This is a genomic window from Duganella sp. BJB1802, assembly GCF_013369445.1.
Classification (GTDB): domain Bacteria; phylum Pseudomonadota; class Gammaproteobacteria; order Burkholderiales; family Burkholderiaceae_D; genus Rugamonas; species Rugamonas vulcania_A.
Genome location: NZ_JABWEF010000001.1, coordinates 1 through 55,367 on the forward strand (window position 1 = coordinate 1; position 55,367 = coordinate 55,367).

Below are 55,367 nucleotides of genomic sequence, written 5' to 3' on the forward strand. Positions count from 1 at the left end.
CCGGCGCCGGAATTAATTGCAGGTGACGACCAGGTCGCCGTAGTCCTTGGCCGGCATGTTGCCGGTGGGGTTGGCGACCGTGCAGACCTGGGTCTGCTTGGTGACCGGATCGACCGGTTGCGACAGCACCGTCACACCGTACGGCGAACCGTCGCCGACCTTGCTCGGGAAGGTGAAGCCGACCGTGGCGCCGGCGGTGGCCGGCGGCAGCACGCTGACCAGGTCGGCGCCGTTGGCCAGCACCAGGCCCGGGTAGCGCAGGCCGCCGACGTTGCCGCCCAGCGTCCACGGATTGGTCACGCAGCTGAAGCCGATCTGGTACGAGGTGTAGGCGTTGGCCTTGCCGACGTTGGAGGTGCCGACCGGCGTGCACTTGGCGCCGGTGGGCGGGGTGTCGACCTCGATGTCGAATTCCTCGTCGACCGCGGCCAGGCGGGTGAACACGAAGCTGCTGCTGTTGGCCGGGATGGCCAGCTTTTCATTGGTCTTCTTGTTGATCAGGACCAGGTCGGGCTTGGTCAGGCCGCTGATGGTGCCCGACAGGGCCAGGTTGCCGTTGCCGCCGCCGCAGGCGTTCAGCAGGGCGGCGCACGCCAGGGCGAGGCCTGAACGCAGGTACACACTTTTCATAACAATCTCTCTCCAAATCGAATAGGGCCGGGCAACGGGCGGGTGCAGCATCTTACACGCGTTGGCCGGTATTTTAGTGCATTTGGTAACACCGGGGCCGCTAAGCGATGTAACAGCTTGTGACACCCGGGGCCGCGGCGGGGCTCAGCGCACCTGCGCCACCGCGCAACGCGAGCGCTTGCCGTCGAGCTGGCAGCTGTTGCGCACCCGGCCCTGCAGGTCGTGCACCTGCACCAGCCAGCGGTCGGCGTCCTGGCGCTCCATGGTCATGAAGCCGAAGCCGTCGACCCAGGAACTGAACTGCTCGACCCGCGCGCCCGGCGCCGGCGTCACGCCGTCCGGCAGGTGCTCGGGCAGCGGCACGGTGTCCTCGGCGGTGCCGGAAAAGCCGGAGATGAACTGGCTCGGGTGGCCGCCGGCGAAGCTGACCTGCTCCCACAGGTGCACGTGGCCCGACAGCATGGCCTGCACCGAGTCCGGCAGCAGGCCCGGGTTGAGCGAGCCGAAGGCCTGCTGCAGACCGGCGTCGCCCGGCAGCAGCCGCACCGAGCCGTCGGCGCGGCGGTCGGCGCCCATGCCCAGCAGCGGATGGTGGGCGATGCCGATGTTGCGCGGCGCCTGCCGCGCCAATGCGTCCAGCCGGCGGTACAGCGTGCGGTAGGCGTCGTAGCCCGGCTCGCCCGGCTTGAAGCCCTTCCACGTGGTGTTGGCGGTGTCGAGCACCAGCAGCTGGGTGTCCTGGCCGATCGGCACGGCGTAGGGCGCGCTGTAGTTGCCGAGGGCGTCGTCGGCGGCGTTGTTGCAGTCGCGCCCGGCGGCCAGCGGGCGCGGGTCGAGCAGGCGCCAGTAGCCCTGGCCGCCGCGCTGGCAGTTCTCGTGGTTGCCGCGCGCCATGATCCACGGCGCCGCCCGCAGCAGCGCCGCGCCGGGCGCGAAGAAGTCGGCGTTCCAGGCGTCCCAGCCGTAGCCCCACGGGCTGCCGGCGCAACCGGCGTCGCCGTCGGGGCAGGCGTTCTCGCGGTAGTGGTAGTCGCCGACGTGGACCACCAGCTCCGGGCCCCACGCGGCGGCGGCCGCCGCGATGGCGGCGAACGGATAGTCGGCCGCGCGGTTGCAGGCCTGGTAGCTGTTGGAACTCTTTTGCAGGCGGCAGCCGGTGTCGCCGATGACGACGATGCGGCGCGGCGCGGCCACAGGCTGCGGCAGCGCGCGGCCCAGCACGCTGGCCCGGGGATGGCCGCCGGCCGGCAGCGCGGCCTCGCAGGTCAGCAGCGGGAAGGCGGCCGGCTTGGAGTCGGCCGGCGCCGAGGCCGTCGGGCGCAGCGGCAATGTGGCGGCCGGCGCGCGCAGCGTCATCGGCCGCGGCTGGCCGTCGACCACGATGTCGGGGCAGGTCGGGGCGTCGATCAGCACGCGCGCCACGGCGGCGCCGCCTTCGCTCAGCACCACGAAGGAGGTGAAGGCCGGCGGCTGGCCGACGGTGGCGCAGCCGGCCAGCAGGGCGGCCAGCACGGCGGCCGACAGCGCGGCTGATCGGGCGGCCGACAGGGCCGCTGATAGGGCGCCTGCCGGACGCGGCGCTCGGCGGCGGTGGATGGTGGCGAGGGTGGTCGAGGGCACGGGTTCTCCAGCGGGGCAATCCGGTAATTTACCACGCCCTCGCCGGGCGGCAATCGGTGCGACAATATCGCATCTTTCATTTTCGTTTGCCCGCCATGACCCCACGCCGCCCCCACGCCCTGCTGTTCGACCTGGACGACACCCTGTGGCCGATCGGCCCGGTGATCGCGGCGGCGGAAACCAGCTGGCACGCCTGGCTGGCCGAGCACGCGCCCGAGGTGACCCAGCGCTATTCCATCGAGGCGCTGCGCGCGCGCCGCATGGCCCTGCTGGAACAGCGGCCCGAACTGGTGGTCGACCTGTACCGGCTGCGCCGCCTGGCGCTGGAGCAGGCCTTCGCCGAGGCCGGCGCCGACGCCGCCCACATCGAGGGCGCCATGCGCCACTTCCACGTGCAGCGCAACGCCGTCACGCCGTTCGGCGAGGTGCCGGCCGCGCTGGTGGCGCTGCAGGCCATGCTGCGCCTGGGCGTGATCACCAACGGCAACGCCGACCTTGAAGTCATCGGCCTGCACCACCATTTCGACACTGTGCTGGCCTCGTCGCGCTTCGGCCGCGCCAAGCCCGACCCGTCCATCTTCCTGGCCGCCTGCGAGGCGATGGGCGTGGCGCCGCGCGACGCGGTCTACGTCGGCGACGACCTGCGGCTGGACGTGCAGGGCGCGCAGGGCGCCGGCCTGCGGGCGGTGTGGATGAACCGCCGGGGCGCGCAGCACGAAGCGGGCATCGCGCCGGACGCCACCTGCGCCAGTTTTGATGAACTTCTGGCATGGGTTCGTGCGCAAATGCAGCATTGACGCCACGCTGCGGCCCCCGTCCGGCGCGGAGCGTGCATAATAAGCAGAAATATCATCAGTGAATGAACATGCAACTCGATACACGCGCACAAACCTTGCTCAAGGCCCTCGTCGAACGCTACATCGCGGACGGCCAGCCGGTGGGCTCGCGCGCCCTGTCCAAGATCTCCGGACTGGACCTGTCGCCGGCCACCATCCGCAACATCATGGCCGACCTGGAGGAACTGGGCTACGTGGCCAGTCCCCACACCTCGGCCGGCCGCGTGCCGACGCCGCGCGGCTACCGCATCTTCGTCGACACGCTGCTCACCGTGCAGCATCTCGACGAGCAGTCGGTGGAGGGGCGCATGCGGCTGCAGGCGCCGCAGCCGCACAAGATGATCGCCAACGCGGCGCAGATGTTGTCGTCGCTGTCGCAGTTCGCCGGCGTGGTGCTCAGCCCGCGGCGCGAATCGGTGTTCCAGCAGATCGAGTTTTTACGGCTGGGGGAGAAGCGCATCCTGCTGGTGATCGTCGGCCCGACCGGCGACGTGCAGAACCGGCTGCTGCTGACCGATGTCGACTACAGCCCGGCGCAGCTGGTGCAGTCGGCCAACTACATCAACCAGAACTACGGCGGCCTGGCCTTCGACGAGGTGCACCACCGGCTGCAGAGCGAGGTGCGCCAGCTGCGCGACGACATGGGCCGGCTGATGCAGGCGGCGGTGGAGGCCGGCAGCGAGGCGATGGCCGACAGCTCGGACGACATGGTCATCTCGGGCGAGCGCAACCTGCTGTCGGTGAGCGACCTGTCGTCGAACATGACGTCGCTGCGGCAGATGTTCGACATGTTCGAGCAGAAGACCGGGCTGATGCAGCTGCTCGACGTGTCGAGCAAGGCCAGCGGGGTGCAGATCTACATCGGCGGCGAATCGAGCCTGGTGCCGATGGACGAGATGAGCGTGGTGACCGCGCCGTACACGGCCAACGGCAAGATCGTCGGCACCCTGGGCGTGATCGGGCCGACGCGCATGGCCTACGAGCGGGTGATCCCGATTGTGGACATCACGGCCAAGCTGCTATCGAACGCGCTCAGCCATAATTGAGTCAAGGACGGTGCGGGCAGGCGGTCTTGGTGCAGTTGCCGTAGATGGCCAGCGCGTGCTCGGCGATCTTGAAGCCGCGCTCCTTGGCCACCACCTGCTGGCGCGTCTCGATTTCCTCGTCGAAGAATTCCTCCACGCGGCCGCAGTCCAGGCACACCAGATGGTCGTGGTGCGAGCCCTCGTTCAATTCAAAGATGGCCTTGCCGGTCTCGAAGTGGTTGCGGTTGAGCAGGCCGGCCTGTTCGAACTGGGTCAGCACCCGGTACACGGTCGCCAGGCCCACGTCCATATTTTCGGCCAACAGGATCTTGTAGACATCCTCGGCGGTCAGGTGGCGCACTTCGCTGTTCTGGAAGATGTCCAGGATTTTGAGGCGGGGCAGCGTGGCTTTGAGGCCGCTGGCCTTCAGGTCGGTGGGGGTGTTGCTCATGATGGCGGCTCTTTGAGTGGTTGGCGATAGCTAGGCGACAGTTTAACGCACTCCGGCCGCCACCGCACCCTGCGCGCCGCGCGGCGCCGCCGGCGTGAAATTTACAATTGCAATGTTTTACAATTAATCTTTATAAAACAAGGACATACTCGCCGTTTTGCTGGATAATGCGCTCTCCCGGAGTGCCCGCGCAGCCCCATGTCGCACCTTGTGCTTTATGATATAGCGTTTTTCGGCACTTCCGCTCGATCAGATTGAGGACAACCATGCGCGTCACCCAGGCTTTATCGCAGTCTTTGTTGCACCGTTTCACCCGCCGCGCCCCGCTGCTGGCCGGCGCCGTTTGCGTCGCGCTGGCTGTGGGCGGCTGCGCGTCCAACACCACGCTGGGCGAGAAATCGAACGAGGTCAAGGAGACCGGCACCACGCTCGACGCCAGCAAGGGCGCGCAAACCACCACCATCACCAAGCTGCAGAAGTTCATGTGGTTCTTCTCGCCGTACCGTCCGGACATCCAGCAGGGCAACTTCGTCTCCGAGGAGATGCTATCCCAGCTCAAGACCGGCATGACGCGCGAGCAGGTGCGCTTCATCTTCGGCACCGCGCTGCTGGCCGACCCGTTCCACGCCGACCGCTGGGACTACGCGTTCCGCATGGCCAAGGGCAACGGCGAAATCACCACCAGCCGCGTGATCGTGTTCTTCGACAAGGACGGCAAGGTGGCGCGCTGGGAAGGCGGCAACCTGCCGACCGAAAAAGACTACATCGCCCGCATCGCCGGCCCGGCGCCCAAGATCAAGAAGGACCTGAACACGCCGGACGCGCGTCCGGTCGGCAACACCGCGACTATCCCGGCCGGCGCCGACAACTCCGCCGCCTCGCCGGTTGGCGTGACGGTGAGCAACGACAAGAAATAAGCACGAGGACACACGCATGAGCAACCTGAACATCGCCATCGCCGGCGCCGGCGGCCGCATGGGCCGCATCCTGATCGAAGCGGTGCTCGACGCGCCCGACGCCCGCCTGTCCGGCGCGCTGGACCGCGCGGGCTCGGCCAACATCGGCGGCGACGCCGCCGCCTTCCTCGGCAAGCCGGCCGGCGTGCCGGTGGAGTCGGACCTGGCCAAGGGCCTGGCCGGCGCGCAGTACCTGATCGACTTCACCCGCCCCGAGGGCACGCTGGCCCACCTGGCGTATTGCGCCGAGCACGGCATCAAGATGATCATCGGCACCACCGGCTTCGACGAAGCGGGCAAGGCGGCGATTGCCGAAGCGGCCAAGAAGACCGCCATCGTGATGTCGCCCAACTTCAGCGTCGGCGTCAACGTCACGCTCAAGCTGCTGCAGCAGGCGGCCAAGGCGCTGGCGGTCGGCTACGACATCGAAGTGATCGAGGCCCACCACCGTCACAAGGTCGACGCCCCGTCCGGCACCGCGCTGAAGATGGGCGAAGTGCTGGCCGACGCGCTCGGGCGCGACCTCAAGGATTGCGCGGTCTACGCGCGCGAGGGCGTGACCGGCGAGCGCGACCCGTCGTCGATCGGCTTCGCCACCATCCGCGGCGGCGACATCGTCGGCGACCACACCGTGCTGTTCGCCGGCACCGGCGAGCGCATCGAGATCAGCCACAAGTCCAGCAGCCGCGTGACCTACGCGCACGGCTCGCTGCGCGCCTGCCGCTTCCTGGCCGACAAGGCCACCGGCCTGTACGACATGAACGACGTGCTGGCGCTGAACTGATGACGCCCAACCACTTCACCCTGGCCGGCTACTGGGAGCAGGGCGACACCATCAGCCACATCGTGGCGCTGGTGTTGCTGGCGATGTCGCTGGTGAGCTGGTTCTTCATCCTGTCCAAAGCCTACGCCGCGCTGCGCATCCGCCGCAGCGCGCCGGCCGTGCAAGCGTTCTGGGAGGCGCCGTCGATGCAGGATGGCGTGGCCGCGCTGACGCTGGCCGATCCCGAACAAGTCTTCCTGCCGCTGGCGCAGCAAGGCGCGGCGCAGCTCAAGACCGGCGGCCGCGCGTCGCTGGGAGGCGAGATGGGCCATGCCGCGCAGGTCACCCGCGTGCTGCGGGTGGCGATCCAGAATTCCACCAACCGCCTCGAAGGCGGCCTGACCCTGCTGGCGTCGATCGGCGCCACCGCGCCGTTTGTCGGGCTGCTGGGCACGGTGTGGGGCATCTACCACGCGCTGGCCAACGTCTCGGCCAGCGGCACGGTGCAGATCGACAAGGTGGCCGGCCCGGTGGGCGAGGCGCTGATCATGACCGCCATCGGCCTGACGGTGGCCATCCCGGCGGTGCTGGCGTACAACGGCTTCAACCGCGTCAACCGGCTGACCCTGGCCGAACTGGACGCCTTCGCGCACGACCTGCACGCCTACCTGACTAAGGGCGGGGGTCAAGTCTGACATTCGGACACGAGCTCTGCCCTGGCCGTCCCGCTACGGCGGAGGCCGTGTCCGAATGTCAGACTTGACCCCATTATTGGGAGCTAGCATGAGTTTTGGTGCCTTCAACCACCACCGCAATCCGGGGCCGATGGCCGATATCAACGTCACGCCGATGGTCGATGTGATGCTGGTGCTGCTGGTGATCTTCATCCTCAGCGCGCCGATGTTCACCAACGCCGTCAAGCTGGACCTGCCAAAGGCGCAGGCCCAGGCCAATCCGCAGCAGGCGGCCACGGTCACGCTGTCGATCGACGGCGCCGGCAAGATCTTCTGGAATAACGACCCGGTCGAGCTCAGCGTGCTGGAGGCGCGCCTGGTCGACGCGGCCAAACTGGAGCCGCAGCCGGAGCTGCAGCTGCGCGCCGACAAGGACACCCGCTACGAAGTGGTGGCGCAGGTGATGGCCGCCGCGCAGTCGCATGGTTTAACGAAACTAGGGTTCGTCACCGACCCGAGGAAAGAGAAAAAATAATGGCAACCGCAGAATTGAACGGCGCGGCGATCACCGATTTCGCCAGCTTCCACGCCGCGTGCAAGGCCGCGCTGGGCTTCCCCGATACCTACGGCAACACCATGGACGCCTGGGTCGATTGCCTGAGCTACCTGCGCGACGAGGACGGCATGAGCAAGTTCCGCCTGAAGCCGAACGAGGTGCTGGACATCGTCATCACCAACGCCGAGGCCATGAAGGCCGCCGTGCCCGACATCCTGGAAGAGGTGGCCTACTGCGTGGCCGGCATCAACGAGCGCTACGAAGACTACGGCGAGAAGCCGGCCCTGAAGCTTACGCTGCGCTGACCACGCCGGCCGGCACCGCGTTCGGGATCTGCGACTTGGCGCCGGTCTCGCCCGGGGCCAGCGTCAGCACCTCGAAGCCGGTCTCGGTCACCAGCACCATGTGCTCCCATTGCGCCGACAGCGATTTGTCGCGCGTCTCGACGGTCCAGCCGTCGTTCAATTCCTTGGTCGCCGCCTTGCCGGCATTGATCATCGGCTCGATCGTGAACAGCATGCCCGCCTTGAGCACCACGCCCTGGCCCGGACGGCCGTAGTGCGCCACCTGCGGCTCGTCGTGGTAGACCATGCCGATGCCGTGGCCGCAGTAATCCAGCACCACGCTGTAGCCGGCCTTCTCGGCCACGGTCTGGATCGCGAAGCCGACGTCGCCCAGCGTGGCGCGCGGCTTGACCGCGCGGATGCCGGCCCACATCGCCGCGTAGGTGGTCTCGACCAGCTTGCGGGTGGCCTTGGACGGCTCGCCGACGTAGTACATGCGGCTGGTGTCGCCGTGCCAGCCATCCTTGATGACGGCGACGTCGAGGTTGATGATGTCGCCGTCCTTGAGGATGTGGTCGTCCTTCGGAATGCCGTGGCACACCACGTGGTTGACCGAGCTGCACACGGTGGCCGGGAAGCCGCCGTAGCCCACGTTGGCCGGGATCGCCTGCTGCACGTTGACGATGTAGTCGTTGCACAGCTTGTCGAGGTAGCCGGTGCTGACGCCGGCCTTGACGTGCGGCGTGATCATGGTCAGCACGTCGGCCGCCAGCTGGGCGGCGACGCGCGCCTGGACGATTTGCTCGGACGACTTGATCAGATTGGCGTTACGGCGGGACATGGTGCGACCTCTTTCATTTTCGGAGGCGCGTATACTGCCACATCCGCTAGCGTACCGCTGCCAAATCGAAATGAGGGTTGTCGATCAGGCAAAGCAGATTGCCGAACGGATCGGCCAATTCCACCGTCTTGATGTTCTCGCCCACGTCCTGGATCGCCCCGTGCACGGTGGCGCCCAGGGCGACGATGCGGTCCACCTCGGCGGCGATGTCGTCCACGCCCCAGTAGACCATGCTGCCGGTCTGGCCGGGCTTGCCGTCCGGGATCAGGCCCAGCTCGAAGCCGCCGACGTTGAAGCCGACGTAGAACGGCTGGTCGAAATAGGGCGCGGTATCGAACACCTTGCTGTACCAGGTCTTGGCGGCCGCCAGGTCGGCCACCGGATAGGCCACGGTGCGTAATCCCTTGATCATGCTTGTCTCCACTGAGATGTTGAAAACGCCATCTTGGCACATCGGCAGCGGGCGCGATTGTAAAAATGGAAGCTAGGCGCCCAGCAGGAAGCGCTCCGGCGCGCTGCCGGCGAATTCCTGGAAATCGTGGATCAGGTGCGACTGGTCGAAATAGCCGCAGTCCAGCGCCAGTCGCGCCCAGTCCGGCGACGGCGCAGCCTTGAGCGCGGCGGCGGCCCGGCGGAAGCGGCTGATGCGCGCATACAGCTTGGGCGAGAGTCCGACCCGCGCACGGAACAGCGTCGCCAGGTACTGGCGCGACACGCCCAGCTGCGCCGCCAGTTGTTCGATGCGCAGAGTGCCGCCGCTGGCGTCCAACGCGGCCAGGGCGTGGTGGATCAAACGCTCGCCCGCGTCGCCGGGCTCGCCGATGTCTCGCGCGGCCGCCGTGCGCGCCGTGGTCGCGTCGCCGGCATCGCGCAGCCGCCGCAGCAGTTGATGTTCGATCAAGGCGATGCGTTCGCGGTCGGACAGCTCGCAGGTCCACAAGGCGTCGGCCAGCCGCTTGGCATCGCTGCGCCCCCAGAGCTGGTCGATATCGGCTCGCTGGTCGGTCAGCGCGTGCAGCGGCGCGGCCAGGAAGGCGCCAGCCGCGCCGGGCTTGAAGCGCACCGCCACCGTGCGCAGCGGCCCGCCGCTGGCGACCAGGATGGCGCTGCTCATCATGCCGACCGCGAAGCCTGGCTGGCCGCCGTCCTGCCAAAGAATATCGACACAATTATCCGGCAGCACCCGGTGCGTGTGCGCGCCGCCGGGCGCGCGGGCGGCCCACATGCACTCGACGTGCGCGGCCAGCGCCGGATGGGGAGGATATTCGCGGTAGTACATCCGCGCAGTATGCCATGCGCCGGTCCCTGGCCGGCTCGCCTCAAGCCTGCTTAGAATGACTCGGGATCGTCGATATCGCCATACGGCCGCTCGTCCTCGTCCACCAGGAAGCCCGTCTTGGCCCATGCTCTTTGAATCATTTCCGAGGTCTTGCTGGCCTGCCTCATCTGCAACTCCATCATTCTTCTTGCGCGTTGAAAGCTCTCCTGGCGCGTAATGAGCTCAGAGACGCCAATCCTGACTTTCATGATTTTCTCCCTTGGTATCCAGCCCTGCGTTCAGAAAAACTGGCGCCTGTTCTATTGGCTCAACTAACCAAGCCTCAAGGATTTGGCAGATTGCCAGTTCTTCCTGCGTGAGACAGTGGACTTGGGAAAAAAGTTCCTCCGCCTCCTTGCGGTCGATGACAAAATGATGAGAAGGATAAGTGCTCGCCAAACGTTCAAGCGCCCCGCTCTTAAGCGAGTTGCACACATCGTTTAGCCGTTTTCCGTATTCCGCGACAATGCGTATTGCTCGCTGTATCTCGCCGATTCGCAGCGGATCCATCTGCGAATAAAGCGGCGCGGCGATGCCTTGCGTCACTCTTGCGGCAAGCTTGCCGGCGAGTTTGGTCGAGAGGCGGCCATGCTTGCGGATGCCGAGCAGGTTCTTGATGAACGCCTCGCGGGTATGGAACTCCACCGCATTGAGCGCCTGCATCACGTCTTGTACCGAACCCATTTCATGCAATTCCGATGGCTTCATGATTTGCAGATCCAGCGGCCCGAGTTCGCCAAGGTCGCCCATTGCCAGCTCATGCGCGCCGATGGCGATCAGCGTCCCGGCGCTTTTGCAATAGGAGGGAATCGCCAGCCGGATGTGCTCGTAGTGCTGCTGCAGGCACCTGCCGATGCGAAAGCCCGCGTCCGAGTCGCCGCCCATGGTGCAGAGAAAGACCGTGCATCCGGCATGCTGTTTGCCGCCGGCGATCAGCCTGGACAGCTCGCGGTGCAGTTTGCGGGAAATGCTGGCGCTGACCAGCAGGAAGTCGCACCCGGGATGGGCGCGGCGCAACGCTTCAATGGCGGCGGGGAGATCGGCGGACATGGCAGGCTCAGGAGTGGCTTTTTTGACAATCGCAACCCCGCTATTTAGCCCCAGCCGCGCGCCGCCGTACTGTCCCGCCTCAATCGAACGCCGCCACGCCGAGCCCGGCCGCTCATACCGCGCCCTGAACCGGTATAATGTCCGGTTCATATACACTTATTGGCCGCACACCATCATGCAAGATAAATATAGTCCCGCTGACGTAGAAAAAGCCGCTCAATCGCACTGGAAAGCCATCGACGCCTACAAGGCCGTCGAACACGACCCGCGTTTCCCGAAAGGGAAGTATTACGCCTGTTCGATGCTGCCTTATCCATCGGGCAAGCTGCACATGGGCCACGTCCGCAACTATACGATCAACGATGTGATGTACCGCTACCTGCGCATGAACGGCTACAACGTGCTCATGCCGATGGGCTGGGACGCGTTCGGCATGCCGGCAGAAAACGCGGCGATGGCCAACAACGTGCCGCCGGCGCAGTGGACCTACTCCAACATCGCCCACATGCGCGAGCAGATGGAGTCGATGGGCCTGGCGATCGACTGGTCGCGTGAAATGACCGCGTGCAAGCCGGAATACTACAAGTGGAACCAGTGGATGTTCCTGAAGATGCTGGAAAAAGGCATCATCTACAAGAAGACCGGCACCGTGAACTGGGACCCGATCGACCAGACCGTGCTGGCCAACGAGCAGGTGGTCGATGGTAAGGGCTGGCGTTCCGGCGCGCCGATCGAAAAGCGCGAGATCCCGATGTACTACGCCCGCATCACCGACTACGCCGACGAGCTGCTGGCCTATGTCGACGACAAGCTGCCGGGCTGGCCCGAGCGCGTGCGCACCATGCAGACCAACTGGATCGGCAAGTCGACCGGCGTGCGCTTTGCCTTCCCGCACCAGATCAAGGGCGCTGACGGCCAGCTGATCCAGGACGGCAAGATGTACGTCTTCACCACCCGTCCGGACACCGTGATGGGCGTGACCTTCTGCGCCGTGGCGGCCGAGCATCCGCTGGCGATCCACGCCGCGCAGACCAATCCTGAACTGGCCGCGTTCAACGCCGAGTGCAAGCTGGGTTCCGTGATCGAAGCCGACATGGCGACGATGGAGAAGAAGGGCATGCCGACCGGCCTGTTCGTCACCCATCCGCTGACCGGCGAGCAGGTCGAGGTCTGGGTCGGCAACTACGTGCTGATCACCTACGGCGACGGCGCCGTCATGGGCGTGCCCGCGCACGACGAGCGCGATTTCGCCTTCGCCAAAAAATACAATCTGCCGATCAAGCAGGTCATCCAGGCCGAGGGCAAGGAGTTCTCCACCGACGCCTGGCAGGAATGGTACGGCGACAAGGACATCTCCATCGTCACCAACTCCGGCAAGTACGACGGCCTGCGCTACGCCGAAGCCGTCGATGCGGTGGCCGCCGACATGGCAGCCAAGGGCCTGGGCGAGAAGAAGATCACCTTCCGTCTGCGCGACTGGGGCATCTCGCGCCAGCGCTACTGGGGCACGCCGATCCCGATGATCCACTGCGGCGATTGCGGCGTGGTGCCGGTGCCGGAGAAGGACCTGCCGGTGGTGCTGCCGGAAGACTGCGTACCCGATGGTACCGGCAATCCGCTGAACAAATACGAGGCCTTCCTCAAGTGCGACTGCCCGCAGTGCGGCAAGCCCGCGCGCCGCGAGACCGACACGATGGACACCTTCGTCGATTCGTCGTGGTACTACATGCGCTATACCTCGCCGGGTTCGGACAAGGCCATGGTCGACGAGCGCAATGACTACTGGATGCCGATGGACCAGTACATCGGCGGCATCGAGCACGCCGTCATGCACCTGCTGTACGCGCGCTTCTGGACCAAGATCATGCGCGACTTCGGCCTGGTCAAGTTCGACGAGCCGTTCGTCAACCTGCTCACGCAGGGCATGGTGCTCAACGAGACCTACTACCGCGAAGACGCCGCCGGCAAGAAGACCTGGTTCAACCCGGCCGACGTCGACCTGACCTTGGACGACAAGGGCCGCCCGCAAGGCGCGGTCTCGAAGGCCGACGGCCAGCCGGTGAACATCGGCGGCACCGAGAAGATGTCGAAGTCGAAGAACAACGGCATCGACCCGGCCGCGCAGATCGAGCAATACGGCGCCGACACCGCGCGCCTGTTCACGATGTTCGCCTCGCCGCCGGAACAGACGCTGGAATGGTCGGGCAGCGGCGTCGAAGGCGCCAACCGCTTCCTGCGCCGCGTATGGGGCTTCGGCTACGCGCAGCGCGACGCCATCGCCGCCGCCGGCGCGCCGCTGACCGCCACCGCGACCACCGACGCTGGTAAAACCCTGCGCCGCGAACTGCACAAGGTGCTGCAGCAGGCGGACTACGACATCAAGCGCATCCAGTACAACACCGTGGTGTCGGCCTGCATGAAGATGCTCAACACGCTGGAATCGGCCAAGGACGCGGATGCCGCGTCGCTGTCCGAAGGCTATTCGATCTTCCTGCGCCTGCTGAACCCAGTGGCCCCGCACATCACCCACGTGCTGTGGGAGGAACTGGGCTACGCCAAGGCGCACGGCGACATCCTCAACGTGCAGTGGCCGCAGGTCGACCCGGCCGCGCTGGAGCAATCCGAGATCGAGATGATGATCCAGGTGAACGGCAAGCTGCGTGGCAGCGTGGTCGTGGCCAAGACCGCCGACAAGGCGAGCATCGAGGCGGCGGCGCTGGCCAACGAGGCGGTGCAGAAGTTCATCGAAGGCACGCCGAAGAAGGTCATCGTGGTGCCGGGCAAATTGATCAACATCGTGGTTTAACTGGGTTCAAACATGCTGACTACTTCCGAGTTGTTCCGGCGCGGCCGGCTGGCCGCCGCGGTGCTGGCCGTGGCGCTGACCGTGTCGGCCTGCGGCTTCCATCTGCGCGGCGACGGCGGCCACTACACGCTGCCGTTCCCGACGATGTATGTCGGACTGCCGGAAGCGTCGCCGCTGGCCATCGATTTGAAGCGCAACATCCGCGCCAACGGCGGCACCACCGTCGTCAACGCGGCCAAGGATGCGGACGGCGTGATCGAGGTGCTGTCCGACCCCGAGAAGACCCGCACCAAATCCATTTTGACGCTGAACCGCAATGGCCGCGTGAGCCAGTACCTGCTGTCGTATAACATCGTGTTCCGCGTCTTGGACAAGCAGGGCAAGGAGCTGCTGGGACGTACGCAGATCCTGCTGACCCGCCCCATCGACTTCAACGAAACCCAGTTGCTGGCGAAGGAGCAGGAAGAAGCGCTGCTGTACAAGGACATGCAGACGGACCTGGTGCAGCAGATGATGCGCCGTATCGCGGCCATCAAGCCGCAGCAGGTGTCGCTGCCGCCGCCGGCGTCGCCGACGCCGTCCGTGCCCGCCGTGCCTATCCAGTAAGGGCGCGCGATGCAATTGCGGTTAGAAGCGCTGGACGGCCATTTGACGAAATCGTTGTCCCAGCTGTACGTGATCACCAGCGACGAGCATCTGCTGGCGCTGGAGGCCGCGGACAAGATCCGCAAGGCGGCGCGCGCGCAAGGCTATTCCGAGCGCGACGTGCTGACCGTGGAACGCAGCTTCAAGTGGGGCGAGCTGCTGGCGTCCAACCAGGCGCTGTCGCTGTTCGGCGACAAGAAGCTGATCGAGCTACGCATCCCGACCGGCAAGCCGGGCAAGGATGGCGGCGCGGCGCTGCAGAATTATGTGAAGGATTTAAGTCCGGACAATCTGACCCTGATCACGCTGCCCAAGCTGGATTGGCAGACGCAGAAGGCGGCGTGGGTCGCCAGCCTGCAGCAGGCGGCGGTGTATATCGACATCGCGCAGATTGAACGGGCGCAGTTACCCAATTGGATAGGCCAGCGCCTTGCCGCACAAGGGCAAAGCGCGGATAGACAGAGCATCGATTTCATCGCCGATCGCGTTGAAGGCAACCTGCTTGCGGCCCATCAGGAGATACAGAAGTTGGCCCTGCTGCACGAACCGGGCAAGCTGACCTACGAGCAGGTGCACGAAGCGGTGCTGAACGTGGCGCGTTACGACGTGTTCAAGCTCAGTGAAGCGATGCTGTCGGGCGATCCGGCGCGTCTGGTGCGGATGCTGGAAGGCTTGAAGGGCGAGGGCGAGGCGCTGCCGCTGGTGCTGTGGGCCGTGTCGGAGGAAATCCGCACGCTGCTCAAGCTGAAGGCGGGCATGGCGCAGGGCCGTCCTCTGGGTGCGCTGCTCAAGGAGTATCGCATCTGGGGACCGAAGGAACGCATGATGGAGCCGGCGCTGCGCCGCATCTCGCTGCCTGTACTGGAAGTGGCGATGAAGGACGCGGCGCAGGTCGACAAGATGATCAAGGGCTTGCGCGCCAAAGCGCACGCCGGCGACGCGTGGGACGCGATGCTGCAACTGGCGTTGAAAGTCGCACGCGGCGGATAGGAAAGCTACCGATGGATATCAAGCACTACATGGAACAACTGGGCCAGCAAGCGCGCAAGGCATCGCGCGCCATGGCCCGCGCCGACAGCGCCACCCGCAACCGCGCGCTGACGCTGATCGCCGACGCGATCGAGCGCGACGCCGCCCAGCTGCGCGCCGCCAATCAGCTCGACATGGACGCGGCGGCCGCCAACGGCCTGGCCCCGGCCATGCTGGACCGCCTGGCACTGTCCGACAAGGCCATCGCGACGATGGTGGAAGGCCTGCGCCAGATCGTCGCGCTGCCCGATCCGATCGGCGAAATCTCTGGCCTGAAGTTCCGCCCGACCGGCATCCAGGTCGGCCAGATGCGCGTGCCGCTGGGCGTGATCGGCATCATCTACGAATCCCGTCCCAACGTGACGGTGGACGCGGCGGGCCTGTGCATCAAGAGCGGCAACGCCACCATCCTGCGCGGCGGCTCGGAAGCGATCCACTGCAACCGCGCGCTGGCCAAGCTGGTCAAGGAAGGCCTGCTGGGCGCCGGCCTGCCGGAGGACGGCGTGCAAGTGGTCGACACCACCGACCGCGCCGCCGTCGGTGCGCTGATCACCATGCCGCAGTACGTGGACGTGATCGTGCCGCGCGGCGGCAAGGGCCTGATCGCGCGCCTGATGGCCGAGGCGACGGTGCCGATGATTAAACACCTGGACGGCATCTGCCACGTCTACATCGACGCCAAGGCCGACATGAAGAAGGCATTGGACATCGCGTTCAACGCCAAGTGCCACCGCTACGGCACCTGCAACACCATGGAGACGCTGCTGGTGGCGCGCGCCATCGCGCCCGCCGTGCTGCCGGAACTGGCCAGGCTGTACGCGACCAAGCAGGTCGAGCTGCGCGCCGATCCCGAGGCGATGGCGATCCTGTCCGCCGCCGGCTATCCGCACCTGGTGGCCGCCGTCGAGGAAGACTGGTCGACCGAATACCTGGCCGCGATCCTGTCGGTGAAGATCGTCGCCGGCATCGACGAGGCGATGGAGCACATCAACCACTACTCGTCCAAGCACACCGAGGCCATCGTCACGGAGGATTACACGGACGCGATGCGCTTCCTGCGCGAAGTCGATTCGGCGTCGGTGATGATCAACGCCTCGACGCGCTTTGCCGACGGTTTCGAGTACGGCCTGGGCGCGGAGATCGGCATCTCCAACGACAAGCTGCACGCGCGCGGCCCGGTTGGGCTGGAAGGTTTGACTTCGCTGAAGTACGTCGTGTTCGGTCACGGCGAAATCCGTCAATAAGGAGACGTATGCTCTGGATTAAAGCGCTGCACATTTTCTTCGTGATCGCCTGGATGGCGGGCGTGTTCTACCTGCCGCGCATCTTCGTCAACCTGGCGATGGAGACCGACAAGGCCTCGACCGCGCGCCTGCTGCTCATGGCGCGCAAGCTGTATCGTTTTTCGATGTGGCTGTCGGTGTTCGCGGTGGTGTTCGGCGCGATCCTGGTGTGGATGCAGTACGGCGCGCAGATGCCACACTGGCTGCACGCCAAGCTGTTCTTCGTGGTGCTGGTGATCGGTTATCACCACGCCTGTGGCCCCATCCTCAAGAAGTTCGAGAAGGGCGTCAACACGCGCAGCCACAAGTGGTTCCGCGTGTTTAATGAGCTGCCGGTGTTTATGCTGCTGGCGATAGTGCTGCTGGTTGTGGTCAAACCCTTCTGATCGGAGTGTCATGAGTAAAGTCTGCCAGTATTTTTTCGCCGCCCATTCGCCGTGGACGTATCTGGGCCATGAGCGCTTTGTCGCCATGGCGCGCCAGCACGGCGTGCAAATCGAAGTGCGGCCGGTCGACCTGGGCAAGGTGTTCGGTGTGTCCGGCGGCCTGCCGCTGGCCAAGCGCGCCCCGCAGCGCCAGGCCTACCGCCTGGTCGAACTGACGCGCTGGTCGGATTTCCTCGGCATTCCGCTCAACGTGCAGCCGAAGTTTTTCCCGGTGTCGCCGGAGCTGGCCAACCGCATGCTGATCGCCGCGCGCCTGACACATGGCGTGGACGTGGCGTTGTCGCTGTCGCTGGCGGTGATGCGCGGGCTGTGGGCCGAGGATAAGAATATCGGCGACGAGGAAACGCTGGCGCAGATCGCCGGCAGCCTTGGCCTCGATGGCAAAGCGTTGATCAAGTCGGCGGAGACGGCCAGCGTGCAGGCCGAGTACGACCGCAATACGGAAGACGCAACGGCGGCCAGCGTGTTCGGCTCGCCGTGGTATGTGTTGGATGGAGAGAGTTTCTGGGGCCAGGACCGCCTGGACTTCCTGGAACGGGCAATGCAGAAGTAAATCGCGCCGCGCCACTCGGGCGGCGCGCAATTTTTTTAACGGACAAAAGGTACACCTATGGCATCCTATTTTTGCCCATGCCCGCGCGGCATGGAAGCGGCGCTGGCCGAAGAACTGGGCGAGATCGCCCAACTGAGCACTACCCTCAAGGTGCACAACCAGGTCCCGGGCGGCGTGCACTGCTCCGGTGAGCTGCTCGATTCCTACCGCATCAACCTGCACTCGCGCATCGCCTCGCGCGTGCTGATGCGTATGGCCGTCACCGGCTACCAGAACGAGAACGACATCTACGACCTGGTGCTGGCGCAGCCGTGGGAAGACTGGTTCACCTACGACCACACCATCCGCGTCGACGTCACCGCCGTGAAGTCCCCGCTGAAAAGCCTGGAGTTCACCACGCTGAAAATCAAGGACGCGATCTGCGACCGCTTCCGCGACCAGTTCAACAAGCGTCCTTCGGTCAACACCAAGGAACCGGACATGCGTATCGTCGGCTTCCTCGACGCGCGCCAGTTCATCATCTACCTCGACACCTCCGGCGAGGCGCTGTTCAAGCGCGGCTGGCGCGAGGAGACGGGCGACGCGCCGCTGCGCGAGAACCTGGCCGCCGGCCTGCTGCGCGTGTCGGGCTGGAAGCCGGGCATGCCGCTGTTCGACCCGATGTGCGGCTCCGGCACCATCCTGTGCGAAGCGGCGCAGATGGTGCAGGGCATCCCGCCGGGCGCGCGCCGCCGCTTTGCCTTCGAAGCCTTCAACGACTTCGATCCGGCGCCGTGGAACGAGATGAAAAATTCGATCAAGGCCAATCCGCTGCCGGAATCGCCGACCATCTTCGGCTCCGACATCTCGGGCGACATGGTGGCGATGACGCGCCATAACCTCAAGTGCGCCGGCATCATGTTCGACGTGCCGCTCAAGCAGATCGAGGCGCAGGAGGTGAAGGCGCCGACCGAGCAGCCGGGCATCCTGCTGACCAATCCTCCGTACGGCGAGCGTATCGGCGTGCGCGGCGACAGCTCGCTGCCGGAGGACGAACTGGCGACCAGCTTCTATTCGGCGCTGTCGACCACCCTCAAGCAGCGCTTCGCCGGCTGGACGGTGTTCCTGTTCACGGCGGACCTGGGCCTGCCCAAGCTGCTGCGCCTGAAGGAATCGCGCAAGACGCCGTTCTTCAACGGCGCGCTGGAATGCCGTTTGTTCCGCTTCGATATGGTGGCCGGTTTCAACCGCCGCGAAGCGGCCAAGCCGAAAGAAGTCTAAGTAGTACGCGCCGCGCTTTCCGGCGCGGCGCCCCAGCCGGAAAGCACCGCATGTTCACCACACCTCCCGTCAATCTTCCCCCCGATCCCGTCGCGGAGGCGCCCGAGCCGCCGCACATGAAAGTCCTCGGCGCCGGCGCGCTGGCCGCCGTGCTGGCGGCCCTGTCGATGCTGGGGCCTTTCTCCATCGACGCCTACCTGCCGGCCTTCCCCAACATCCAGGCCACGCTGAACGCGACGCCGATCGAGGTCCAGCAAAGCCTGACGTTCTACATGCTGTCTTTCGCCGCCATGGTGTTGTGGCACGGCGCGCTGTCGGACGCCTTCGGCCGCCGCAACGTGATCCTGGTGTCGCTGGCGATGTTCGCGGTCGGCACGCTGGGCTGCGCCGCCGCGCACACCGTGCACTACCTGTGGGTGTTCCGCATCCTGCAGGGCGTGTCGTCCGGCGCCGGCGTGGTGGTGGGGCGCGCCATCATCCGCGACCTGTACGAGGACGCCGCCGCCGCGCGCCTGCTGTCGATGGTGACGATGATCTTCTCGATCGCGCCGGCCATCGCGCCGATCCTGGGCGGCTGGGTGGTCACGCTGTTCGACTGGCGGGCGATCTTCCTGGCGCTGCTGGCCTACAGCGTGCTGCTGTTCATCTACTGCTACCGCAAGCTGCCGGAGACGCTGCCGAAAGAGAAGCGCCATCCCTTCAATCCGCGCTTCCTGCTGCGGAACTACACCGAGATCCTGCGCTCGCCGCTGTTCCACCTCAAGTCCGGCGTGGTGGCGCTCAATTTCGCCGGCCTGTTCCTGTACATCTCGTCGGCGCCGGTGTTCCTGCCGCAGCACCTGGGGCTGGGCGCCTCGCAGTTCGGCTGGCTGTTCATTCCATCGGTGAGCGGGATTTTCCTCGGCGCGCTGGCGGCCAACCGGATCGCCGGCAAGATGGCGTTTTCGCGACAGATAGCCATCGGTTTTTGTTTCCTGGTGGTCGCGTCGACATTTAACGTTTGCTACCACCTGTTGCAGCCGCCCGCTCTGCCGTGGTCGGTGGCGCCGATCTTCTTCTACACCTTCGGCATGTCGGTGGTAGCGCCGGCGGCCACCCTGCTGGCGTTGGACCTGTTTCCGCACATCCGCGGCACGGTGGCGTCCTGCCAATCGTTCGCCACCACCCTGCTCGGCGCGGTGGTGGCGGGGGTGATCGCACCCTTCCTATCACACTCCGCGCTATGGTTAGCCGCCGGACAGATGGCATTTAGTGCCTCTGCTCTCGTTTTGTGGTTGACGTCGCGCTATTACCGGAGCATGCTTCTACGCCATCCGGGTCGGTAATTATTTACGGCAGGAAATTGACTTAGTTTAGAAAGAAATCTTACTTGCTGTTAAGTTACTACAAGACTTTATGTTAGTATAACTTTTCGGCAGCAATTATTGCCCTTGATTATTGCTCCCGATTCTTGCACAACGACCGGCCCAAACAACGCTTGATACGATGCATCAACCTGACCATGATATTCGCAATCGCCTGCTGATTGCCCGTCTGCCGGCAATGCCGCAGATACTCATTAAGTTGATTGAGCACTTGCAGGCCGACGACGCCGGCATGCCGGAGCTGGCCGCGCTGATCGCCAAGGATGCGGCGATGACCAGCAAGATCCTCACCGTCGCCAACAGCTCGGCCTACCACCGCAACGCGCGCGTGGTCGGCCTGGAGCAGTCGCTGGTGTCGCTGGGCACCGACATGATCAAGACGCTGGTCATCAGCGAATCCGTGTTCCAGACCTTCAACAGCTTCCCGCATTCGAGCAGCACCGACTTGCGCGGTTTCTGGAAAGGTTCCCTGACCACCGCCGTCATCGCCCGCGACATCGCCAAGCGCATGGAATACCCGCACGCCGAGGAAGCCTACCTGGCCGGCCTGCTGCACAACGTCGGCCGCCTGGCGCTGCTGGCCACCGCGCCCAAGGAATACGCCTTCAACTTCATGGCGCGCGACGACGAGGACCTGTGCGCGGTCGAGCAGCGCACGCTGCAGATCACCCACTCGGAGGCGGGCGCCTGGCTGATCGAACGCTGGCACCTCGATTCCTTCCTGGCCGACAGCGTGCTGTATCACCACGAGCCGATCGCGCGCCTGGAGTCGGCCCATCCCTTGATCCGCATGGTGCGCCTGGCGCACCTGCTGTGCTTCCACGAGGACCAGCAGCAGGCCATCGAGGAAGCCGGCCACCTGTGCAGCCTCGATGCCGAGGCGCTGGAGCAGGTCGTCAACAACGCCGCGCGGCAGGTGGAGAAGTCGGCCGCCTACCTGGGCATCGACCTGGCCGGCGCCGACGACGTGCCGACGCCGTCCGCCTACGCGCCGCCGCCGGTCGATCCGGTGCAGCAGCGGCTGTCCGAGGAAGTGCGCAACATGGTGCTGGTGTCCGAGATGGGCCAGACCTTCGCGCGCCAGCAGGGCGAGTCCGGCCTGCTGGAGGCGATGACGCGCTCGGCGCGCATCCTGTTCGATTTTGAAAACGCCGTGGTGCTGCTGGAGAATCCGACCGGCCACGCGCTGCACGGCGCCGCCGCCGGCGAGCATCAGCAGCGGCTGGCCGAACTGGTCATCCCGCTCACCAAGGGCGGCGTGGTGGCCGACGCGGCGCTGGAGCGCAAGCTGGCCTTCGTCAGCCGCGACGGCAATCCGCAGCAGGCCCTGAGCGTGGCCGAGGAACAGCTGTTCCGCCTCCTCGGCAGCGAGGCCATGGTGTGCGTGCCGCTGGTGGCCAACCAGCGCTGCCTGGGCGTGTTGATCGGCGGCGCGCCGGCGTGGCAGGTGGCCGGCTTCCAGAAGCGCGAGCGCTTCCTGCAATCGTTCGGCACCCAGGCCGCCGCCGCGCTGGAAACGGCGATCAGCGAGCGTGGCCACACCAAGCGCCAGATCGCCCACGTGGCGGAAGAATATCGCGAAGCCTCGCGCCGCGTGGTGCACGAGGTGAACAACCCGCTGTCGATCATCAAGAACTACCTGTCGGTCCTGGACGGCAAGCTGGCCAAGCGCGAACCGGTGGTGGGCGAGATGTCCATCCTGAACGAGGAGATCGACCGCGTCGGACAACTGATCAACGGCCTGGCCGACCTGCAGCCGACCGAGAGCTCGCGCGTGACCGACGTCGCCCGCGTGGTGGACGACGTGCTGCGCCTGTTCCGCGCCACCGACTTCGTGCCGGCCTCGGTGCAGATCGTGGTGCGTATGCAGGAGGAGCCGGCCGAAATCGACGGCGACGCCGACCTGCTCAAGCAGATACTGGTCAACCTGATCAAGAACGCCGTGGAGGCACTGGCCGACGGCGGCAAGATCGAGATTTCGAACCGCGGTCACGTCAACCGCGAACGCAAGCTTTACCTGGAACTGGTGGTCAGCGACACCGGCCCTGGCCTCTCGGCCGAGGTGCTGGCCAATCTGTTCTCCGCAGTGCGCAGCACCAAGGAAGGCGCGCACCATGGCCTGGGCCTGTCCATCGTCCACAGCCTGGTGAAAAAAATGCAGGGACTGATCACCTGCCGTTCCGGTAAAACGGGTACCACCTTTGAAATCCTGCTGCCAGCTCGCGGCAGCACCAGTCAAGTCGCCGGCGTGCAAACGCGGGTGATGGATTCAGTTTAAGGCCATGATGAACCTGAACCCAGCCAGCCTAACCGCTGCTACGGACGACCACGCCCCCGTCGCCCTTCCCGACAACTGCCCGCGCATCCTGCTCGTAGACGACGAGCCGCGCCTGCTGTCATCCCTGTACGAACTGCTGCGCGACCGCGACTACCACCTGGTCACCGCGACCTGCGGCAGCGAAGCGCTGGCGCAGCTGACCCGGTTGAAGTTCGACCTGATCCTGCTCGACCTGCGCCTGCCCGACATGAGCGGCCACGAGATCATGGACTTCATCAACGCCAAGGAGATCGACGGCGACGTCATCGTCATGAGCGGCGATGTCGGCATCGAGGCGGCCATCGGCGCCCTGAAGCGCGGCGCCTACGACTACCTGCGCAAGCCCTACAGCCGCGAGGAGCTGCTCAAGACGGTGGAGAACGCGCTGCAGAAGCGCCGCCTGGCCATCGACAACGAGCGCATCGCCTCCAAGCTGGAGAACTCCGAGAAGATGTACCGCTACCTGGTGGACAGCTCGCCGGACATCATCTACACCCTGAACCACGAGGGCAAGTTCACCTTCGTGAACGACCGCGTGCAGCAGCTGCTGGGCTTCACCCGCGAAGAGCTGATCGGCCGCCACTACTCGGTGCTGGTGCACGACGAGGACCAGGAGCGCGCGCGCTACGCCTTCAACGAGCGCCGCGTCGATGAACGCGCCTCGCGCAACGTCGAGCTGCGCCTGAAGTGCAACACCGGCAGCGGCATCGAGCGCACCTTCAACAACACGCTGATGACGATTTCGCTCAACGCGATCGGCATGCACATCCCGGACCACGAGGTGAAGAAGCACGAGTTCTTCGGCACCTACGGCGTGGCGCGCGACATCACCGACCGCAAACGCGCCGAGGAAGTGATCTCCTACCAGGCCTACCACGACATCCTGACCGACCTGCCGAACCGCATGCTGTTCAAGGACCGCCTGGGACTGGCCGTGATCCAGGCCAAGCGCAAGCTGACCGAGTTGGCGGTGATGTTCATCGACCTCGATCGCTTCAAGCTGGTCAACGACACGCTGGGCCACGTCAAGGGCGACGAGCTGCTGCAGCAGGTGGCGACGCGCCTCAAAGACTGTTTGCGCCGCGGCGACACGCTGGCGCGCCAGGGCGGCGACGAGTTCACCATCGTGCTGCCGGAGCTGCGCGACCGCCAGGACGCCAAGTCCATCGCCGACAAATTCCTCGAAAGCCTGCACAAGCCGTTCGACCTCGATGGCCACGAGGTGCACATCTCGGCCTCGATCGGCATCGCCATCTATCCTGGCGACGGCGAGACCATCGACGAGCTGCTGCGCCACGCGGACATCGCCATGTACCAGGTCAAGGCGCTGGGCAAGAATGGCCACAGCTTCTATCACAACTCGATGCTGGATGTGTCGCACCAGAAGATCGCGCTGGAGCAGAGCCTGCGCAAGGCGCTGGAGCTGAACGAACTGGAAATGTACTACCAGCCGCAGGTCGACGTGGCCACCGGCCGCATCATCGGCGCCGAGGGCCTGATGCGCTGGAACCATCCGCAGCGCGGGCTGCTGTCGGCCGGCGAGTTCCTGCCGTTCGCCGAAGACAATGGCCTGATGCTGCCGATCTCCGACTGGATGCTGGGCGCGCTGTGCCGCGACCTGCTGCAGTGGAACGCGGCCGGCGGCGAGTCTATCCGCCTGTCGCTGAACCTGTCGCCGCAATACCTGGACCGTGGCGACTTCTTCGAGAAGATGCGCGGCGCGTTGACGCGCTACGGCATTTCGCCGGCGCAGATCGAGGTCGAGATCACCGAGAACATCTGCATCCGCAATCCGCAGTACGCGATCGAGCAGCTCAACAAGTTGTGCCAGCTGGGCGTGTCGGTGGCGATCGACGATTTCGGCACCGGCTATTCGTCGCTGTCGTACCTGCACCGCTTCCCCATCCACACGATCAAGATCGACCAGTCCTTCGTCAAGGAGATCCACGACGAGAATGGCCACTACCCGGTGATCCTGGCGATCATCTCCATCGCGCGCGGGCTTGGCCTGCACCTGGTGGCGGAGGGCGTGGAGACCGAGGTGCAGGCGCGCTACCTGCAGGCCAACGGCTGCACCACGATGCAGGGCTACCTGTACCACCGCCCGATTTCGCTGACCAGTTTCATGGACGTGCTGCAGGAGCAGGGCCGCCTGACCGCCATGCCTTCGGCGCACGCGCTGCACGCCGTCACCAACGTAGACCCCCAACCGGCGATGATCGCGATCCAAGCTTGAACAGAGTATGACGAAATACAGTCCCAACGAAGCCGACGCAAACAACGGCAGCACTCAAACGGCCGAATTCTTGCGCGTCAAGGGATTGGCCGAACGCGGCGTCGCCAACGCCCAGCACAGCCTGGGCTTCATGTACTTCAACGGCCAGGGCGTGGCGCAGAGCTATGAGCTGGCGGTGGTGTGGTATCGCCAGGCCGCGCAGTCCGGCCTCGAACACGCGCAGTACAACCTGGGCGTGATGTACCAGAAGGGCCAGGGCGTCGAGCAGAATTACCAGGAGGCCGCCGCGTGGTACCAGCTGGCCGCCGAGCAGGGCTACGCCGCCGCGCAGTACAATCTGGGCTGGCTGTACGCCAAAGGCCAGGGCATCGACGCCGATACGCAGAAGGCCATGTACTGGTTCAGCAAGGCCGCCGACCAGGGCGACGCCGGCGCGCAAAATAATCTCGGCATGATGTACGACACCGGCAAGGGCGTGCCGCAGGATTTCAAGCAGGCCATCGCGTGGTACCGCAAGGCGGCGGAGCAGGGCTATCCGCGCGCGCAGTTCAACCTTGGCCTGCGCTACGACAACGGCCAGGGCGTGCCGCAGGACGTGGGCCAGGCGATGTCCTGGTACCGCAAGGCGGCCGACCAGGGCTACGCGCCGGCGCAGTTCAACCTGGCGCTGCGCTTCGACAAGGGCGACGGCATCGCGCAGGACAGCCAGAAGGCCATCCTGTGGTATCGCCGCGCGGCGGAGCAGGACCACGCCAGCTCGCAGTTCAACCTGGGCCTGATCTACGACAACGGCCAGGGCGTGCCGCGCGACGAGCAGAAGGCGATGGACTGGTACCGCAAGGCGGCCGAGCAGGGCCACGCGGCGGCACAGAACAACCTGGGCCTGCGCTACGATCATGGCCAGGGCGTGCCGCAGGATTACGAGCAGGCGCAGTTCTGGTACCGCAAGGCGGCCGAGCAGGGCTTCCCCGGCGCGCAATACCATCTGGGCATGCTGTACGACGCCGGCCACGGCGTGGTGCAGGATCCGCAGGAGGCGATCTTCTGGTACCGCAAGGCGGCCGACCAGGGCCACCTGCGCGCGCAGTTCGACCTGGGCCTGCGCTACGAGACGGGACGCGGCGTGCCGCGCGACGACCGCAAGGCCATGGCCTGGTATCGCCGCGCCGCCGAGCAGGATTACGCGGCGGCCCAGTACAACCTGGGCCTGTTGTTCGACAAGGACGACGGCCCGCAGCCCGATTGCGCGCAGGCCAACGCCTGGTACGCCAAGGCGGCCGAGCAGGGCCACGCGCTGGCGCAGTTCGCGCTGGGCCTGCGCTACGACAACGGCCAGGGCCTGGCGCAGGATTACGCGCAGGCGCACCGCTGGTATCTGCAGGCCGCCGGCCAGGGCCACGCGCGCGCGCAGTTCAATCTTGGCCTGATGTTCATGGTCGGCCAGGGCGTGCGCGCCGATATCGCGCAGGCCTGGACCTGGCTGGCGATGGCCGAGCGCAACGGCTATGCCGCCGCCGGCCGCTATCTGAAAAATGCCGCCGCGCGCATGGACAGCGCCCAGCTGGCGCAGGCCCGCGAGCGCCTGGAGCTGTTGCCGGGCTGAGGTCTTTTGCCGCCCGGCGGCTCAAGTACCGCCGATTATTGCCGTAAGTTAAACGACAACCGTCACTCCGTGGCGGCATCGGAAGCCATCGGCATGCAGATCAACACCAACCTCTCCGCCCTGAACGTCCAGCGCAGCTATGCGCTGGCGGGCGAGGACATGGCTGTGCGTCTGCAAAAGCTCTCCAGCGGCCAGCGCATCAACTCGGCGCGCGACGACGCGGCCGGCCTGGCCATCAGCGAGCGCATGACTTCGGGCATCAACGGCTTGAACAAGGCCAGGCAAAACATCAACGATGGCATTTCGCTACTGCAGGTGGCGGACGGCGCGGCCGGCCAGCTGCTCAATAATTTCCAGCGCATGCGCGAGCTGGCGGTGCAGGCCGCCAACGACACCAACAGCCAGAGCGACCGCGCGGCCATCCAGGGCGAAGTGACGGCGTTGGCGGCGTCCAACGTGGACATCGTGGCCGGCGCGCGCTACAACAACCTGGGCCTGCTGGACGGGTCGTTCTCGCAGCAGTTGCAGATCGGCGCCGGGGCGGACCAGACGCTGGCGCTGTCGATTCCGGCCGCGCTGGTGCCGACCGGCTACAGCAAGCAGCTGGTCAACATCGCGCCGCAGCAGTCCACGGCAGTGGGCACGGCGGTGCTGGGGCCGATCGCTTACGGCGACCTGGTCATCAATAACACGGCGGTGGGCGCCTCGTCGGCCGGCGCGCTGCCGGGGCAGAACGCGGGCAGCGCCTTCGCGGTGGCGGCCGCCATCAACGCGGCCAATGTGCGCAACGTGACGGCCAGCGCCGCCAACACCTTGTCGGGCGATGTCGGCGCCACCGGCGCGCTGGCCGGCGGCAGCTTTTCCGTCAACGGCGTGAGCATCGGCGCCATCGCCGGCGCCACCGCCGCGGTCCGCGCGGCCAACGCCGCCGGCGCGATCTCCGCCGCCTCCGGCGCCAGCGGCGTGACCGCCAGCGCCGCCGGCGGCACGCTGACACTGAGCGCGGCGGACGGCCGCGATATCGTCATCACCGAATCGAACGCCGGCAGCGCCGCGTCGCTGGGCCTGGCGTTGGGGAACAACAAGGGCACGGTCACCGTGACCGAGGCCGCGCGGCTGGGCGCGCATTCGATGAGCATCGGCGGCGCCAATCCGGCCAAGGCGGGACTGAGCGCGGGCAAGCAGGCGTCGGTCATCGTCGGGCCGCCGCAGCTGGTGCTGCAGGATGTGTACAGCGGCGGCGAGCCGGTGCAGGACTTGTCCAACTTCAGCGGCGCCAGCGCGGCGCTGGACTACTTCGACGGCAAGATAGACGAAGTGACCACCATCCGCGCCATGCTGGGCGCGACCAGCAACCGGCTGTCGGCGGTGGCCAGCAACGCCGAGATCGGCGCCAACAACCTGGCGGCGGCGCGCTCGCGCATCCGCGACACCGACTACGCCAGCGAGACCGCGCAGCTGACCCGCGCCAGCATCCTGCGCGAGGCCGGCGCCTCGATGCTGGCGCAGGCCAACGCCCAGCCGCGCAACGCGCTGATGCTGCTGCGCTGATTACTGCTGAACTGCTTCGGGCGCCGACACGTGGCCGACCCGGTAGCGCTGCTCGTGCGGCAGCGGCGGCAGGGCCGGTTCGCCGCGCCACAGGCACAGGCGCACGATGCTCCAGTTGCCCGGCTCGAAGCCGATCATCACCGCCAGCGCGCCGCATTCGAGCGCGTGGCGCGCGTGCTGCTCCTCCCGCTGACGCAGTTGCGCCAGGTCGCTGTGGGGCGCGATCGCCTCGACGCTGCGGGTGGCGTGGCGCGCCTGCCTGATGTCGGCGCCGACGCTGGCGTGCCACGGTGTCCAGGTGCGCACCGACGGCCAGCCGAAGGCCTGCGCCACGCCGGCGAATCCGGGGCCGTTGAGGAAGTCGTGCATGCCGGTCTCGCTGTGCCACAGGTAGAACGGCGCGTACAGGTTCTCTTTCGATTCGCCGCGCTCGGCGTACAGGTAGGCCTTGAACGCCAGGTGCGGCAGGCGGTCCAGCAGCGGACCCTTGCTGCCGATGCGCTCGCGCACGATGGCCATGTCGTAGTCGGCCGGCAGCGCGAAGCTGTACTGCATCGCGATCATGCCGGCCTCCACAGGCTGGCGGCCGGGGCGCCGCCGCTGAACGACCAGTCGTCGCCCTGCGAGCTCGACACCACCACCATCACATCCTGCGGCCGCAGGCCGGGCGCCTCGGCCAGCAGCTCGACCAGGCGGCGGTAGAAGGCTTGCTTCATCTCGGTGCTGCGCGGCTTGCCGATGGTGATGTTGATCAGCACGAAGTCGTCGGAGCGCGGGCCGGACGGGCTTTCGTAGTCGCGGTCGAAGACCAGCTCGTGCGGCTCGTGCTGGTGGATCATCTGGAAGCGGTCCTTCGGCGGCACGTTGAAGGCCTCGACCATGGCGCGGTGCAGGCTGTTCGACAGCGCGGCCAGGTACTCGGGGGATTTCCCTTTCAGCAGGGAGATGCGGCTCATGGGCATGATGTTTCCTCCAGTTGTTTGAACACGGTGATGGCGGAGGCGGCGGTCGGCCAGCCGGAATAAAACGCCAAGTGGGTGATCAGTTCGGCGATCTCGTCGCGCGTGACGCCGTTGTCGCGCGCCCGTTGCAGATGGAAGGGCAGCTGCTCGACCCGGTTCATCGCGATCAGCGCCGACACGGTGATGACGCTGCGGTCCCGCTGCGACAAGCCCGGCCGCTGCCAGACGTCGTCGAACAGCACCTTGTCGGTCAGTTCCGCCAGCTTGGGGGCGTGGCTGCCCATGCTTTGTTGTCCCGCCGTCGACGCCATGGCGTGCTCCTGTTTGATTTGACAGGTCCACGATACAGGACTATCTTGATCCGGAAAATCAGGAATATTTTGATCAACAGTTCAGAAAATCGGGATGATCATGCGGCGGATTACGTTTGACCTGGATGTGTTGCGCACCTTCGTGACCGGCGTGGACCTGGGCAGCTTCGCCAAGGCGGCGGACCGGCTGGGCCGTTCCACCTCGGCCGTCAGCGCGCAGCTGAAAAAGCTGGAGGACCAGCTGGGCATGCCGGTGCTGCGCAAGGAAGGGCGCGGCATGGTGACGACCTCGGCCGGCGAAGCGCTGCTCGGCTACGCGCGCCGGCTGCTGGAGCTGAACGACGAGGCCGCCACGGCGGTGCGCGGCGCCGAGCTGGCCGGCAGCGTGCGACTGGGCATGCAGGAGGATTTCGGCGAGCATCTGCTGACCGAAGTGCTGGGGCGCTTCGCGCGCGTGCATCCGCGGCTGCGGGTGGAGGCGCGGGTGGCGCGCAACGCGGACCTGATGGCGCAGATGGCGGGCGGACGGCTGGACCTGGCGCTGGCCTGGGACAGCGACGCCGCCCTGGTCCCGCCCTCGCACAGCGCGCCGGTGATCGCCCGGCTGCCGCTGCGCTGGATAGTCGCGGCGGACGCGCCCGCCATGCTGCGCGACGGCGAACCGCTGCCGCTGGTGATGATGGAAGCGCCGTGCACGATGCGCAGCATCGCCACCGCCGCGCTGGACCGCGCCGGCATCCCGTGGCGGATCGCCTTCAGCAGTCCGGGGCTGGGCGGCGTCTGGGCCGCCGTGGCCGCCGGCCTGGGCGTGACGGTGCGTACCGGCCTGGTCCTGCCGCCCCGCCTCGGCGCTCTGGACGACCTTGCGCTGCCGGCGCTGCCGATGATCGCCCTGCGCCTGCATCGGATGGAGGCGCAGCTGAATCCGCCCGCGCAGCGCCTGCACGATATCGTGCTTGAGGCGCTGGAGCCCTTGCTGGAACCGGCGCCGGCGCAGGCCGCCTGATTTCCAGCGCCCCGCCCCGGGGTGAAACAGGGTTTGCCATTCGGCGTAGGGATTGCGTAGACTGGGCGTCATGAAAAAAATCGCCAGGGTCTCCATGTTTGCAGCATTGCTTGCCGCCGCCTATCTCAGCCTGTGGCCGGTGCCCATCGTGCCGGTCAGCTGGACCGCGCCCACGCCGCCCGGCTACACCGGCGTGCACGCGGTCAACCAGCGCCTGTCTGGCCTGCGGCAGATTCCGCTGGGCGGCGAGGTCGGACCCGAGCATGTGCTGGCCGGCCCGGACGGCAAGCTCTACACCGGCGTCGCCAGCGGCAAGATCCTGCGCATGCAGGCCGACGGCTCGGCGCTGGAAACCTATGCCGACACCGGCGGCCGCCCGCTCGGCCTGGCCTTCGACGGCGCCGGCAACCTGATCGTGGCGGACGCCGTCAAGGGCCTGCTGTCGGTGGCGCCGGACCGGAGCGTGCGCGTGCTGGCCGACCAGGTCGGTGGCGATCCGATCCGCTTCGCCGACGGCGTGGCGGTCGCGGCCAACGGCAAGATCTACTTCAGCGACGCCTCGCAGCGCTTCGCGCCGGTGCGGCGCGACACCATGGGCGCGGCCATGCTGGACGTGCTGGAGCAATCGTCGACCGGGCGCGTGCTGGAATACGATCCGGCCAGCCGGGCCACGCGCGTGCTGGCCGGCGGCCTGAGCTTCGCCAACGGCGTGCTGCTGAGCGAGGACCAGCGCTGGCTGTACGTGTCCGAGAGCGGCAAGTACCGGGTCTGGAAAATCGCCGTCGACGCGGCGGGGCTGGACGTGCGCGTGGCCTCGCCGCAGGCGCAGGTGCTGCTCGACAACCTGCCCGGCTATCCGGACAACCTGGTGCGCGGCGCCGGCGGCCGCATCTGGCTGGGCCTGTCCGGCCAGCGCAACGACCTCGACAAGATGGCCGACAAGCCCTGGCTGCGCAAGCTGATGCTGCGCGTGCCGCGCGCGCTGTGGCCCGAGCCCAAGTCCTACGGCCATGTGGTGGCGTTCACCGCGGACGGCCGCATCGTCGCCGACCTGCAGGACCCGGGCGGCGGCGCGCCGGTCACCACCGGCGTCACCGAGGCGGCGGGGCGCCTGTACATCCACAACGTCACGGCCGGCGATATCGGCTGGAAGGACGCCGAAAAGTAATTGTCAATATGCTCATGGCTTGTTACTTCGACAAAAAACAACGTTTCGGCAATATTTTTGACTGTCGCTATCATAATGACAATTTGTTGAGATGATTGCAGTAAAATACGCGCACTGTTGCTCGCCAAATCCTCAATCTTTTTGAAGGTTAGCCATGCGTAAGTTATTGTCCGTCCTGCTGTGCGCCGCCGCGTTCGGCGCCCCGTCCGCCTTTGCCGCCAACCTGGTGGACGATGGCGATTTCTCCCAAGCCTCGCTGGCGGCCTGGACCCAAGGCGGCGACACCTCGCTGCAATTTGTCGGCTTCGACTATTCCGGCACACCGCTGTCCAACGTGCTCAACCGGGTGTTCTGGGATGGCAATTCCGACAGCGCCGGCCTGCTGGGCCAGCAGATCGCCACCCACGCCGGCTACAAATACACCCTGGAATTCGACCTGCTGCGCTTCGACACGTCGTACGGCACGACGCCGGTGGTCAACGATTCCCAGGTGCTGTTCAACGGCGCCGTGGTCTGGCACCAGACCAACACCAGCGGCGACTGGACCCACTACGTCATCAACAACCTGAGCACCGACAAGGCGTCGACCTGGCTGCAGTTCTCCAATCGCAACCTCTACGACTACACCGAGCTCGACAACGTCTCGCTGGTGATGACCGCCGTGCCCGAACCCTCGTCCGCGCTGATGCTGTCGCTGGGCCTGGGCGGACTGCTGCTGGCCGGCCGCGCCAAGCGGCGCCGACGCGGCTGATACTTCCCCTTGCCTGTACGCCGTCGTCCGACGGCGCATTTTCCATCCGCCGCCCGGCCGCACCGGCGCGGCATCTCTTGCCATCAGGAGCGACCATGTCTCTACCATTTTTGGGCGAAATCCGCATGTTCAGTTTCAACTACATTCCCAAGGGCTGGGCGCGTTGCGACGGACAGCTGTTGTCGATCAACCAGAACCAGGCGCTGTTTTCCCTGCTGGGCACCATGTACGGCGGCGACGGCCGCACCAACTTCGCGCTGCCCGACCTGCGCGGGCGCATGCCGATGCACAACGCCCAGCCGGGCGCGCAGGGCGGCGAGGCCATGCACACGCTGACGGCGCAGGAGCTGCCGCAGCACACGCACGCGATGCAGGCGGTCAACCAGACCGATCCCAATGTGCTGCGTTCCACCAGCCCCAGCGGCAACTACCTGTGCTCAATTCCGGCCGGCGGCGCCAACGTCTTCCACGGCTACGACGGCAGCGCCGCGCTGGCGGCGGGCAGCGTCGGCAACGTCGGCGGCGGCCAGCCCCACGAAAACCGCCAGCCCTACGCCACCAGCATGTTCGGCATCGCGTTGAGCGGCATTTTCCCTTCGCGTAATTAAGCATACCGTTTCAGGAGACCATTCATGTCCATGCCATATGTTGGTGAAATTCGTATGTTCGCGGGGAACTTCGCCCCGGCCGGGTGGGCGTTCTGCGACGGCGCGCTGATGCCGATCTCGGAAAACGACACGCTGTTCAACCTGATCGGCACCACCTACGGCGGCGACGGCCAGGAGACCTTCGCCCTGCCCGACCTGACCGGGCGGGTGCCGGTGCACGTCGGCGCGCTGGGCGCGGAGTCGTACCAGATCGGCGAAAAGGGCGGGGCGGAGCAGGTGACCCTGACCACCGCGCAGATCCCGCCGCACAGCCACCGGGTCAGCGCCAGCACCGCCGCGCCGCCGCCGGCCACCGGCGCGATCAACATCACCGACGGCAGCAGCTGGGTGCCGGCCGCGCCGCCGGCCAAGCCCAAGCTGTACGGCACGGCGGGCCCGAATTTGTTGATGGGCGCCGGCACCATTGGCGTCGGCGGCGGCAGCCAGCCGCACGACAATATGGCGCCCTACCTGGCCGTGCAGTTCATCATCTCGCTGTTCGGCATTTATCCATCCCAATTCTGAGGAGACACCATGGCAGATCCCTTTGTTGCGGAAATTCGCCTCTTCGCCGGCAATTTCGCGCCCACCGGCTGGGCCACCTGCGATGGCCAACTGCTGCCGATCGCGCAGAACACCGCGCTGTTCTCGCTGCTGGGCACGCAATACGGCGGCGACGGCAAGAGCACCTTCGCGCTGCCCAACCTGCGCCAGCGCGCGCCGCTGCGCGCCGGCCAGGGCGCCGGCCTGACCGAACGGTTCCAGGGTGAGACGGGCGGCGCCGCCACCGTCACCGTGAACGGCGCGCAGACGCCGGCCCACGCGCACCAGATGCTGGCGTCCGGCTCGCCGGCCACCACCACCAGCCCGAACGGCAACACGCTGGCGGTGGCGGTGTCGCCGACGCCGCCGTACATCGGCCCGGCGCCGCTGCTGCCGATGGGCGGCGCCGTGCTGGCCGCGTCGACCGGCGGCGGGCAGGCGCACAACAATGTGCAGCCTTATCTGGAGCTGAATTTCATTATCGCGTTGCAGGGCATCTTCCCGCCGCGCAGCTAATCATCGAGAAGGAATCATCATGGAACGGCGAACCTTTGTATTAGCCACCGGCGGCCTGCTGGGCGGCAGCGGCCTGTGCGGCGCGGCCGAGCCGGCCAAGGCCAGGTCGGCGGCCGTCGCCAGTGTTGGCGCCGCGCCGGTGCCGGCGCTGGCCGGCAGCGCGGCCTACCTGCCGCTGGTGCAGGAGCGCTTCAATGTGTATCCGGGCAGCCGGGGCGTGGCGATGACGCTGCTCAGCGTCAAGCGCCAGTTCGAGGCCGCGCGCGGCGACCAGTTTTCGCTGACCTTCGCGGTGCCGGCCGGCCAGTCGCTGGCCAGCGGCGCGTATGAAGTCGAGCACGCCGGCCTCGGCAAGCAGACCATGTATTTGCAACTGGCCGGCAGCGGGCCGGAGGGCAACTACTACCGCGCCGACTTCAACCTGCTGAACTGAGTTCAGTCGAACTTCAAGAAGACCGCCGAGGACCAGACCTTGCTGTCGTCGCGCTGCCGGCCGTAGAAATACACCGGGCGGTGGCCGAAGGCGGCATTGTCCGGCGCGATGTCGATCGATCCGGACAGGTCGGTCGGCAGCGCGTGTTCGGTCAACCGCTCCAGCGCCAGGAACAATTCCGTGCCGCCCAGGTCGAGCTTCAGGCCCCCCGCCGCCAGCAGCTCCGCACCGCTGATCTCCCAGCTGAACTGCGGCTTGTGCACGAACGGATTCGGCTTGAGCGGATCGCCCACCTTGACGTAGCTGCCGATGTTGCCTTCCACCTTGATGGTGCAATGGCGCAGGTTGCTGATGTCGATCTCGACGCTGTCGGCGTCGCCGTAGGTGTCGCTGCGGAAGACGATGTCGGTCGGCCCGTCGCGGCGGCACACTTCCTCGCCATGCTCGAAACCCTGCGACTGGAAGCGGTTGATGGTGCCGTTGAGGATGGTGATGCGGCCCTGCCAGACCGCCCAGCGGTAGCGGTCCGGGATGCGCGCGCCGCCCCAGCGCAGGCGGATCAGGCGCTCGGAATAGCCGGCCTCCTCATGCAGGTTGCGCTGCCAGATCAGGCCGTTGTGATCGTACGCGGCGATCTCTTCCCAACCGGCCTGGCCGAGAAAGCGGTAGTCGAGCGTGGCCGGTCCGCGCTGGTGCACCACGTCGCCTTGCAGGTGATTTCCGCAGCGGACCAGCAGCGCCGTGTGCTCGCCGGTGGTGGCCCAGGTGTGGCGCGCGCGCAGGGCGCGGCCGATGGTGCGGCGGTCCAGATGGTCGGCGATCACGCCGGTCAGGCCGCCGTGCACGCCGAACACCTGGGTGCCCGGCGGGCCGCCGCCGGGACGGCCGCGATGCTCGTCGCCGCTGGCCGCCACGCCGAGCTGGTAGCCGCGCGCGATGACGTCCTGGTACAGCCAGCCGAAGTGTCCCCAGCTCGACGCGATCTCCACCAGCCGCTCCAGTTCGGGATGGTGCCAGTCGGGGATGTAGCGGCGGCCGCCGACGTGCGGCATGATCAGGCGGTGCTCGGCGTCGTCCACGTAGGCGGCCCACAGTTCCTCGACAGGCCAGCGGCCCAGCTGCACCGCGCTGCCTTTCATGTCCTCGTTCCAGACCAGCGTGCGGTTGTGCTCGCCCTGCTGGTTGTAGGGGAAGTCCGGCGGCGCGTCGTCCAGGAACACCACGTTGTGGTCGCCGCCGGCGGTCGAGCTGCCGCACCATTCCTGGACCGGATAGCAGACGAAGCGGCCGGGCTGGTTGAATTCCTCCACCGTGCGTACGCCCAGCTGCCAGTTCTCGTCGGTGATCTGGAAGTCGTTGGCGGTGTAGCCCAGCACGTCGATGCCGCCGATGTCGCGCGCGTAGGCGGCGTTGTAGGCCGGGCTGTTGGTGCCGACCGTGTCGCTGGCGTGCACGTGCAGGTCGGCGTAGAAGGCGCGCGGCGCCGGCAGGGCGGGGTCGAGCGTGACCAGCGCTTCGGCCTGCGGCACGCCGCGCAGCTCCGCCACCAGCCGCAGTTGCGGGAAGTCGCTCGGCAGGTCGTCGATGCCGATGCTGGACCAGCCTGTTTCAGGCAGCGCATACTCGCGCTCGTACACCTGGCGCTCGCCGGCGTAGGCGCGCAGGCGCAGCGTGCCGCCGCTGTCCTTGCAGGCGTTGCCCCAGCGGTCCAGCACGGAGATGCGGAACGGCAGCGCCTGCCCCGGATGCGCGAAGCGCGGGCCGTTCACCAGCAGCCGCGCCGGCGCGCCGGCGGCGATGTCGATCACCACGTCGCCCGGCACCGCGACGAAGCGCGAGGTGCCCAGCGGATCGACGTAGCAGCGGAAGCGGAAGTTGTCCTCGACGAAGGTCTGCACCCGGGTGCCGGGACCGCCGCCGCGCCGGTCGCCCAGGCGGATCACGATGTGGTCGCCCGCATTCAGGTAGCCGTCCACCACGTCGACGATCAGCGCCTTCTGGAACGGCCGCTCGTGGCCTTTCTGGTCGAAGCGGATGCTCAGCGATTGCACGGTGGCCGGGCTCTGGCCCGGTTGCAGCGGGCCGGCGTGGTACTCGGCGCTGATGAAGTTCGCGGCGGTCGGATCGCTGCTCTGGAACAGCGCCCAGTCGGAATAGAACTTGAACGTGGCCTTGAACCAGCCGCCGTCGGCCAGGCCGGCCGCGCCCACTTCGTAGTCGAGCACGATCTCGTTCCAGCTGCCGCTCTCCAGGCGCGCGACGTTGCACTGCACGCGGCCGACGAAGGGCAGGTTCTTGTTCCGCAAATACAAACCTTCGGGTGCGTGGTGCGGGCCCAGCTTCTCGCGCAGCGCGCTGTAACGCTCGGCCGCCGTGTTCTCTTGCTTGCTCATGTCTTGTGCTCCGTGAGGGGATTAAAACGGCCAGGGCGCGGTGGCATCCCACAGCGGAACGCCGAGGAAGGCATACCATGGCGCCATCACCAGGATGCCGTAGGCGATGGCGATCAGCACCGAGACGATGCCGACCTTGGCGTAGTCGCTGGTGCTGAAGGTGCCGCTGCTGTAGGCGATCACGGCGGCGGTGATCTGCGTCGGCAGCAGGTAGGCGAAGCTGTCGGTGTCGGCCACCAGCATGGTGAAGGCGATGGGATGCAAGCCGAGCTTGGGCGCCAGCGCCAGCAGGATGGGTGCCAGCATGGTGACCGCCGCCACGTTGGACAACATGCCGAGCCGGATCACGTGCGTGCCCACCATGACGATCAGCAGGATGCCCCACCACGGATGTCCCTGCGCGATCGCGTGGATCTGGTCGGCCAGCCATTGCGCCAGCCCGGTGCTGCTGATCGCCGACGAGATCGACAGCGCGCCGGCCAGCAGGAACACCGTGCCCCAGATGGTGCGGTCCTGGATGTCCTTCCATTTGATCTGGATGAGGCCGGGCGTGAACACCAGCGCCAGTCCCAGCAGGGCGATGTTCTCGGTCGGGATCTTGTGCCACTGTTCGGTGGCCCACAGCAGCGCCACCAGGCCGAACACCAGCAGGATGGACCAGTCCTGTTTGCCGGCGGGTGGCAGCTTGCGTTGTTCTTCGCGGATCGTTTCCAGTCCGCCCGGAATGGCGGTGCGGCGGGTGCGGAAATAGTATTGCACCCACCATTGGGTCAGCACGAACATGCCGAGGTAGGGCCACTGCAGCTTGAACCAGTCGAGGTAGGAAATGCGGATGTGCAGCTCGCTGCTGAACAAGCCGGTGAGCACCAGGTTGGGCAGGTGCGCGGTCAGGATGCACATGCCGCTGATCATGGAGCCATACACCAGCGACTGGATGACGATGGCCTTGGCGGCGTTGCGCTCCTGCTCCGTATCGCCGAACAGCTTGGTCAAGCCGTTAATCACCGGCAGCAGCGTGGCGGCGCGCGCGTTGGCCGCCGGCACCACGAACGACAGCACCAGGTTGACGCCGAACATGGTCCAGATCACGCCGTTGACGGTCTTGACCCTGATCTTGTCGAGCAGGCCGAGCGCGATCCGGCGGTCCAGCCCGGCGCACTGCATGATGGCGGAAAACAGGAAGGCGACCAGGCACAGGAACACCACCGGGTTGGTGAAGCCGTTGGCCGCCTTGGCCATCGGCGTGACGGCCTTGGTCAGCACCAGCAGCGCCGGGATCAGCAGGCCGGAGACGGCCACCGGCAGCGCCTCGAAGATCCAGATGATGGCGGCCCACGCCATGATCGCCAGCGTGGCCTTGCCGGCGACCGTCAGGCCGGCCGGCACCGGCATCAGCAGATGGATGGCCGCCAGCGCCAGCCAGGCGCAGATGAAGCCAGTCAAGGCTTTGGCCGGCGCGCGACCGGCGACGGTGTGCGGGCGCAGCAGGGCGCGCCATTGGAAGGCGGGCGCCCAAGGCGTGCGCGCTTGTGTGAGTTCGCCGCTCATGGGCGTCCCCGCGTGGTGAGATTCGTCGTCATTGTTCCCCCAATTGTCGATAGGCTAAGAGCGTAGCAGCGACGGTTCATTGAGGACACGTATATAAAATCATATTGATATGTGGATTCCGGCAAGGCGGCCGGCGACGAGTTATATGATTTTCAAATGAAAGATAGTTCAACAATAAATTATAAAAATATGCTGCGGCGCAGTATATTTAAAACGCTGCAAACGATTTCATCCCATCATTTTTGACTCGGAGGTTTTATGTTGACTAAATTTTCAGCAAGCGCGGTGGCGTCGGCTCTGGTGTTGAGCCTGGTATCGGGCGTGGCCTCGGCCGGGAATATCCTGAGCCGGTTCGACAAGGAGACGTGCGGCACGCCGGACTATACGGCCGCGTGGCTCGGCGAAGAGCAGCAAGGCGACGTCAAGGTGAAGCTGCTGGTGTCCCCGGACGGCAGCGTGACGGAGGCGAAGCTGGTTGCGTCCAGCGGCTACGCGACGCTGGACAAGGCATCGCTGCGCGCCAGCGTCAAATGCAAGTTCAAGCCGGTCGCCAAGGACAGCGACATCGCCCAGGGCTGGGTGAATGTGCGCTACACCTGGGTCATCAACTGATCCATGGGCAAGCTGTCGCGCGTGGTGCAGGGCGAAGCCGCAAGCGCTTCGCCCTGTCCGGCGCCGATGTGAGCCGCAAGGCCGGCAGCGCCCGCCGGAGCAGCTCTCCTTGCTGACTTGAGAGGACATTTGGCATAAGATGTGAGCTAGTTCTCCGTCAAAGAAAAATGTCAGGACTCTGTGGATCCCATCGATCAAATTCGTTTTTCTGTTCATGACAGCATCAACAATGTTGAGGTTGGGCCTAAGCACGTCTCGTTAGCGTTGCTGGGAGAGTTCCAACGGGATGTGACTGATTTCTTGAAGGGGACAACTCGTGATGTGGACCCTCTGCAAGTTCAAATTTCAATTGAAACGGGTTCACTCGTTTTCGTTGCATCCGGATTGCTTAGCGCAACGACTTTATGGGCGGACTTGACCCATATCACTTCGCCGGACGCGTTGACTTTGATTGATTCCAAGCGTGCCAATGTATTGGAGCGCTGGCAAGCCGCCGCGCGTGAAAAGCCGAATCGAAGTTATACCTTGGCGGACAAGGCCGGGCAGGCGTTGTTTGTGGTGGACGCACGAAGCACCTTGACCAAGGTCGATGACGTATGGGTGCAGGTTGAAAAATATTTGCACGGAAAAATCATTGATATGGGGGGTAAGACCAAGGCCAATGTTCATCTTGAACTTGAAAATGGCCAGGCTGTGACGGTTAGCTCCAGTCATGAAGTATTGGCGCAGGACGAACGAAATCGTCTTTATCGGCCAGCTCTGCTGCACGTAGCTGCAGAGGAAAATTTGCATACGGGGGAGTTGCGAAATCTACGCTTGTTGGCATTCGAGACTCACCAGCCCAGCTATGACGACGAGGAATTCAGGCTAATGGTCGAACGAGGAACCAAGGCTTGGGAAGACGTGGTCAGCGCAACGGAATGGACGGCGGAGTTGCGAGGCGGTCAGACATGACGGCCTCGGCGTTACTAGATACGAGTTTCTTAATTTCTTTAGTTGACGGCAATCGTCACAATCATGCTGTCGCGGCCAAGTACTATCGATTGATGCTTGATCAAAACGTGACGATGTACTTTTCGGCTATCGTGGCAGCTGAAATTTCTATCAAGCAGCCGATTACCGATTTCCCGCTCAAAAATTTTCGGACGGTCCCATTCAACATTCCCCATGCCGTCGAGGCTGGTCGGATTTGGAATGCACTGGGATCTCGCGATCATGGTGATGCGCGCGGAGCGATTCGTGATGACGTGAAACTGATCGCTCAAGCCGCTCATGAATCGATTCCCTTTATCATTACTGAAGACGTTTCAACTCTTTTCAAATATTGCGAGCGGCTGCGCAGCGCAGGAAGCGTGAAGGTTCGGGCCATCAAACTGGTTGATGGGTTTGATGCAAGCGCTTTTCGTTTAGATGGTCAGCAAGGCTTCGATTTGGATGACGCGAAGTGAAGTGAACTGAGTATGCGAGATAATTTGTTGGGCGACCCGTTGCCCCGTTGAATCCGGACATCGCCACTTTCCGTCGCCGTAATCATGTCGCAACATTGTCAATGATAGGCAAACCCGCGTAGAATGCTGCCAACGCGGGTGTAGCTCAATGGTAGAGCAGAAGCTTCCCAAGCTTACGACGAGGGTTCGATTCCCTTCACCCGCTCCAGTCAAATCACCGCATTCCGGTGCCATGCCTTCGCGTTCCCCATCCAAAGCAATTGCCGACGCCAGCCGCGTGGGCTGCCGTCGGCCCGCCGCTTTTCACTGAACCATTAAGCCAGCGCCAGGCGCCGCGCGCCGGCCGCTGACCGGGCCGGGGCGTTCGCGCTGGCGACCAGGTGCAGCGCCGCCGCTCCGTGGTCGCCGTCCAGCTTGAACGTGCTGACCAGCTGCGCCAGCGTGCCGGCCTGGTTCTGCAGCGATTCGGCCGCGGCGGCGGCTTCCTCCACCAGCGCGGCGTTCTGCTGGGTCACGGTGTCCATCTCGGAGATGGCCTGGTTGATCTGCTCGATGCCGGTGTCCTGCTCCTGGGTGGCGGAGGCGATGTTGGCCATGATGTCGGTCACGCGCTTGACGCTGACGACGATCTCGTCCATCGTGGCGCCGGCATGGTTGACCAGTTCGCTGCCGCGCTCGACCTGCCCGACCGAGTCGCCGATCAGCGTCTTGATCTCCTTGGCGGCCGAGGCCGACCGGTGGGCCAGGTTGCGCACCTCGGTGGCCACCACCGCGAAGCCGCGGCCCTGCTCGCCGGCCCGCGCCGCCTCGACGGCGGCGTTCAAGGCCAGGATGTTGGTCTGGAAGGCGATGCCGTCGATCACGCCGATGATGTCGACGATCTTCCTGGCCGAGGCGTGGATGGCGCCCATGGTGTCGACCACCTGGGCCACCACCGCGCCGCCCCTGACCGCCACGTCCGACGCCGACACCGCCAGTTGGTTGGCCGTGCGCGCGTTGCTGCCGTTCTCGCGCACGGTGGCGGTGATCTCCTCCATCGACGAGGCGGTCTCCTCCAGCGAGCCGGCCTGCTGCTCGGTGCGCGAGGACAGGTCCTGGTTGCCGGTGGCGATCTGGCTCGAGGCGCTGGCGATGGTCTCGGTGCCGGCGCGCACCTGGCCGACGATGTGCTTGAGGCTGTCGTTCATCTCGTGCAGGGCTTCCAGCAGCTGGCCGGCCTCGTCCTTGGCGCACGGGCCGAAGCGGGTGCTCAGGTCGCCGGCGGCGACGGTGCGGGCCACCCGCAGCGCCTGGCTCAGCGGGGTGACGATGGAGCCCGTCAGCACCCAGCCGATGGCCACCGCCAGCAGCGTGGCCAGCACGGCGAACACGGTCATCAGCAGGGCGCCGCTGTCGGCCATCGCGCCCGCCTCGGTGGCGAACTGTTCCATGCCCTGCACCTGGGTGCCCGAGAACACTTCGATCGCGTGCAGGTAGGCCGTTTGCGGCGGCAGGATGTCCTTGATCAGGTAGTCGCGCGCGGCGTCGGCCTGCTTGGCCTTGATCAGTTCGACCATGTGGTGCTCGTGGTCCTTGAAGGTGGCGCGCGCGGCGATCAGCGCCTGCAGCGCGGCCTTGCCCTGCTCGGTGTGGATGATGGGTTGCAGCTTGTCGATGGCGGCCGTGATGACCGGCCCCGAGGCGGCCACCTTGGCCAGCTCGCTGGCGGCGACCTCCGCGTTGTCGCCGGCGATCAGCGCGGTGCGCAGCGCCCGGGTCTGGCGGTTGACCTCGTTCTCGATGGTCTGCGCCAGCGCGACCTTGGCGTAGCGGTCGTGCACGATGATGTCGGTGTTGGCGTTGATGCCATGGATGCGGCTGATGCCGATCGCGGCGGTGGCGACCAGCAGCGCGATCACGAGGGCGAAACCCAGGCCCAGGCGTTTGCCGATTTTCATGTTGTTGAGCATGTTCATGTGGTTCTCCGTAGACTGGACTAGCGCTGGCCGGCGTGGGCCGTGATCGCAGCGACTATGAGTTTCCGGCGGAGATATGGCCGGCTGGCGGATGGTGGCCCCGGGGGAGGGGGGGCCGGTGAGGCAGTGATGCAAGTTTAAAACAGGCATTTCCCAACGGCAAGAACAATCTCACACATTCTCACCGCTGTTGTTTTCCGCCCCGTCCGGCGCCAGCGTGGCGGCGATGTCGGCCAGCACGCGGTACAGCTGGGCCGGCGCCACCGGCTTGTGCAGCAGCGGCACGCCGCTGTTGCGCGCCTCGCGCAGCCGGGCCGGCGCGGTGTCGCCGGTGATCAACAGCGCCGGCACGGCGCGGCCGGCCTGTTGCCGCAGCGCGGCGATCGCCCCGGCGCCGGTCTGCTGGCCGCGCAGCCGGTAGTCGCTGATGATCAGCTCGCCGCAGCGCCGGCGCCAGCGCCAGCGCCTGCTCGACGCCGTCGGCCACCTGGCAGACGCAGCCCTAGGCCTGCAGCAGGCGCTGCATGCTGGCGCAGACGATGGCGTCGTCGTCGATCAGCAGCACCCGCAGCGACAGCGGCCGCAGCGGCGCGGGCGGCGGCGCCGCCTCCACCGCGATGGCCGGCGGGCAGCGGCGCCAGCGGCAGCGCCAGCCGGAACACGCTGCCGCGTCCCGGCTGCGAGGCCAGCGTCAGCGGCGCGTCCAGGATGCGCGCCAGGCCGCGCGCGATCGACAGGCCCAGCCCCAGGCCCTTCTGGCGGTCGCGCTCGGGATTGCCGAGCTGGTGGAACTCCTGGAAGATCTCCTGCTGCTGGGCGGCGGCGATGCCGATGCCGCTGTCCCACACCTCGATCACGGCGCCGCCGCCGCGCCGGCGGCAGCCGACCAGGATGCCGCCGCGCAGCGTGTAGCGCACCGCGTTCGACACCAGGTTGCGCAGGATGAGCTCGACCAGCGCCGGGTCCGATTGCAGCACCAGCTCGCTGTCGTGGGTGCGGTAGACCAGGCCCTGGGCGTCGGCCTGCGGTGCCAGCTCGCTCTCGATCTTGGCCAGCAGCGGCTGCAGGCGGAACGGCACGATGTGGGCCTCGACCACGCCGGCGTCGATGCGCGAGAAGTCCAGCAGCGTGTGCAGCATGCTGGCCGAGGCCTCGGACGCCGAGCGGGCGCTGGCCAGCACCTCCTGCTGGGCCGGCGTCAGCGCCGAGCGCCCCAGCACCTCGAGGAACAGGCCCTGGGCGTGGATCGGCTGGCGCAGGTCGTGGCTGGCGGCGGCCAGGAACTTGGACTTGGCCAGGTTGGCCTGCTCGGCCGCGTGCAGCGCCTGGCGCGCCTTCTCGGTCTCGACCCGCAGCTGGGCGATCAGCTCGATGTTGTCGAAGCGCAGCTGGATCGCGGCGCGCGCCGCGCGCGAGCTGTTGCGGCCCTGGCTGAGCAGGCTCGCCAGGTAGACCAGCACGGCCAGGCTCAGCGCCTGGAACGCCAGCTCGCCCATGGTCCAGGCCTTGAGCGCCAGCGCGCCCAGTTCAAACACGCAGAACACCGCGAACACCGGCAGCACCGGCGACAGCAGCGACATCGAGTTGCCGACGATGCCGGCCAGCACCGCCACCACCAGGATGCTGTTGGCGGTGGAGGTCGGGTCCAGGCCGGCGAACGCCAGCATGCCCCAGGCGGCGCCGTCGATGGCGTTGAGCACGATCAGGCGGCGCGTCAGCCGGTCGGCGTGCTCGGCCAGGATGGGCGCGCGCAGCAGGCGCCGCGCGTCCCAGCTGGCGTACACCTTGGAGGCGATCACGGCCGCGCACCACAGGCGCAGCGCCAGCGTGTTGTCCGGCGTGGCCAGCACGTACACCAGCAGCAGCGCGACGGCGATGGCCGGCAGCAGCGAGCTGCCCATGTTGCCCATCAACAGGCGCGCCTGCTCGGCGCGGATCAGGCGCTCGGTGGCGGGCGGGCTAAGCAACGAGGCCCCGCTGGCGCGCGACGAAGGCCGCCTCGGCGCGGCTGACCACGCCCAGCATGGCCAGCAGCGCCTGCACGTGGCCGCGCACGGTGTTCTCCGACAGGTTCAGGCGCCGCGCGATCAGCTTGTTCGACAGGCCCTGGCAGATCAGCGCCAGCACCTCGCACTGGCGCGGCGTCAGGCGCGGCGGCTGGTCGCGGGCGGCGCCGGCCGGCGCGGCCGCGCTCTCGCCGCGCAGCACGGCGCAAATGGCGGCCTGGATCGCCGCCGCCGGCTCGGCCTTGGAGACGAAGCGCGCCGCGCCGCGCGCCAGCGCGTCGCGGGCGGTGGCGCTGGCGCCGTCGGCCGACAGCACGATCACCGGACAGTCCGGCCAGCGGCGGTGGATCAGCGTCATGCCGTCCAGGCCGTTGACGCCGGGCAGCTGGATGTCGAGCAGCACCAGGCTGGGCGCGGGGGCGTCGCGCGGGCCGCCGAGCGCCTCGTCGATCGAGGCGGCCTCGCGCACGTCGAGCTGGGCGATGGCGTCGGCCAGCATCAGGCGCAGGCCGGCGCGGAACAGCGAGTGATCGTCGATCACAAGTACGGTTTGTTTCATGGTGTGCTTCACGGTGGCGCGGCAATTCAGTCCAATTGGACTATTTTCCAATAATTGGTATCAATTTATCATCATATCTGGTTTGCGGGCAAGCAACCATCTTCTTAACCACACCAGGAATATCAAATGAAATCCACCATACTTGCATTCGCGTTAAGCGCGCTGTGCGCGTCGTCGGCCATGGCCAACACCTATGACGTCCAGCTGCACCAGTCCAAAACCAATCCGCACCAGTGGACCGGCAGCTTCAACCTGAGCCAGCCCACCCCGTGGGAAGGCCAATATTTCTCCGACACGTACAATTTCACGCCCGACCTGCCCGGCGCGCTGACGGTCAACGGCGGCGTGGTCAATTTCTTCGGCTTCGACGAGCAGAAGATCCGGTTCAGCCACGTGTTCCTGAATGAAACCGAGCTGGCGCTGAGCAACGGCGACGGCGAGAGCAAGGCGCGCCTGACCAATGTCGTGCTGAGCGGCCCGCTGAGCCTGCGCGTGACCGGCTGGACCGGGGACTCGGCCAGCTACTCGGGCAACTTCAACATCACCACCGCCGTGCCGGAACCGGCCACCTACGGCATGCTGATGGGCGGCCTGGCCCTGGTGGGCGTGGCTGCGCGCCGCCGCAAGGCGAAATAAGCTAAACGGTTTATACCGTTGATGCCGCCGGCGGGGCCCCGGGGTCCGGCCGGCGTTGGTTGTCAGGCGAACTTGCGCTCGCCGCGCTGCAGGAAGTGCTCGACCAGCGCGCGGTGCGTGGGCAGGTCGGCCACCGCCCGGTGCGACATCTGCTCGATCATCTGGAATTCCCGGCGCGCCTCGTCGAAGCGCGGCAGCGTGCGGGCGTTGGCGTATTGCGCGGTCGGGTACTCCATCCCGTACAGCACGTACTGCCAGCTGGACGGCGGATACATCTCCAGGTCCACCACGAAGTCCATGCGGTGCGGCGCGCGCTTGCGCCACATCGACAATTTGTCGCGCAGCGATTCCGGGATGCTGGCCGGGTCGGTGTTGTCGGTCCAGAAGGCGTTGTCGCGGCGCTGCGTCAGGCAGTAGTGCAGCTTGACGAAATCGACGATGCGCTCGTAGCGCGCCTTCATCATCTCGTTGTACACCCTGGCCACCGGCGCCAGGTCGCCGTCGTGCGGGAACAGGTAGCCGACCAGGTAGGCCGCCGTTTCGATCAGGCCGATGCCGGACGATTCCAGCGGCTCCAGGAAGCCGCCCGACAAGCCCACCGCCACGCAGTTCTTGACCCAGTGCTGCTCGCGGTAGCCGACGTTGAGCTTGAGCTGGCGCGGATCGAGGCCGTCGCTGGCCGGGCCGATGTACCGGCGCAGCACCTGCTCGGCGCGCGCGTCGTCGGTGTGGCGGCTGGAGTAGACGTAGCCGATGCCGCGCCGCTGCTGCAGGCCGATGTCCCAGGTCCATCCCGCCTCGTGCGCGGTGGCGATGGTGTACGACGGGATGGGCGCGTCGGACGTGGCGTACGGCACCTGCATCGCCAGCGCGCGGTCGACGAACAGCGTGTCCTGGATGTTGCGGAAGGGCGTGCCCAGCGCCTCGCCGATCAGCGCGGCGCGGAAGCCGGTGCAGTCGATGTACAGGTCGGCCGTCAGCGCGCCCGCCTCCGTGGTGTGCACCGCGCCGATCGCGCCTTGTTGGTCCAGCTCCACCCGCTCCACCGTGGCCAGCACATGGCGCACGCCCAGCGATCGCGCGTGGGTGCCGAGCAGGGCGGCGAACTTGCCGGCGTCGAAATGGTAGGCGTAGTTCAGCGGTCCCATGAAGTCGGCGTCGTTGAAGCGCTTCGGTCCGTGCGCCGCGTCGGCCACGCGCTTCTGCATGGTGGCGGCGGCCGCGAAGCCGGCACCCGGCGCGGCCGCGCCCTGCAGCCAGTAGGGCAGCAGCTCGGGGCCGCCGGGCCGCTGGCTGGGCAGGCTGAAGGGATGGAAGTAGTGGTCGTTGCCCGGCGCGCCCGGCGCGCGCACCCAGTCGGTGAACTTGATGCCCTGCTTGAAGGTGGCGCTGCATTCGCGGATGAAGCGCGCCTCGTCGATGCCGATCGCCGCCAGCGTGCCGCGGATCGACGGGAAGGTGCCTTCGCCGACGCCGATGATGCCGATCTCCTTCGACTCCACCAGTGTGATGCGTACGCTGTCCGGGTCGGCGCCGGCGCCCAGGGTGCGCGCCAGGAAGGCCGCCGTCAGCCAGCCGGCGGTGCCGCCGCCGACGATCAGGACATGTTTGATTGCTGTGGTTTTCATCGGTGCTCCGGTCTCCGTCGGTGGCGTGCGCGCTCCGGCGGCCGCGCCGCCGCATGCCGAAGAAACAACGCCGCTACAATTTTTAAATTGACATCCTGGATTTGAATTATGTACCATGAAATCGATTTCACAAATAAGGAAATCGATTTCAAGAGATTTGAAAACGTTTTCATACAACGGAATCAATCCACGATGATAATGTGGCGCGCCCCTTCCCGGCGATCGCTACGTAAAAGGAGACCTAAATGAACGTCCACGTACCGCAGTCCGGGAAGCGCTTGCCGTCCCCGATCCAATTGGCCATCGTCGCCCTGATCGCCGGCACCGGCGCCGGCGCCTATGCCGCCGACGCGCCGGTCGCCGAGCAGTCGGCCGCCGCCGACAAGACTTCCTCGACCATCACCGAGGTGTATGTCACCGCGACCAAGCGTTCCACCTCGCTGCAGAAAACCCCGGTGGCCGTCACCGCGCTGAACGCCGCGGTGCTGGACGATAACCATGTCCAGACCCTGCAGGACGTGGTCAACCTGGTGCCCAGCTTCGCCGCCACCGGCCAGGGCGACCATGGCGTGATCACCATGACCCTGCGCGGCATCGGCAACGACAGCGCCAAGACCGAATACGCCGATCCCGAGGTGGCCAGCTTCGTCGACGGCATCTACTCGCCGCGTCCGGAAGGCGCGACCGCGCTGCTGTTCGACCTGGAGGCGATCGAAGTGCTGCGCGGCCCGCAAGGCACGCTGTGGGGCCGCAACTCGAGCGTGGGCGCGGTCAACATGCAGACCGTGAAGCCCGAGATCGGCAGCAGCGCCGGCAACTTCGAGGCCGGCTACGGCAACTACGCCCGCCTGGGCGCGCGCGGCGCGGTCAACATCCCGATCAACGACACCATGGCGATGCGCGTGGCGGTGGTGCACGAGCAGCACAACGGCTACGTCAGCTACCAGACCGCGCCCAACCTGTCGCTGGCGGCGCAGCACGCGGCGGCCGATCCGGTCATCGCCGCCTGGAACGCCAAGAATCCGGGCAACCCGATCGCCTTCCAGCCGATCAACACCAACCTGTACGTCAACAACGCCCAGAAGTACAGCGCGCAGGACCAGAGCGCGGCGCGCCTGAGCTTCCTGTGGCAGCCGACGCCGGGCCTGAAGTGGAACATCGCGTACGAGCACTATATGGACCGCGGCACGCCGAGCATGAACCTGATGCAGAACCCGCGCGCGGGCCAGGACTTCTGGTCGGCGCTGATCGACACCGCGCCTAGCGTGAACCGCGATTCGCACTCGGTGCGCAGCCGGGTCGACTACCAGATCAATCCGGACATCAGCCTGGCCTACATCGCCGGCTACTCGCGCTTCAACGGTTCCTCGACCTTCGACCAGGACGGCGGCGCCACGCTGCCGACCAGCTTCACCAGCGGCGGCAGCTACCAGGCCAACAACACCGTCTGGTCCAAGTACAAGAACTACAGCCACGAACTGGAGATCCAGTCGACCGGCAAGCGCGATGTGGACTGGCTGCTTGGCCTGTACTACGCCAACGAGGACAACGGCATCCGCTTCGACATCCCGATCATGAACGGCACCCAGCAGGGCACCGTGGGCTGGCAGGGTTCCTTCATCCAGCCGAAGGAGACCGTGGATTCGAAGGCCGTCTTCGGCCAGGCCACCTGGAACGCCAACGACGCGCTGCACCTGACCGGCGGCCTGCGCTACACCTCGGACGAGCGCAAGAACATCGGCGGCACCAACAACGGCTGGAGCGATTTGACCGCGCCGCAGATTCCGGTGAGCCCATCGATGAATCCCCTGGGTGGCGGCACCGGCTTCTCGACCTATCAGCACAACGACGGCGTGTTCAACGACCACAAGCTGACCGGCCTGGTGCGCGTGAGCTACGAGATCGACAAGAACAACATGGTCTACGCCAGCGTGTCGACCGGCTACAAGTCGGGCGGCCTGCAGGACGGCGGCGTGCCATACGGCTCCGAGACCCTGACCAACTACGAGATCGGCTCGAAGAGCACCTTCCTCGGCGGCACGGTACGGATGAACAACTCGGCCTACTACGAGAAGTTCAAGGGCTTCCAGTTCAGCGCACCGGTCACCAACCCGGACGGCACGCGCGGCCTGGCCACCAGCAATGCGGAAGGCGCGAAGGTCTGGGGCCTGGAGACGGAGATCGCGGCCAAGATCACGCGTGACGACCGCGTGCAGTTCACGGCGGCGTACACCAACGCCACGCTCAAGCACCTGGTCGGCGGCAGCAACGATTACGTGCTGCCGGCGTGCACGGTGCCTGGCATCAGCACCTGCCTGGACGTGACCGGCAACACCATGCCGCACTCGCCGAAGTTCAGCGCGCAGATGATGTACCAGCACAGCTTCGCGCTGGCCAACGGCAGGCTGGTCCCGCGCATCAGCGCGCACTACGAGACGGCCAGCTGGCTGAGCGTGTTCAATCTGGGTGAGCCGGACAAGCAGAAGGCCTACACCCGCACCGACCTTGGCCTGCGCTTCGACGCCGACTCGAAGTGGTACTTCGACGCCTACATCCGCAACGCGGAAGACGCGAAGATCAAGACCAGCGCGATGAACGCCAACGGCCCGTGGCAAGCGCAATACCTGCCGCCGCGCACCTTCGGCATCAACGTCGGCAAGTCGTTCTAAGCAAAGAGTTTTTCATGTAGTCCCAGTGTTGTAGTGCTCTTCTGCCCCTCGTCCTGTAAAGGCCGAGGGGTTTTTTTTCTGGTTGAATTGATCAAAATGCGGGCAAGGAGTCTGGCACAGACTATGATGAATATGATAGCCGGCGGGAGGATGGAATCATGTCTGACATCAAGGTCGAGATTGACGATGAGTTGCTGCAGAAGGCACGCGCCTATGTGGGGCCGCTGGATGCCAACGCGCTGGTTCAGATGGCTGTTACCACTCTGATTCAATTAAAGGCGGGTGAATGGCTGGCGGCGCAAGGCGGAACTCAGCCGGAGTTGGCCGACATTCCTCGTTGCCGCTGGGGCGCTGAATGATATTGGCCGATACTTCGGTCTGGATCAATCATTTCCGCCGATCTGACCAGCAACTCATGCTGCTACTGAAACGGAATCAGTTGCTGGTGCATCCGTTCGTTATTGGCGAGCTTGCCATGGGTAATCTGGCAGATAGGAATCGTTTTCTAAAGACGCTGCGCGATCTGCCTCAGTCGATAGTGATTTCGAACGACGAGGTAATTTTATTCGTTGGCCTGCATGCGTTGTATGGAACCGGCCTCAGCCTCATCGATGCCCATTTGCTCGCGGTGGCAGGTTCTCTTCCCGGAATAAAACTATGGACGTGTGATCGCCGGCTTCGCGCGGCGAGCACACGTCTGGGGGTATGCGCCTAGTCCTTGTTGTGGAACGGCGCGTACCAGGTGACGATGAACGACGGGATCGTCGCGGCCATCACCAGCCAGAAGTAGTGCACATAGCCCAGCGCCTGCTGCAGGTGGCCGCTGACGACGCCCGTCACCATCATGCACAATCCCATCAGCCCCGTGCCGAACGCGTAGTGCGTGGTGGTGTACTTGCCCGGCGCCAGCTGCTGCATCAGGTAGATCATGAAGCCCACCGAACCGAAACCGAAGAAGAACTTCTCGATCGCCACGCCGGCGCTGATCACCAGCAGGTCGTGCGGCTGGTAGATGCTCATCAAAAGGAAGGTGACGTTGGGGATGTTGACCGCGCAGCACAGCAGGAACAAGGTCGCCGGCAGCCCGCGCCGCGCGACGAAGATCCCGCCCAGCAGGGAGCCAAGCAGCACCGCGATCAGGCCGTAGGTGCCGTAGATCAGTCCCAGCATCTCGTTCGACAATCCCAGCCCGCCCTGCGTCACCGGATCGACCATGAAGAATGGCCCGATCTTTTCCAGCAGCCCGATACTGAGCCGGAACAGGAACGCGAACAGCACCATCAACCACACGTCGCGCTTCTGGAAGAAGGTGACGAAGGAATCCTTGAGGATGAAGGCCGCATCGGCAACCGACGCCGGCGCGTTCTCCGCCTTGGCGCCGTCCGGCATCACGCGCATGTGCCACAGCGCGGCGACGATGGTGATGGCCGCGACGATGAAGAAGATGATGCGCCACGAATCGATCCACTCCGGCCCGAACGCGCCGGCCTGGTGGTGGAAGTAGTGCGTGTGCAGCCAGCCGCTCAGGTACACCATGCCGCCCGAGGCGACGATGGGGCCGACGTTCCAGCTCAGGCTCTGGATGCCGCAGAACAGCGACTGCGTCTTGGCGTCCAGCGAGGTGACGTACACGCCGTCGGAGGCGATGTCCTGCGTGGCGCCGACCAGCGACAGCACGCCGAACATGAACACCATCACCACCATGTAGTCCGGCAGCGACATCGCCAGCGCCACGCCGGCGAAACCGAGGCCGATGATCAGTTGCGCGCACAGCACGAAGAACTTCTTGGTGCGGTACATTTCAACGAAGGGCGCGAACAGCGGCTTGATGGTGTAGGCGAGGATCAGGTAGCTGGCGTATTGCGCTGCCTGGCCGTTGTCCATGCCCAGGTTCTTGAACATGATGGAGGTGACGCTGGTGAGCATCATGTAGGTCAGCGCCATGGCGAAATAGCCGCTGGGGACCCACAGCATCGGCGTGCCGCGCGCGAACATGGCGCGCAGCAGCGATGGCGGTTGGCTGCCGGCGGCGGGGACCGGCGTCTCTTGTGGCGCGGCGGATGGTGCGGTTTGCATGGTGTCGTCCTCGTTGTTCTCGTTGGAGTGTAAAGCATCAGGCTCTGTGGCCTGTAGAAAGGAAAACGCCGGCATCTGCGCCGGCGGGATTAAAACGTTTGCTGTCAGGCCGCGTGCGCGGTGCGTTGCGGCCTTTGCTTGAGCAGGTATTCGCGATACCAGTGCGCGCTGTGCTTCAGGGTGCGCTTCTGCGTCGCGTAGTCCACGTGGACGATGCCGAAGCGCTTGGCGTAGCCGGAGTTCCACTCGAAGTTGTCGAGCAGGCTCCAAAGGAAGTAGCCCTGGATGTCCACGCCCTGCAGGCGCGCGTCGTTTAGCGCCTTCAGGTGGCGCTGCACGAAATCGATGCGCGCCTCGTCCGGGATCTCGCCGTCGACGATCACGTCCGGATTGGCCATGCCATTCTCGGTGATGTAGATCGGCGGCAGCTCGTATTCCGCCTTCAGTTTCAGCAGCAGCTCGGTCAGGCCGTCGGGGAAGATCTCCCAGCCCATGTCGGTGGTGCCCAGCTTCGCCTCCGGCTGGCGCGGCGGGGTCTCGGCCGAGCAGTAGGCGCGGAAGTAGTAGTTCACGCCGAGGAAGTCGATCTTGTGCTGGATGTCCTTGAAGTCGTTTTCATGGATCGCCGGCGCGTTGTCGCCGTGGCCCTTCAACGCCAGTTCCGGGTACGTGCCCTTGAAGATGGGGTCCATGAACCACTGCACCGAGCGCGCGTATTCGAATTCCGCCATCGCCTTGTCGGCCGCGCTGTCGGTGGCCGGGTCGGCGGTCCACTGATTGAGCACGATGCCCAGCTTGGCCGGGCTGCCGACCGCGCGCATCGCCTGCATCGCCAGCCCGTGCGACAACAGCAGGTGGTGCGATACCTGGATCGATTGCTTCAGGTCCGCCACGCCCGGCGCGAACTGCGCGTTGCCGTAGCCAAGGTTGGCCGTGCACCACGGCTCGTTGTGCGTTGCAATCGTTTTCAAACGCGAGCCAAAACGGCGCGCCACTTCGGCGGCATAGTCGGCGAAGCGATGGGCGGTGTCGCGATTGAGCCAGCCGCCGTCGTCCTGCAGGCCTTGCGGCAGGTCCCAGTGGTAGAGGGTGGCGTGGGCGTCGATGCCCTTGGCTTCCAGCTCCGACAGCAGGCGGTCGTAGAAGGCGAAGCCGGCTTCGTTCCAGGCGCCTTTGCCGGTGGGCTGCACGCGCGACCAGGCGATCGAGAAGCGGTAGGCGTCCACGCCCAGGCCGGACATGATGGCCACGTCTTCCGGGTAGCGGTGGTAGTGGTCGCAGGCGACGTCGCCGTTGCTGCCGTCGATGACTTTGCCGGGCGTGTGGCTGAAGGTGTCCCAGATCGACGGGCCTTTGCCGTCGTCGGCCGCGCCGCCTTCAATCTGGAAGGCGCTGGTGGCGACGCCCCAGGTAAACGAGGGCGGAAATTGCGTGAAATCGGTCATGTGAGGTCGTTTTGAGGTTTAACGGGTGTGGAATAGGGGCATTTTGACGTTTGAAAACGATTTCACGCCGCTTCCCTTGATTAGACCTCAACTCAAACGGAGTGTCAATCATTAGCTGAAGCGGAGGGGTGGTAAGGGGCGGCTGATATAATGCTGCCTCATTGTTCATCGACTCACTTCATCCCATGTCTTCCGATACCCCTAAAGACGGCCCAGCGCGGCCGATGCTCTACGACCCGACCGAACACCGCATCCGCAGCTTCGTCACGCGCGCTGGCCGCCTGTCGACCGCGCAGGCGCGCGCGCTGGAGGAACTGAGCCCGAAGTACATGATCGAATACGCCAAGGCGCCGCTCGACTATGAGCAGGCCTTCGGCCGCAAGGCGCCGGTGGTGCTGGAGATCGGCTTCGGCATGGGCGGCACCACCGCGCACATCGCCGGTGTGATGCCGGAGAAGGACTTCATCGGCGTGGAAGTGCACACGCCCGGCGTGGGCAGCCTGCTCAAGCTGATCGAGGAACAGGGCCTGACCAACCTGAAGGCGATCCAGCACGACGCGGTCGAGGTGCTGAACCAGATGATCCCGGATGGCTCGCTGCACGGCGTGCATATCTACTTCCCGGATCCATGGCACAAGGCGCGCCACAACAAGCGCCGCCTGATTCAATCGCCGTTCGTCAAGCTGCTGGTGCAGAAGCTAGAAGTGGGCGGCTATCTGCATTGCGCCACCGACTGGGAAGACTACGCGGTGCAGATGCTGGAAGTGCTGGGCGCGGAAGAGGGCCTGCGGAACACCGCCGACGGCTATGCGCCGCAGCCGGCCTATCGTCCGCTGACCAAGTTCGAGAACCGCGGCCTGAAGCTGGGCCACGGCGTGTGGGATCTGGTCTTCACCAAAAAATAGTTATTTGCGCAGCCGGACGATGGCCGCGTTCAAGCGTTTGAACGTCTCGTCCGGCACCGACCTGCCGCACCACAGGCGGCGCTCGTAGCCTTTGTACAGGTCGGAGAAGTAGATGCGCTTGTAGTGCGAGGCCGGGTAGCCCGAGGCCTTGACCGCTTCCTCCAATTCCTCCTCCGTGATGAAGAAGTAATCGATGCTGTGCCGGCGCAGCATGTCCAGCAGCTGCTGGGTGTCGGCCGCGCTGGGGATGGTCGGCGTCTTGTAGCGCAGCAGTCCTCGGTCGATCGTCACGCCGTAGGACACGCCTTTATTCACCACCACGCGCAGCTGCTTGTCGGTCAGCGTGTCCTTCAGCGGCTCCTCGTCATGCATGGCGGGGTTGCCGCTCCAGGTCAGCGCGAACGGGCGTTTGTCCTCGTACACCACTTCCGAGAATTTGCCGATGCGTTCGCGCTCCGGCGTCTGCAACCAGCCCAGCATGCAGGCGGGTTCCTGCCCGGCGTCCTGCATCAGCACCAACTGCTGCTTGGCCGGCGTCTGGCGCACGACAAATGGGATGCCGGCCGCGGTGAGCGCGGCGATGGCGGGTGTTGCCGCGTGACCGGTCAGCACGCCGCGCGTGTCGGCGTATTGCAGCGGCGGGCTTTGCGCGTAATGGAGCACCAGAGGCTGCGCGGACGCGGTGCCTGCCGCCAGCAGCAAGGACAGTGCGAGCGCCTTCATCACTTCTCCAACTGCTCCATGTCCAGCACCACCACGTAGGCCAGGCGGCCGTTCTGCCACACGCCGCCGCCGCGCACCTGCGCGTCGCAGGTCGTGGTGCGGCCTTCGATCTCCTCGTGCTTCAGCAGCGCGCGGAAGGCCACCGACGCCTTGGGCGACAGGTAGCCCGTCATGCGGCCGTCGAGGAAGACCGCGACGGCGGCGCTTTCATATGGGTTGACGTCGTCCGGCACCAGCGTGGCCAGGTAGGGCGCGGCCGCGTTGCTGTCGCCATGATCGCCGGCCAACGCCTTGAGCGTGGCCTGGTAGCGCGATTCGTTCACCACCTCG

Annotated in this window: 55 protein-coding genes and 1 tRNA gene (1 of these 56 running past the window's edge); 35 read left to right on the forward strand and 21 right to left on the reverse strand. The window is 65.8% G+C overall.

From position 1 onward, the window contains the following. Positions 1–12: 12 nt before the first annotated feature. Together HUX88_RS00005 and HUX88_RS00010 are read right to left on the reverse strand one after the other, a co-directional pair. Positions 13–630 carry a hypothetical protein gene (locus HUX88_RS00005; RefSeq protein WP_176360402.1) on the reverse strand — a complete coding sequence of 206 codons (618 nt, stop codon included), beginning with the start codon at positions 628–630 and terminating at the stop codon, positions 13–15. Positions 631–774: 144 nt separating this feature from the next. Beyond that, entirely contained in the window at positions 775–2,250 is a 1,476-nt protein-coding gene (locus tag HUX88_RS00010) for a metallophosphoesterase (protein WP_373886731.1), read from the reverse strand. 95 nt (positions 2,251–2,345) lie between these two features. Here HUX88_RS00010 and HUX88_RS00015 point away from each other — a divergent pair, with 95 nt between their 5' ends. Together HUX88_RS00015 and hrcA are read left to right on the forward strand one after the other, a co-directional pair. Then, positions 2,346–3,047, forward strand: a complete 702-nt coding sequence (locus HUX88_RS00015) for an HAD family hydrolase (protein ID WP_176360403.1) — start codon at positions 2,346–2,348, stop codon at positions 3,045–3,047. 68 nt (positions 3,048–3,115) lie between these two features. Continuing rightward, positions 3,116–4,132: a heat-inducible transcriptional repressor HrcA gene (hrcA, locus tag HUX88_RS00020; RefSeq protein WP_176360404.1), complete on the forward strand. Its 1,017-nt coding sequence runs from the start codon at positions 3,116–3,118 to the stop codon at positions 4,130–4,132. A 1-nt stretch (position 4,133) separates the two neighbouring features. On the opposite strand, the gene fur is transcribed toward hrcA, so the two are convergent. After that, positions 4,134–4,562 (reverse strand): ferric iron uptake transcriptional regulator, encoded by a 429-nt coding sequence (gene fur, locus HUX88_RS00025; protein WP_161092504.1) that lies wholly within the window; start codon positions 4,560–4,562, stop codon positions 4,134–4,136. 266 nt (positions 4,563–4,828) lie between these two features. On the opposite strand from fur, the gene HUX88_RS00030 reads away from it, so the two are divergent. The 5 genes from HUX88_RS00030 (at position 4,829) to HUX88_RS00050 (ending at position 7,816) form a co-directional block, all read left to right on the forward strand. Next, entirely contained in the window at positions 4,829–5,479 is a 651-nt protein-coding gene (locus tag HUX88_RS00030; RefSeq protein ID WP_176360405.1) for an outer membrane protein assembly factor BamE, read from the forward strand. A gap of 16 nt (positions 5,480–5,495) precedes the next feature. After that, positions 5,496–6,302: a 4-hydroxy-tetrahydrodipicolinate reductase gene (gene dapB, locus HUX88_RS00035; protein ID WP_176360406.1), complete on the forward strand. Its 807-nt coding sequence runs from the start codon at positions 5,496–5,498 to the stop codon at positions 6,300–6,302. Then, positions 6,302–6,976 carry a MotA/TolQ/ExbB proton channel family protein gene (locus tag HUX88_RS00040; RefSeq protein WP_117014119.1) on the forward strand — a complete coding sequence of 225 codons (675 nt, stop codon included), beginning with the start codon at positions 6,302–6,304 and terminating at the stop codon, positions 6,974–6,976. Before dapB ends, HUX88_RS00040 begins: the two co-directional genes overlap by 1 nt. An 88-nt stretch (positions 6,977–7,064) precedes the next feature. Next, the gene (locus HUX88_RS00045; protein WP_161086798.1) at positions 7,065–7,490 is read left to right on the forward strand and encodes a biopolymer transporter ExbD; all 426 of its coding nucleotides are present in this window, start codon (positions 7,065–7,067) and stop codon (positions 7,488–7,490) included. Then, on the forward strand, positions 7,490–7,816 hold the full coding sequence (locus HUX88_RS00050) for a barstar family protein (protein ID WP_176360407.1): 327 nt from the start codon (positions 7,490–7,492) through the stop codon (positions 7,814–7,816). Before HUX88_RS00045 ends, HUX88_RS00050 begins: the two co-directional genes overlap by 1 nt. Here the strand turns inward: HUX88_RS00050 and map are convergent. The 4 genes from map to HUX88_RS00075 form a co-directional block, all read right to left on the reverse strand. After that, the gene (gene map, locus HUX88_RS00055) at positions 7,803–8,636 is read right to left on the reverse strand and encodes a type I methionyl aminopeptidase (protein WP_176360408.1); all 834 of its coding nucleotides are present in this window, start codon (positions 8,634–8,636) and stop codon (positions 7,803–7,805) included. The two genes, HUX88_RS00050 and map, sit on opposite strands and share 14 nt — an antisense overlap. 46 nt (positions 8,637–8,682) lie before the next feature. After that, positions 8,683–9,048 carry a VOC family protein gene (locus tag HUX88_RS00060; RefSeq protein WP_176360409.1) on the reverse strand — a complete coding sequence of 122 codons (366 nt, stop codon included), beginning with the start codon at positions 9,046–9,048 and terminating at the stop codon, positions 8,683–8,685. Between the two features lie 72 nt (positions 9,049–9,120). Beyond that, positions 9,121–9,915, reverse strand: coding sequence for an AraC family transcriptional regulator (locus tag HUX88_RS00065; protein ID WP_176360410.1), 795 nt, complete (start codon positions 9,913–9,915; stop codon positions 9,121–9,123). A gap of 222 nt (positions 9,916–10,137) precedes the next feature. Further along, a complete protein-coding gene (locus HUX88_RS00075) occupies positions 10,138–11,004 on the reverse strand; it encodes a hypothetical protein (RefSeq protein ID WP_176360412.1) in 867 nt (288 codons plus the stop codon). 175 nt (positions 11,005–11,179) lie between these two features. Here HUX88_RS00075 and leuS point away from each other — a divergent pair, with 175 nt between their 5' ends. The 12 genes from leuS (at position 11,180) to HUX88_RS00135 (ending at position 28,097) form a co-directional block, all read left to right on the forward strand. Further along, complete coding sequence (gene leuS / locus HUX88_RS00080; protein ID WP_176360413.1) at positions 11,180–13,810, forward strand: leucine--tRNA ligase; 2,631 nt, start codon at positions 11,180–11,182, stop codon at positions 13,808–13,810. A 12-nt stretch (positions 13,811–13,822) separates the two neighbouring features. After that, positions 13,823–14,416, forward strand: coding sequence for an LPS assembly lipoprotein LptE (lptE, locus tag HUX88_RS00085; RefSeq protein ID WP_117014112.1), 594 nt, complete (start codon positions 13,823–13,825; stop codon positions 14,414–14,416). 9 nt (positions 14,417–14,425) lie between these two features. Continuing rightward, a complete protein-coding gene (gene holA, locus HUX88_RS00090; RefSeq protein WP_176360414.1) occupies positions 14,426–15,445 on the forward strand; it encodes a DNA polymerase III subunit delta in 1,020 nt (339 codons plus the stop codon). A gap of 11 nt (positions 15,446–15,456) precedes the next feature. After that, positions 15,457–16,728, forward strand: a complete 1,272-nt coding sequence (locus tag HUX88_RS00095; RefSeq protein ID WP_176360415.1) for a glutamate-5-semialdehyde dehydrogenase — start codon at positions 15,457–15,459, stop codon at positions 16,726–16,728. Positions 16,729–16,736: 8 nt separating this feature from the next. Beyond that, positions 16,737–17,153, forward strand: a complete 417-nt coding sequence (locus HUX88_RS00100; protein ID WP_176360416.1) for a CopD family protein — start codon at positions 16,737–16,739, stop codon at positions 17,151–17,153. 10 nt (positions 17,154–17,163) lie between these two features. After that, positions 17,164–17,766 carry a 2-hydroxychromene-2-carboxylate isomerase gene (locus HUX88_RS00105; RefSeq protein WP_117014109.1) on the forward strand — a complete coding sequence of 201 codons (603 nt, stop codon included), beginning with the start codon at positions 17,164–17,166 and terminating at the stop codon, positions 17,764–17,766. A 57-nt stretch (positions 17,767–17,823) separates the two neighbouring features. Further along, positions 17,824–19,026, forward strand: coding sequence for a class I SAM-dependent RNA methyltransferase (locus tag HUX88_RS00110; RefSeq protein ID WP_373886732.1), 1,203 nt, complete (start codon positions 17,824–17,826; stop codon positions 19,024–19,026). A gap of 50 nt (positions 19,027–19,076) precedes the next feature. Further along, positions 19,077–20,351 (forward strand): multidrug effflux MFS transporter, encoded by a 1,275-nt coding sequence (locus HUX88_RS00115; protein WP_176360417.1) that lies wholly within the window; start codon positions 19,077–19,079, stop codon positions 20,349–20,351. A 217-nt stretch (positions 20,352–20,568) separates the two neighbouring features. Beyond that, entirely contained in the window at positions 20,569–22,668 is a 2,100-nt protein-coding gene (locus tag HUX88_RS00120) for an HDOD domain-containing protein (RefSeq protein WP_117014106.1), read from the forward strand. Between the two features lie 4 nt (positions 22,669–22,672). Then, complete coding sequence (locus tag HUX88_RS00125; RefSeq protein WP_373886632.1) at positions 22,673–24,943, forward strand: putative bifunctional diguanylate cyclase/phosphodiesterase; 2,271 nt, start codon at positions 22,673–22,675, stop codon at positions 24,941–24,943. Between the two features lie 7 nt (positions 24,944–24,950). After that, positions 24,951–26,546 (forward strand): SEL1-like repeat protein, encoded by a 1,596-nt coding sequence (locus tag HUX88_RS00130; RefSeq protein ID WP_176360418.1) that lies wholly within the window; start codon positions 24,951–24,953, stop codon positions 26,544–26,546. Between the two features lie 69 nt (positions 26,547–26,615). Next, entirely contained in the window at positions 26,616–28,097 is a 1,482-nt protein-coding gene (locus HUX88_RS00135; RefSeq protein WP_373886733.1) for a flagellin, read from the forward strand. Here HUX88_RS00135 and HUX88_RS00140 read toward each other — a convergent pair whose 3' ends face one another. From HUX88_RS00140 to HUX88_RS00150, 3 genes are read right to left on the reverse strand one after another with little or no spacing between them, the layout of a single operon-like run. Next, positions 28,098–28,661 carry a DUF4865 family protein gene (locus HUX88_RS00140; RefSeq protein ID WP_176360419.1) on the reverse strand — a complete coding sequence of 188 codons (564 nt, stop codon included), beginning with the start codon at positions 28,659–28,661 and terminating at the stop codon, positions 28,098–28,100. It lies immediately after the preceding gene. Beyond that, the gene (locus HUX88_RS00145) at positions 28,658–29,053 is read right to left on the reverse strand and encodes a tautomerase family protein (RefSeq protein WP_307720819.1); all 396 of its coding nucleotides are present in this window, start codon (positions 29,051–29,053) and stop codon (positions 28,658–28,660) included. The genes HUX88_RS00140 and HUX88_RS00145 overlap by 4 nt, the downstream gene beginning before the upstream one ends. Then, positions 29,050–29,370, reverse strand: coding sequence for a carboxymuconolactone decarboxylase family protein (locus HUX88_RS00150; RefSeq protein WP_176360420.1), 321 nt, complete (start codon positions 29,368–29,370; stop codon positions 29,050–29,052). The genes HUX88_RS00145 and HUX88_RS00150 overlap by 4 nt, the downstream gene beginning before the upstream one ends. Before the next feature lie 100 nt (positions 29,371–29,470). Between HUX88_RS00150 and HUX88_RS00155 the strand changes: the two genes are divergently transcribed. The 7 genes from HUX88_RS00155 (at position 29,471) to HUX88_RS00185 (ending at position 34,434) form a co-directional block, all read left to right on the forward strand. Then, entirely contained in the window at positions 29,471–30,376 is a 906-nt protein-coding gene (locus HUX88_RS00155; protein WP_176360421.1) for a LysR substrate-binding domain-containing protein, read from the forward strand. Positions 30,377–30,446: 70 nt separating this feature from the next. Further along, complete coding sequence (locus HUX88_RS00160) at positions 30,447–31,544, forward strand: SMP-30/gluconolactonase/LRE family protein (protein ID WP_229219132.1); 1,098 nt, start codon at positions 30,447–30,449, stop codon at positions 31,542–31,544. A 154-nt stretch (positions 31,545–31,698) separates the two neighbouring features. Then, on the forward strand, positions 31,699–32,295 hold the full coding sequence (locus tag HUX88_RS00165) for a PEP-CTERM sorting domain-containing protein (RefSeq protein WP_176360423.1): 597 nt from the start codon (positions 31,699–31,701) through the stop codon (positions 32,293–32,295). A 95-nt stretch (positions 32,296–32,390) separates the two neighbouring features. Beyond that, complete coding sequence (locus HUX88_RS00170) at positions 32,391–32,903, forward strand: phage tail protein (protein WP_176360424.1); 513 nt, start codon at positions 32,391–32,393, stop codon at positions 32,901–32,903. 24 nt (positions 32,904–32,927) lie between these two features. Further along, on the forward strand, positions 32,928–33,467 hold the full coding sequence (locus HUX88_RS00175; RefSeq protein WP_176360425.1) for a phage tail protein: 540 nt from the start codon (positions 32,928–32,930) through the stop codon (positions 33,465–33,467). 9 nt (positions 33,468–33,476) lie between these two features. Beyond that, positions 33,477–34,001 (forward strand): phage tail protein, encoded by a 525-nt coding sequence (locus HUX88_RS00180; protein ID WP_176360426.1) that lies wholly within the window; start codon positions 33,477–33,479, stop codon positions 33,999–34,001. 19 nt (positions 34,002–34,020) lie between these two features. Continuing rightward, positions 34,021–34,434 carry a hypothetical protein gene (locus tag HUX88_RS00185; protein WP_176360427.1) on the forward strand — a complete coding sequence of 138 codons (414 nt, stop codon included), beginning with the start codon at positions 34,021–34,023 and terminating at the stop codon, positions 34,432–34,434. Positions 34,435–34,436: 2 nt separating this feature from the next. Here HUX88_RS00185 and HUX88_RS00190 read toward each other — a convergent pair whose 3' ends face one another. Together HUX88_RS00190 and HUX88_RS00195 are read right to left on the reverse strand one after the other, a co-directional pair. Beyond that, on the reverse strand, positions 34,437–36,827 hold the full coding sequence (locus HUX88_RS00190) for a hypothetical protein (RefSeq protein WP_176360428.1): 2,391 nt from the start codon (positions 36,825–36,827) through the stop codon (positions 34,437–34,439). 21 nt (positions 36,828–36,848) lie between these two features. Next, positions 36,849–38,375 (reverse strand): DASS family sodium-coupled anion symporter, encoded by a 1,527-nt coding sequence (locus HUX88_RS00195; RefSeq protein WP_176360429.1) that lies wholly within the window; start codon positions 38,373–38,375, stop codon positions 36,849–36,851. A gap of 258 nt (positions 38,376–38,633) precedes the next feature. Between HUX88_RS00195 and HUX88_RS00200 the strand changes: the two genes are divergently transcribed. The 4 genes from HUX88_RS00200 (at position 38,634) to HUX88_RS00215 (ending at position 40,643) form a co-directional block, all read left to right on the forward strand. Beyond that, positions 38,634–38,987 (forward strand): energy transducer TonB, encoded by a 354-nt coding sequence (locus HUX88_RS00200; RefSeq protein WP_117014096.1) that lies wholly within the window; start codon positions 38,634–38,636, stop codon positions 38,985–38,987. A gap of 180 nt (positions 38,988–39,167) precedes the next feature. Continuing rightward, positions 39,168–39,941, forward strand: a complete 774-nt coding sequence (locus tag HUX88_RS00205) for a hypothetical protein (protein WP_199538782.1) — start codon at positions 39,168–39,170, stop codon at positions 39,939–39,941. After that, positions 39,938–40,435: a PIN domain-containing protein gene (locus tag HUX88_RS00210; protein ID WP_117014095.1), complete on the forward strand. Its 498-nt coding sequence runs from the start codon at positions 39,938–39,940 to the stop codon at positions 40,433–40,435. The genes HUX88_RS00205 and HUX88_RS00210 overlap by 4 nt, the downstream gene beginning before the upstream one ends. A 134-nt stretch (positions 40,436–40,569) precedes the next feature. Further along, positions 40,570–40,643 (forward strand) — tRNA-Gly (locus HUX88_RS00215). Positions 40,644–40,749: 106 nt separating this feature from the next. On the opposite strand, the gene HUX88_RS32885 is transcribed toward HUX88_RS00215, so the two are convergent. The 4 genes from HUX88_RS32885 to HUX88_RS00230 all read right to left on the reverse strand — a co-directional run bounded on the left by HUX88_RS32885 (position 40,750) and on the right by HUX88_RS00230 (position 44,955). Beyond that, complete coding sequence (locus HUX88_RS32885) at positions 40,750–42,390, reverse strand: methyl-accepting chemotaxis protein (RefSeq protein ID WP_117014094.1); 1,641 nt, start codon at positions 42,388–42,390, stop codon at positions 40,750–40,752. 171 nt (positions 42,391–42,561) lie between these two features. After that, positions 42,562–42,741: a hypothetical protein gene (locus tag HUX88_RS32010; protein WP_229219133.1), complete on the reverse strand. Its 180-nt coding sequence runs from the start codon at positions 42,739–42,741 to the stop codon at positions 42,562–42,564. An 80-nt stretch (positions 42,742–42,821) separates the two neighbouring features. Beyond that, positions 42,822–44,357 (reverse strand): HAMP domain-containing sensor histidine kinase, encoded by a 1,536-nt coding sequence (locus HUX88_RS00225; RefSeq protein ID WP_229219134.1) that lies wholly within the window; start codon positions 44,355–44,357, stop codon positions 42,822–42,824. Beyond that, on the reverse strand, positions 44,350–44,955 hold the full coding sequence (locus HUX88_RS00230; RefSeq protein ID WP_176360430.1) for a response regulator: 606 nt from the start codon (positions 44,953–44,955) through the stop codon (positions 44,350–44,352). The genes HUX88_RS00225 and HUX88_RS00230 overlap by 8 nt, the downstream gene beginning before the upstream one ends. A gap of 126 nt (positions 44,956–45,081) precedes the next feature. Here HUX88_RS00230 and HUX88_RS00235 point away from each other — a divergent pair, with 126 nt between their 5' ends. Beyond that, on the forward strand, positions 45,082–45,591 hold the full coding sequence (locus HUX88_RS00235) for an FxDxF family PEP-CTERM protein (RefSeq protein WP_199538780.1): 510 nt from the start codon (positions 45,082–45,084) through the stop codon (positions 45,589–45,591). Positions 45,592–45,653: 62 nt separating this feature from the next. Here the strand turns inward: HUX88_RS00235 and HUX88_RS00240 are convergent, their stop codons facing one another. After that, positions 45,654–47,219 (reverse strand): tryptophan halogenase family protein, encoded by a 1,566-nt coding sequence (locus HUX88_RS00240; RefSeq protein WP_176360431.1) that lies wholly within the window; start codon positions 47,217–47,219, stop codon positions 45,654–45,656. 245 nt (positions 47,220–47,464) lie between these two features. Between HUX88_RS00240 and HUX88_RS00245 the strand changes: the two genes are divergently transcribed. The 3 genes from HUX88_RS00245 to HUX88_RS00255 all read left to right on the forward strand — a co-directional run bounded on the left by HUX88_RS00245 (position 47,465) and on the right by HUX88_RS00255 (position 50,603). Further along, positions 47,465–49,888, forward strand: coding sequence for a TonB-dependent receptor (locus HUX88_RS00245; protein WP_176360432.1), 2,424 nt, complete (start codon positions 47,465–47,467; stop codon positions 49,886–49,888). 158 nt (positions 49,889–50,046) lie between these two features. Further along, positions 50,047–50,247 carry a type II toxin-antitoxin system VapB family antitoxin gene (locus HUX88_RS00250; protein WP_176360433.1) on the forward strand — a complete coding sequence of 67 codons (201 nt, stop codon included), beginning with the start codon at positions 50,047–50,049 and terminating at the stop codon, positions 50,245–50,247. Then, a complete protein-coding gene (locus HUX88_RS00255; protein WP_176360434.1) occupies positions 50,244–50,603 on the forward strand; it encodes a type II toxin-antitoxin system VapC family toxin in 360 nt (119 codons plus the stop codon). Before HUX88_RS00250 ends, HUX88_RS00255 begins: the two co-directional genes overlap by 4 nt. On the opposite strand, the gene HUX88_RS00260 is transcribed toward HUX88_RS00255, so the two are convergent. Together HUX88_RS00260 and HUX88_RS00265 are read right to left on the reverse strand one after the other, a co-directional pair. Next, entirely contained in the window at positions 50,600–51,964 is a 1,365-nt protein-coding gene (locus HUX88_RS00260) for an MFS transporter (protein ID WP_217916180.1), read from the reverse strand. The two genes, HUX88_RS00255 and HUX88_RS00260, sit on opposite strands and share 4 nt — an antisense overlap. A 104-nt stretch (positions 51,965–52,068) precedes the next feature. Beyond that, positions 52,069–53,409: a GH1 family beta-glucosidase gene (locus tag HUX88_RS00265; RefSeq protein ID WP_176360435.1), complete on the reverse strand. Its 1,341-nt coding sequence runs from the start codon at positions 53,407–53,409 to the stop codon at positions 52,069–52,071. A gap of 224 nt (positions 53,410–53,633) precedes the next feature. Here HUX88_RS00265 and trmB point away from each other — a divergent pair, with 224 nt between their 5' ends. Beyond that, positions 53,634–54,314, forward strand: coding sequence for a tRNA (guanosine(46)-N7)-methyltransferase TrmB (gene trmB / locus HUX88_RS00270; RefSeq protein ID WP_176360773.1), 681 nt, complete (start codon positions 53,634–53,636; stop codon positions 54,312–54,314). Here trmB and HUX88_RS00275 read toward each other — a convergent pair whose 3' ends face one another. After that, a complete protein-coding gene (locus tag HUX88_RS00275) occupies positions 54,315–55,037 on the reverse strand; it encodes a transporter substrate-binding domain-containing protein (protein WP_176360436.1) in 723 nt (240 codons plus the stop codon). Then, positions 55,037–55,367, reverse strand: the 3' portion of a protein-coding gene (locus HUX88_RS00280) for a hypothetical protein (protein WP_117014088.1). 179 nt of this gene lie beyond the right edge of the window; the window shows 331 of its 510 coding nt (coding positions 180–510); the start codon falls outside the window, past its right edge — the gene reads right to left on this strand; its stop codon occupies positions 55,037–55,039. The genes HUX88_RS00275 and HUX88_RS00280 overlap by 1 nt, the downstream gene beginning before the upstream one ends.

Excerpts from the sequence above, each read along its gene's own strand:
- HUX88_RS00005 (WP_176360402.1), bottom strand. The coding sequence starts at position 630 with ATGAAAAGTGTGTACCTGCGTTCAGGCCTCGCCCTGGCGTGCGCCGCC.
- HUX88_RS00015 (WP_176360403.1), top strand. The coding sequence starts at position 2,346 with ATGACCCCACGCCGCCCCCACGCCCTGCTGTTCGACCTGGACGACACC.
- hrcA (WP_176360404.1), top strand. The coding sequence starts at position 3,116 with ATGCAACTCGATACACGCGCACAAACCTTGCTCAAGGCCCTCGTCGAA.
- fur (WP_161092504.1), bottom strand. The coding sequence starts at position 4,562 with ATGAGCAACACCCCCACCGACCTGAAGGCCAGCGGCCTCAAAGCCACG.
- HUX88_RS00030 (WP_176360405.1), top strand. The coding sequence starts at position 4,829 with ATGCGCGTCACCCAGGCTTTATCGCAGTCTTTGTTGCACCGTTTCACC.
- dapB (WP_176360406.1), top strand. The coding sequence starts at position 5,496 with ATGAGCAACCTGAACATCGCCATCGCCGGCGCCGGCGGCCGCATGGGC.
- HUX88_RS00040 (WP_117014119.1), top strand. The coding sequence starts at position 6,302 with ATGACGCCCAACCACTTCACCCTGGCCGGCTACTGGGAGCAGGGCGAC.
- HUX88_RS00045 (WP_161086798.1), top strand. The coding sequence starts at position 7,065 with ATGAGTTTTGGTGCCTTCAACCACCACCGCAATCCGGGGCCGATGGCC.
- HUX88_RS00050 (WP_176360407.1), top strand. The coding sequence starts at position 7,490 with ATGGCAACCGCAGAATTGAACGGCGCGGCGATCACCGATTTCGCCAGC.
- map (WP_176360408.1), bottom strand. The coding sequence starts at position 8,636 with ATGTCCCGCCGTAACGCCAATCTGATCAAGTCGTCCGAGCAAATCGTC.
- HUX88_RS00060 (WP_176360409.1), bottom strand. The coding sequence starts at position 9,048 with ATGATCAAGGGATTACGCACCGTGGCCTATCCGGTGGCCGACCTGGCG.
- HUX88_RS00065 (WP_176360410.1), bottom strand. The coding sequence starts at position 9,915 with ATGTACTACCGCGAATATCCTCCCCATCCGGCGCTGGCCGCGCACGTC.
- HUX88_RS00075 (WP_176360412.1), bottom strand. The coding sequence starts at position 11,004 with ATGTCCGCCGATCTCCCCGCCGCCATTGAAGCGTTGCGCCGCGCCCAT.
- leuS (WP_176360413.1), top strand. The coding sequence starts at position 11,180 with ATGCAAGATAAATATAGTCCCGCTGACGTAGAAAAAGCCGCTCAATCG.
- lptE (WP_117014112.1), top strand. The coding sequence starts at position 13,823 with ATGCTGACTACTTCCGAGTTGTTCCGGCGCGGCCGGCTGGCCGCCGCG.
- holA (WP_176360414.1), top strand. The coding sequence starts at position 14,426 with ATGCAATTGCGGTTAGAAGCGCTGGACGGCCATTTGACGAAATCGTTG.
- HUX88_RS00095 (WP_176360415.1), top strand. The coding sequence starts at position 15,457 with ATGGATATCAAGCACTACATGGAACAACTGGGCCAGCAAGCGCGCAAG.
- HUX88_RS00100 (WP_176360416.1), top strand. The coding sequence starts at position 16,737 with ATGCTCTGGATTAAAGCGCTGCACATTTTCTTCGTGATCGCCTGGATG.
- HUX88_RS00105 (WP_117014109.1), top strand. The coding sequence starts at position 17,164 with ATGAGTAAAGTCTGCCAGTATTTTTTCGCCGCCCATTCGCCGTGGACG.
- HUX88_RS00110 (WP_373886732.1), top strand. The coding sequence starts at position 17,824 with ATGGCATCCTATTTTTGCCCATGCCCGCGCGGCATGGAAGCGGCGCTG.
- HUX88_RS00115 (WP_176360417.1), top strand. The coding sequence starts at position 19,077 with ATGTTCACCACACCTCCCGTCAATCTTCCCCCCGATCCCGTCGCGGAG.
- HUX88_RS00120 (WP_117014106.1), top strand. The coding sequence starts at position 20,569 with ATGCCGCAGATACTCATTAAGTTGATTGAGCACTTGCAGGCCGACGAC.
- HUX88_RS00125 (WP_373886632.1), top strand. The coding sequence starts at position 22,673 with ATGATGAACCTGAACCCAGCCAGCCTAACCGCTGCTACGGACGACCAC.
- HUX88_RS00130 (WP_176360418.1), top strand. The coding sequence starts at position 24,951 with ATGACGAAATACAGTCCCAACGAAGCCGACGCAAACAACGGCAGCACT.
- HUX88_RS00140 (WP_176360419.1), bottom strand. The coding sequence starts at position 28,661 with ATGATCGCGATGCAGTACAGCTTCGCGCTGCCGGCCGACTACGACATG.
- HUX88_RS00145 (WP_307720819.1), bottom strand. The coding sequence starts at position 29,053 with ATGAGCCGCATCTCCCTGCTGAAAGGGAAATCCCCCGAGTACCTGGCC.
- HUX88_RS00150 (WP_176360420.1), bottom strand. The coding sequence starts at position 29,370 with ATGGCGTCGACGGCGGGACAACAAAGCATGGGCAGCCACGCCCCCAAG.
- HUX88_RS00155 (WP_176360421.1), top strand. The coding sequence starts at position 29,471 with ATGCGGCGGATTACGTTTGACCTGGATGTGTTGCGCACCTTCGTGACC.
- HUX88_RS00160 (WP_229219132.1), top strand. The coding sequence starts at position 30,447 with ATGAAAAAAATCGCCAGGGTCTCCATGTTTGCAGCATTGCTTGCCGCC.
- HUX88_RS00165 (WP_176360423.1), top strand. The coding sequence starts at position 31,699 with ATGCGTAAGTTATTGTCCGTCCTGCTGTGCGCCGCCGCGTTCGGCGCC.
- HUX88_RS00170 (WP_176360424.1), top strand. The coding sequence starts at position 32,391 with ATGTCTCTACCATTTTTGGGCGAAATCCGCATGTTCAGTTTCAACTAC.
- HUX88_RS00175 (WP_176360425.1), top strand. The coding sequence starts at position 32,928 with ATGTCCATGCCATATGTTGGTGAAATTCGTATGTTCGCGGGGAACTTC.
- HUX88_RS00180 (WP_176360426.1), top strand. The coding sequence starts at position 33,477 with ATGGCAGATCCCTTTGTTGCGGAAATTCGCCTCTTCGCCGGCAATTTC.
- HUX88_RS00185 (WP_176360427.1), top strand. The coding sequence starts at position 34,021 with ATGGAACGGCGAACCTTTGTATTAGCCACCGGCGGCCTGCTGGGCGGC.
- HUX88_RS00190 (WP_176360428.1), bottom strand. The coding sequence starts at position 36,827 with ATGAGCAAGCAAGAGAACACGGCGGCCGAGCGTTACAGCGCGCTGCGC.
- HUX88_RS00195 (WP_176360429.1), bottom strand. The coding sequence starts at position 38,375 with ATGAGCGGCGAACTCACACAAGCGCGCACGCCTTGGGCGCCCGCCTTC.
- HUX88_RS00200 (WP_117014096.1), top strand. The coding sequence starts at position 38,634 with ATGTTGACTAAATTTTCAGCAAGCGCGGTGGCGTCGGCTCTGGTGTTG.
- HUX88_RS00210 (WP_117014095.1), top strand. The coding sequence starts at position 39,938 with ATGACGGCCTCGGCGTTACTAGATACGAGTTTCTTAATTTCTTTAGTT.
- HUX88_RS32885 (WP_117014094.1), bottom strand. The coding sequence starts at position 42,390 with ATGAACATGCTCAACAACATGAAAATCGGCAAACGCCTGGGCCTGGGT.
- HUX88_RS00230 (WP_176360430.1), bottom strand. The coding sequence starts at position 44,955 with ATGAAACAAACCGTACTTGTGATCGACGATCACTCGCTGTTCCGCGCC.
- HUX88_RS00235 (WP_199538780.1), top strand. The coding sequence starts at position 45,082 with ATGAAATCCACCATACTTGCATTCGCGTTAAGCGCGCTGTGCGCGTCG.
- HUX88_RS00240 (WP_176360431.1), bottom strand. The coding sequence starts at position 47,219 with ATGAAAACCACAGCAATCAAACATGTCCTGATCGTCGGCGGCGGCACC.
- HUX88_RS00245 (WP_176360432.1), top strand. The coding sequence starts at position 47,465 with ATGAACGTCCACGTACCGCAGTCCGGGAAGCGCTTGCCGTCCCCGATC.
- HUX88_RS00250 (WP_176360433.1), top strand. The coding sequence starts at position 50,047 with ATGTCTGACATCAAGGTCGAGATTGACGATGAGTTGCTGCAGAAGGCA.
- HUX88_RS00255 (WP_176360434.1), top strand. The coding sequence starts at position 50,244 with ATGATATTGGCCGATACTTCGGTCTGGATCAATCATTTCCGCCGATCT.
- HUX88_RS00260 (WP_217916180.1), bottom strand. The coding sequence starts at position 51,964 with ATGCAAACCGCACCATCCGCCGCGCCACAAGAGACGCCGGTCCCCGCC.
- HUX88_RS00265 (WP_176360435.1), bottom strand. The coding sequence starts at position 53,409 with ATGACCGATTTCACGCAATTTCCGCCCTCGTTTACCTGGGGCGTCGCC.
- trmB (WP_176360773.1), top strand. The coding sequence starts at position 53,634 with ATGCTCTACGACCCGACCGAACACCGCATCCGCAGCTTCGTCACGCGC.
- HUX88_RS00275 (WP_176360436.1), bottom strand. The coding sequence starts at position 55,037 with ATGAAGGCGCTCGCACTGTCCTTGCTGCTGGCGGCAGGCACCGCGTCC.